51 protein-coding genes, 1 tRNA gene, 4 pseudogenes and 2 riboswitches (1 of these 58 cut by a window edge) are annotated in these 56,885 nt (G+C 65.1%); of the genes and pseudogenes, 21 read left to right on the top strand and 35 right to left on the bottom strand.

Going from position 1 to position 56,885, the window contains the following annotated elements:
* From M8J71_RS00415 to M8J71_RS00395, 5 genes are all read right to left on the bottom strand, one after another.
* On the bottom strand, positions 1–348 hold the start of the coding sequence (locus M8J71_RS00415) for a CoA-acylating methylmalonate-semialdehyde dehydrogenase (RefSeq protein WP_256246046.1). 1,182 nt of this gene lie to the left of the window's left edge; only the first 348 of its 1,530 coding nucleotides appear in the window; the start codon lies at positions 346–348; its stop codon lies off the left edge, out of view.
* 31 nt (positions 349–379) lie between these two features.
* Complete coding sequence (iolD, locus tag M8J71_RS00410; RefSeq protein ID WP_374114792.1) at positions 380–2,341, bottom strand: 3D-(3,5/4)-trihydroxycyclohexane-1,2-dione acylhydrolase (decyclizing); 1,962 nt, start codon at positions 2,339–2,341, stop codon at positions 380–382.
* Between the two features lie 33 nt (positions 2,342–2,374).
* Positions 2,375–3,277, bottom strand: a complete 903-nt coding sequence (locus M8J71_RS00405) for a Cgl0159 family (beta/alpha)8-fold protein (protein ID WP_441338910.1) — start codon at positions 3,275–3,277, stop codon at positions 2,375–2,377.
* 59 nt (positions 3,278–3,336) lie between these two features.
* Complete coding sequence (gene iolC / locus M8J71_RS00400) at positions 3,337–4,347, bottom strand: 5-dehydro-2-deoxygluconokinase (RefSeq protein ID WP_256246044.1); 1,011 nt, start codon at positions 4,345–4,347, stop codon at positions 3,337–3,339.
* 186 nt (positions 4,348–4,533) lie between these two features.
* Positions 4,534–4,938, bottom strand: a complete 405-nt coding sequence (locus tag M8J71_RS00395; protein ID WP_256246043.1) for a tautomerase family protein — start codon at positions 4,936–4,938, stop codon at positions 4,534–4,536.
* Positions 4,939–5,088: 150 nt separating this feature from the next.
* Here M8J71_RS00395 and M8J71_RS00390 point away from each other — a divergent pair, with 150 nt between their 5' ends.
* Positions 5,089–5,448, top strand: coding sequence for an ArsR/SmtB family transcription factor (locus M8J71_RS00390; protein ID WP_256246042.1), 360 nt, complete (start codon positions 5,089–5,091; stop codon positions 5,446–5,448).
* A complete protein-coding gene (locus M8J71_RS00385; RefSeq protein ID WP_256246041.1) occupies positions 5,445–5,927 on the top strand; it encodes an SRPBCC family protein in 483 nt (160 codons plus the stop codon). Before M8J71_RS00390 ends, M8J71_RS00385 begins: the two co-directional genes overlap by 4 nt.
* Positions 5,928–6,092: 165 nt before the next feature.
* Here the strand turns inward: M8J71_RS00385 and sucD are convergent, their stop codons facing one another.
* From sucD to M8J71_RS00360, 5 genes are all read right to left on the bottom strand, one after another.
* Positions 6,093–6,995, bottom strand: a complete 903-nt coding sequence (gene sucD / locus M8J71_RS00380) for a succinate--CoA ligase subunit alpha (protein WP_256246040.1) — start codon at positions 6,993–6,995, stop codon at positions 6,093–6,095.
* 12 nt (positions 6,996–7,007) lie between these two features.
* On the bottom strand, positions 7,008–8,177 hold the full coding sequence (gene sucC / locus M8J71_RS00375) for an ADP-forming succinate--CoA ligase subunit beta (RefSeq protein ID WP_256246039.1): 1,170 nt from the start codon (positions 8,175–8,177) through the stop codon (positions 7,008–7,010).
* A gap of 222 nt (positions 8,178–8,399) precedes the next feature.
* A complete protein-coding gene (locus M8J71_RS00370) occupies positions 8,400–9,107 on the bottom strand; it encodes a hypothetical protein (RefSeq protein WP_256246038.1) in 708 nt (235 codons plus the stop codon).
* Between the two features lie 60 nt (positions 9,108–9,167).
* Positions 9,168–11,720 (bottom strand): DNA helicase PcrA, encoded by a 2,553-nt coding sequence (pcrA, locus tag M8J71_RS00365; protein WP_256246037.1) that lies wholly within the window; start codon positions 11,718–11,720, stop codon positions 9,168–9,170.
* Between the two features lie 77 nt (positions 11,721–11,797).
* Positions 11,798–12,628 carry an inositol monophosphatase family protein gene (locus M8J71_RS00360; RefSeq protein ID WP_256246036.1) on the bottom strand — a complete coding sequence of 277 codons (831 nt, stop codon included), beginning with the start codon at positions 12,626–12,628 and terminating at the stop codon, positions 11,798–11,800.
* Positions 12,629–12,660: 32 nt separating this feature from the next.
* Here M8J71_RS00360 and M8J71_RS00355 point away from each other — a divergent pair, with 32 nt between their 5' ends.
* Entirely contained in the window at positions 12,661–13,293 is a 633-nt protein-coding gene (locus M8J71_RS00355; protein ID WP_256246035.1) for a hypothetical protein, read from the top strand.
* On the opposite strand, the gene M8J71_RS00350 is transcribed toward M8J71_RS00355, so the two are convergent.
* Positions 13,290–14,051 carry a DUF998 domain-containing protein gene (locus M8J71_RS00350; protein WP_256246034.1) on the bottom strand — a complete coding sequence of 254 codons (762 nt, stop codon included), beginning with the start codon at positions 14,049–14,051 and terminating at the stop codon, positions 13,290–13,292. The genes M8J71_RS00355 and M8J71_RS00350 overlap by 4 nt on opposite strands.
* Before the next feature lie 83 nt (positions 14,052–14,134).
* Between M8J71_RS00350 and M8J71_RS00345 the strand changes: the two genes are divergently transcribed.
* The 3 genes from M8J71_RS00345 to M8J71_RS00335 all read left to right on the top strand — a co-directional run bounded on the left by M8J71_RS00345 (position 14,135) and on the right by M8J71_RS00335 (position 15,119).
* A tRNA-Arg gene (locus tag M8J71_RS00345) sits at positions 14,135–14,207 on the top strand.
* 1 nt (position 14,208) lies between these two features.
* Positions 14,209–14,700, top strand: a complete 492-nt coding sequence (locus tag M8J71_RS00340; RefSeq protein ID WP_374114786.1) for a DUF6314 family protein — start codon at positions 14,209–14,211, stop codon at positions 14,698–14,700.
* Complete coding sequence (locus tag M8J71_RS00335; RefSeq protein WP_256246033.1) at positions 14,697–15,119, top strand: NUDIX hydrolase; 423 nt, start codon at positions 14,697–14,699, stop codon at positions 15,117–15,119. The genes M8J71_RS00340 and M8J71_RS00335 overlap by 4 nt, the downstream gene beginning before the upstream one ends.
* Here the strand turns inward: M8J71_RS00335 and M8J71_RS00330 are convergent.
* Complete coding sequence (locus M8J71_RS00330; protein ID WP_256246032.1) at positions 15,116–17,029, bottom strand: ABC transporter ATP-binding protein; 1,914 nt, start codon at positions 17,027–17,029, stop codon at positions 15,116–15,118. The two genes, M8J71_RS00335 and M8J71_RS00330, sit on opposite strands and share 4 nt — an antisense overlap.
* Positions 17,026–18,669, bottom strand: coding sequence for an ABC-F family ATP-binding cassette domain-containing protein (locus tag M8J71_RS00325; protein WP_256246031.1), 1,644 nt, complete (start codon positions 18,667–18,669; stop codon positions 17,026–17,028). Before M8J71_RS00325 ends, M8J71_RS00330 begins: the two co-directional genes overlap by 4 nt.
* Positions 18,670–18,914: 245 nt before the next feature.
* Between M8J71_RS00325 and M8J71_RS00320 the strand changes: the two genes are divergently transcribed.
* Positions 18,915–19,652: a hypothetical protein gene (locus M8J71_RS00320; protein WP_256246030.1), complete on the top strand. Its 738-nt coding sequence runs from the start codon at positions 18,915–18,917 to the stop codon at positions 19,650–19,652.
* Positions 19,649–20,386, top strand: a complete 738-nt coding sequence (locus M8J71_RS00315) for a hypothetical protein (RefSeq protein WP_256246029.1) — start codon at positions 19,649–19,651, stop codon at positions 20,384–20,386. The genes M8J71_RS00320 and M8J71_RS00315 overlap by 4 nt, the downstream gene beginning before the upstream one ends.
* 228 nt (positions 20,387–20,614) lie before the next feature.
* Here M8J71_RS00315 and M8J71_RS00310 read toward each other — a convergent pair whose 3' ends face one another.
* The 5 genes from M8J71_RS00310 to mobA all read right to left on the bottom strand — a co-directional run bounded on the left by M8J71_RS00310 (position 20,615) and on the right by mobA (position 27,106).
* Positions 20,615–23,653: an alpha-mannosidase gene (locus M8J71_RS00310; RefSeq protein ID WP_256246028.1), complete on the bottom strand. Its 3,039-nt coding sequence runs from the start codon at positions 23,651–23,653 to the stop codon at positions 20,615–20,617.
* Positions 23,654–23,804: 151 nt separating this feature from the next.
* On the bottom strand, positions 23,805–24,692 hold the full coding sequence (gene fdhD, locus M8J71_RS00305) for a formate dehydrogenase accessory sulfurtransferase FdhD (RefSeq protein ID WP_256246027.1): 888 nt from the start codon (positions 24,690–24,692) through the stop codon (positions 23,805–23,807).
* An 84-nt stretch (positions 24,693–24,776) separates the two neighbouring features.
* Positions 24,777–26,156: a molybdopterin molybdotransferase MoeA gene (locus M8J71_RS00300; protein WP_256246026.1), complete on the bottom strand. Its 1,380-nt coding sequence runs from the start codon at positions 26,154–26,156 to the stop codon at positions 24,777–24,779.
* The gene (locus tag M8J71_RS00295) at positions 26,153–26,446 is read right to left on the bottom strand and encodes a DUF6457 domain-containing protein (RefSeq protein ID WP_205484411.1); all 294 of its coding nucleotides are present in this window, start codon (positions 26,444–26,446) and stop codon (positions 26,153–26,155) included. The genes M8J71_RS00300 and M8J71_RS00295 overlap by 4 nt, the downstream gene beginning before the upstream one ends.
* A gap of 15 nt (positions 26,447–26,461) precedes the next feature.
* Entirely contained in the window at positions 26,462–27,106 is a 645-nt protein-coding gene (mobA, locus tag M8J71_RS00290; protein WP_256246025.1) for a molybdenum cofactor guanylyltransferase, read from the bottom strand.
* Between the two features lie 85 nt (positions 27,107–27,191).
* Here mobA and M8J71_RS00285 point away from each other — a divergent pair.
* A pseudogene (locus tag M8J71_RS00285) lies at positions 27,192–27,317 on the top strand (IS982 family transposase); the annotation flags it as partial.
* A gap of 157 nt (positions 27,318–27,474) precedes the next feature.
* Here M8J71_RS00285 and M8J71_RS00280 read toward each other — a convergent pair.
* From M8J71_RS00280 to M8J71_RS00260, 5 genes and pseudogenes are all read right to left on the bottom strand, one after another.
* Positions 27,475–27,975, bottom strand: a complete 501-nt coding sequence (locus M8J71_RS00280; protein ID WP_256246024.1) for an HNH endonuclease — start codon at positions 27,973–27,975, stop codon at positions 27,475–27,477.
* Between the two features lie 290 nt (positions 27,976–28,265).
* Positions 28,266–28,779 (bottom strand): annotated as a pseudogene (locus tag M8J71_RS00275) (NlpC/P60 family protein); the annotation flags it as partial.
* 150 nt (positions 28,780–28,929) lie between these two features.
* Positions 28,930–29,613, bottom strand: a complete 684-nt coding sequence (locus tag M8J71_RS00270; protein ID WP_256246023.1) for a C40 family peptidase — start codon at positions 29,611–29,613, stop codon at positions 28,930–28,932.
* A 70-nt stretch (positions 29,614–29,683) separates the two neighbouring features.
* A riboswitch (cyclic di-AMP (ydaO/yuaA leader) is annotated at positions 29,684–29,866 on the bottom strand.
* Positions 29,867–29,994: 128 nt separating this feature from the next.
* A complete protein-coding gene (locus tag M8J71_RS00265) occupies positions 29,995–30,816 on the bottom strand; it encodes a M23 family metallopeptidase (protein WP_256246326.1) in 822 nt (273 codons plus the stop codon).
* Positions 30,817–30,826: 10 nt separating this feature from the next.
* Positions 30,827–31,038, bottom strand: a riboswitch (cyclic di-AMP (ydaO/yuaA leader).
* A 146-nt stretch (positions 31,039–31,184) separates the two neighbouring features.
* The gene (locus M8J71_RS00260; protein ID WP_256246022.1) at positions 31,185–31,880 is read right to left on the bottom strand and encodes a metal-dependent transcriptional regulator; all 696 of its coding nucleotides are present in this window, start codon (positions 31,878–31,880) and stop codon (positions 31,185–31,187) included.
* Between the two features lie 278 nt (positions 31,881–32,158).
* Here M8J71_RS00260 and serC point away from each other — a divergent pair.
* Positions 32,159–33,289 (top strand): annotated as a pseudogene (gene serC / locus M8J71_RS00255) (phosphoserine transaminase).
* Between the two features lie 312 nt (positions 33,290–33,601).
* Here serC and M8J71_RS00250 read toward each other — a convergent pair.
* Positions 33,602–34,240, bottom strand: a pseudogene (locus tag M8J71_RS00250) (DUF3027 domain-containing protein); the annotation flags it as partial.
* A 96-nt stretch (positions 34,241–34,336) separates the two neighbouring features.
* Complete coding sequence (locus M8J71_RS00245; RefSeq protein ID WP_013599963.1) at positions 34,337–34,720, bottom strand: cold-shock protein; 384 nt, start codon at positions 34,718–34,720, stop codon at positions 34,337–34,339.
* A 217-nt stretch (positions 34,721–34,937) separates the two neighbouring features.
* Between M8J71_RS00245 and M8J71_RS00240 the strand changes: the two genes are divergently transcribed.
* The 7 genes from M8J71_RS00240 to M8J71_RS00210 all read left to right on the top strand — a co-directional run bounded on the left by M8J71_RS00240 (position 34,938) and on the right by M8J71_RS00210 (position 42,692).
* Positions 34,938–35,171, top strand: coding sequence for a hypothetical protein (locus M8J71_RS00240; protein WP_163165670.1), 234 nt, complete (start codon positions 34,938–34,940; stop codon positions 35,169–35,171).
* 10 nt (positions 35,172–35,181) lie between these two features.
* Entirely contained in the window at positions 35,182–37,668 is a 2,487-nt protein-coding gene (locus tag M8J71_RS00235) for a helicase-associated domain-containing protein (protein WP_256246021.1), read from the top strand.
* 13 nt (positions 37,669–37,681) lie between these two features.
* Positions 37,682–39,328, top strand: a complete 1,647-nt coding sequence (locus M8J71_RS00230; protein ID WP_256246020.1) for a DNA repair helicase XPB — start codon at positions 37,682–37,684, stop codon at positions 39,326–39,328.
* A gap of 132 nt (positions 39,329–39,460) precedes the next feature.
* Positions 39,461–39,961, top strand: a complete 501-nt coding sequence (locus tag M8J71_RS00225; RefSeq protein ID WP_256246019.1) for a DUF427 domain-containing protein — start codon at positions 39,461–39,463, stop codon at positions 39,959–39,961.
* A 68-nt stretch (positions 39,962–40,029) separates the two neighbouring features.
* The gene (locus tag M8J71_RS00220; protein ID WP_163165678.1) at positions 40,030–40,740 is read left to right on the top strand and encodes a response regulator transcription factor; all 711 of its coding nucleotides are present in this window, start codon (positions 40,030–40,032) and stop codon (positions 40,738–40,740) included.
* A 2-nt stretch (positions 40,741–40,742) separates the two neighbouring features.
* Entirely contained in the window at positions 40,743–42,296 is a 1,554-nt protein-coding gene (locus M8J71_RS00215; protein ID WP_256246018.1) for a sensor histidine kinase, read from the top strand.
* Between the two features lie 108 nt (positions 42,297–42,404).
* On the top strand, positions 42,405–42,692 hold the full coding sequence (locus M8J71_RS00210; RefSeq protein WP_163165680.1) for a WXG100 family type VII secretion target: 288 nt from the start codon (positions 42,405–42,407) through the stop codon (positions 42,690–42,692).
* A 19-nt stretch (positions 42,693–42,711) separates the two neighbouring features.
* Here the strand turns inward: M8J71_RS00210 and M8J71_RS00205 are convergent, their stop codons facing one another.
* A complete protein-coding gene (locus tag M8J71_RS00205; protein WP_256246017.1) occupies positions 42,712–43,830 on the bottom strand; it encodes an RNase H family protein in 1,119 nt (372 codons plus the stop codon).
* 274 nt (positions 43,831–44,104) lie between these two features.
* Here M8J71_RS00205 and M8J71_RS00200 point away from each other — a divergent pair, with 274 nt between their 5' ends.
* Positions 44,105–45,415, top strand: a complete 1,311-nt coding sequence (locus tag M8J71_RS00200; RefSeq protein WP_256246016.1) for an ABC transporter substrate-binding protein — start codon at positions 44,105–44,107, stop codon at positions 45,413–45,415.
* 98 nt (positions 45,416–45,513) lie between these two features.
* Here M8J71_RS00200 and groL read toward each other — a convergent pair whose 3' ends face one another.
* The 5 genes from groL to M8J71_RS00175 all read right to left on the bottom strand — a co-directional run bounded on the left by groL (position 45,514) and on the right by M8J71_RS00175 (position 50,114).
* Positions 45,514–47,142, bottom strand: a complete 1,629-nt coding sequence (gene groL / locus M8J71_RS00195; RefSeq protein WP_163165685.1) for a chaperonin GroEL — start codon at positions 47,140–47,142, stop codon at positions 45,514–45,516.
* 282 nt (positions 47,143–47,424) lie between these two features.
* A complete protein-coding gene (locus tag M8J71_RS00190; protein ID WP_256246324.1) occupies positions 47,425–48,696 on the bottom strand; it encodes an ABC transporter substrate-binding protein in 1,272 nt (423 codons plus the stop codon).
* Positions 48,697–48,701: 5 nt separating this feature from the next.
* The gene (locus M8J71_RS00185) at positions 48,702–48,908 is read right to left on the bottom strand and encodes a cold-shock protein (RefSeq protein ID WP_015936110.1); all 207 of its coding nucleotides are present in this window, start codon (positions 48,906–48,908) and stop codon (positions 48,702–48,704) included.
* 181 nt (positions 48,909–49,089) lie between these two features.
* Entirely contained in the window at positions 49,090–49,734 is a 645-nt protein-coding gene (locus M8J71_RS00180; RefSeq protein ID WP_256246015.1) for a LytR C-terminal domain-containing protein, read from the bottom strand.
* A gap of 50 nt (positions 49,735–49,784) precedes the next feature.
* Positions 49,785–50,114 (bottom strand): DUF3263 domain-containing protein, encoded by a 330-nt coding sequence (locus M8J71_RS00175; protein ID WP_163165689.1) that lies wholly within the window; start codon positions 50,112–50,114, stop codon positions 49,785–49,787.
* A gap of 126 nt (positions 50,115–50,240) precedes the next feature.
* Here M8J71_RS00175 and M8J71_RS00170 point away from each other — a divergent pair, with 126 nt between their 5' ends.
* Positions 50,241–51,011: a uracil-DNA glycosylase gene (locus tag M8J71_RS00170; RefSeq protein ID WP_256246014.1), complete on the top strand. Its 771-nt coding sequence runs from the start codon at positions 50,241–50,243 to the stop codon at positions 51,009–51,011.
* A gap of 14 nt (positions 51,012–51,025) precedes the next feature.
* The gene (locus tag M8J71_RS00165; RefSeq protein ID WP_256246013.1) at positions 51,026–51,865 is read left to right on the top strand and encodes a siderophore-interacting protein; all 840 of its coding nucleotides are present in this window, start codon (positions 51,026–51,028) and stop codon (positions 51,863–51,865) included.
* A gap of 97 nt (positions 51,866–51,962) precedes the next feature.
* Here the strand turns inward: M8J71_RS00165 and M8J71_RS00160 are convergent, their stop codons facing one another.
* The 3 genes from M8J71_RS00160 to M8J71_RS00150 all read right to left on the bottom strand — a co-directional run bounded on the left by M8J71_RS00160 (position 51,963) and on the right by M8J71_RS00150 (position 55,984).
* Positions 51,963–53,450 (bottom strand): threonine/serine ThrE exporter family protein, encoded by a 1,488-nt coding sequence (locus tag M8J71_RS00160; protein ID WP_256246012.1) that lies wholly within the window; start codon positions 53,448–53,450, stop codon positions 51,963–51,965.
* A gap of 37 nt (positions 53,451–53,487) precedes the next feature.
* The gene (locus tag M8J71_RS00155; RefSeq protein ID WP_256246011.1) at positions 53,488–54,804 is read right to left on the bottom strand and encodes a peptidoglycan bridge formation glycyltransferase FemA/FemB family protein; all 1,317 of its coding nucleotides are present in this window, start codon (positions 54,802–54,804) and stop codon (positions 53,488–53,490) included.
* 106 nt (positions 54,805–54,910) lie between these two features.
* A complete protein-coding gene (locus M8J71_RS00150; RefSeq protein WP_256246010.1) occupies positions 54,911–55,984 on the bottom strand; it encodes a lipid II:glycine glycyltransferase FemX in 1,074 nt (357 codons plus the stop codon).
* A gap of 194 nt (positions 55,985–56,178) precedes the next feature.
* Here M8J71_RS00150 and M8J71_RS00145 point away from each other — a divergent pair, with 194 nt between their 5' ends.
* Positions 56,179–56,724, top strand: coding sequence for a TspO/MBR family protein (locus M8J71_RS00145; protein ID WP_256246009.1), 546 nt, complete (start codon positions 56,179–56,181; stop codon positions 56,722–56,724).
* A gap of 32 nt (positions 56,725–56,756) precedes the next feature.
* Here the strand turns inward: M8J71_RS00145 and M8J71_RS00140 are convergent.
* Positions 56,757–56,885 (bottom strand): L-serine ammonia-lyase, iron-sulfur-dependent, subunit alpha (locus tag M8J71_RS00140; protein WP_256246323.1); only part of this gene is annotated, 129 nt, incomplete at its 5' end.

Raw genomic sequence — 56,885 nt, 5'->3', positions numbered from 1 at the left:
GCGGCCGATCTCGCCCTTGGCGTCGGAGAGGACCTTGCCGTGCTCGGCCGTGATCAGGGCGGCGAGCTCGTCCACATGGGCGGCGACGAGTTCGCGGAACTTGAACAGCACCGCGGTGCGCTTGGCCAGGGAAATATCGCCCCAGGTGTCCGCGGCTTTGCGGGCGGCCGCGACGGTGGCGTCCAGGTCGGCGCGGTTGGCCAGGCGCAGCTCCGCGCTGACCTGCCCCGTGGCCGGGTTGTACACGGACGTGGTGCGGTCGCCTTCGCCGGCGGTTTCGGCGCCGTTGATGAAGTGGTTGATGACGGTGGTCTGTGTATCGGTGGTCTGGGTGGTGGTGGCAGTCATGGGGACTCTTCCTTGAGTAAGAGGTGCGGGGTCAGCCGAGCAGTTTGCGCTGGCGGTTCTTGTGGTCGGTGTAGGTCTGGAAGGCTTGCTTCGTGGAGTCCAGTTCGGAAACCTGGGAGACGGGGACGTCCCACCAGGACTCGGAGCTGGGGGCGTCCAGCAGGGGATCGGATTCGACGTGGATCAGGATCGGTCCGCCGCGTTCCGGTGCTGCTTTGGCATCGCGGATGGCCTGTTCGAGCTCGGCGATGACCTTCTCCCCCGGTTCGATCCGGATGACCTTCACGCCCAGTGACTCTGCGTTCAGGGCCAGGTCCACGGGGAGGGTTTCGCCCTCGTCGAAGCTGTGCTGCTCCTCGTTCAGGGCACGGTACTGGGTGCCGAAGCGCTGGGAACCAAGCATCTCGGAAAGTGAACCGATGGAGGCGTAGCCGTGGTTCTGGATCAGGACCACAATCAGCTTGATGCGTTCGGCGACGGCGGTGACCAGTTCGGTGTGCATCATCAGGTAGGAGCCGTCCCCTACCATCACGACGACGTCCCGCACCTCTGCCGTGCCCGTCCCGCCGGTGCCGCCTGCCGCCGTCGTCCTGGCCGCTTCGGCGAGGGCTGCACGCTTGACGCCCAGGCCGCCGGGGATCTCGTAGCCCATGCAGGAGTAGGCGTATTCCACGTGGTAGCCGAACGGGTCGCGGACCCGCCACATCTTGTGCAGGTCACCGGGCAGGGAACCGGCCGCACAGATCACCACATCGCGGGCGTCCATGGCCCGGGAGGTGGCGCCGATGATTTCGTTCTGCGCAGGCAGCGGCGTGTAGCGGGTATCGAAGGCTTCGTCCACGGTGGCGTCCCAGCGCTGCTTCTCGGAAGCAACCTTCTGCTCAAGGTCGGCGCCCACACGGTAACCGCCCAAGGCTGCGTTGAGCTTGACCAGTGCCTTGCGGGCATCGGCCACGATGGGAAGCGTGCTGCCGTGCTTGTACGCGTCGATCGGTGCGACGTTGATGTTGATGAACTTGACGTCCGGGTTCTGGAACGCGGTCCGGGACGCGGTGGTGAAGTCCTCATAACGGGTGCCGATTCCGATGATCAGGTCCGTCTCCGCGGCGATGGCGTTCGCCGCCGTTGTGCCGGTGGAGCCAATGGCGCCGAGGGAGAACTGGTGGTCCCACGGCAGGACCCCCACACCGGCCTGGGTGTTGCCCACCGGAATGCCGGTCAGCTCCACGAACTTCGCAAGTTCCTTGTTTGCGTAGGCGTACAGGACACCGCCGCCGGCAATGATCAGCGGCCGCTTCGCGGCACGGATGGCGTCAGCGGCGCGGCGGATGTCGTCGTCGTCCGCATCGGGGCGGCGGATCCGCCACTCCCGCTCAGCCAGGAACTCCGCCGGCACGTCGAACGCTTCAGCTTGAACGTCCTGCGGCAGGGAAATGGTCACCGCGCCGGTCTCGGCCGGGTCGGTCAGGACGCGCAGGCCGTGGTGGAACGCCGAGAACAGCTGCTCGGGACGGTTCACCCGGTCGAAGAACTTGGACAGCGGCCGGAACGCGTCGTTGACGGTGATGTCGTAGGCGTAGGGCTGCTCCAGCTGCTGCAGCACCGGGTCCGCGGCACGGGTGGCGAACGTGTCGGACGGCAGCAGCAGGACCGGGAGCCGGTTGGTGGTCGCCAATGCGGCACCGGTCAGCAGGTTCGATGAACCCGGGCCAATGGAGGTGCTGACCGCAAAGGTCTGCCGGCGGCGGGTGTGGCGGGCATACCCCACGGCCTGGTGGACCTGCGCCTGTTCGTTCCGGCCCTGGTAGTACGGCATGATGGCCGGGTCCAGCTGCTGGTACTGCTTCAGGGCCTGGCCCACACCGGCCACATTGCCGTGGCCGAAGATGCCGAACGTGCCGGGAATGAGACGCTCACGGTACTCAGTTCCGCCGATGGAATCGACCGTGTACTGCTTCGAAAGGTACTCGACGACGGCCTGCGCCACCGTCATCCTGCGTGTTCCTGTTGTTGTTCCCATGGGAAGCTACTCCGATACTTCTGCGGTGTGGTGAAGGAGCGAGGCTGCTGCCGCGACGGCGCCCGCGACATCCCCGTCAGCCGGGTAGAGCAGGGTGCGGCCCACGGTGAGGCCCTGGACGCCGGGCAGTGCCAGTGCGGCCTGCCAGCTGGCGAACACCTCGTCCTGGGTACCGGCCGGGTCCCCGCCCAAGAGGACGGTGGGCATGGTGGTGGCGGCCATCACCCGTTCCATCCCTGCCACCACGGGCAGCTTCATCCAGGTGTAGGCGCTGGTGGAACCCAGGCCTTCGGCAATCGCGATGGACTTGATCACGGCGTTGGTGGACAGATCGTTGCGGACCCTGCCGTTTTCCCGGACCGACAGGAATGGCTCCACCATGGCGATCAGCTTGCGCTCCGCCAGGGAATCGATGGCCTTGGCAGTGGCCTCCAGGGTCACCACAGTGTCCGGGTCACCGAGGCAAATGCGGGTGAGCATCTTGCCGCCATCAGCGCCCAGTGCTTCCAGCGCCGCAGCGGTGTGGCCGGTAAAGCGGTCATCGAATTCGTTGACCAGCCCCGACAGGCCACCTCGGTTCATGGAGCCGAACACCAGCTTGCCGTCCAGGGCGCCCAGCAGGAGCAGGTCGTCCATGATGTCCGGCGAGGCCAGGACACCGTCCACGGCAGGGTTCGCCAGTGCAATCTGGAGCCGGTCCAGGAGCTGGCGGCGGTCCGCCATGGCCACCGGATCATTTCCGACGGCGAGTGCACCGCGGGCCGGGTGGTCTGCCGCCACGATGAAGTTTTGCTGCCCGGCCTTGACGCCGGGGTGGCGGCGCCGCGATACCGCTGCACGGGCTACAGCTTCCGGGTCTTCGAGCCGGATGCTGCTCAGGTGCTCATACCGGCGGGGATCGTCATCCACCTCGAAGGCGAAGGCGGCGGTTTTGGGGCTGCTCTGGCTGGTGTTGGAAACGTTGATGCTCACAGTGCTGCTCCTTCGGTGGCAAGCTGCGGAGCGATGCCGGGAATGTGGCGGCCGCGTTCAGCGAGCAGCGAGGTGACCTCTTCCGGCGTCGGCATGGCATCGGCGCACGAGAGGCGGGAAGCGACGATGGCGCCGGCGGCGTTGGCGTAGTCCAAAACTTGGGCCAAGGGCCAGCCGGACAGCAGGCCGTGACAGAAGGCGCCCCCAAACGAGTCGCCTGCGCCCAGGCCGTTGAGGGTTTCCACCGGAACCGGGGCGGAGACAACGCGCTCACTACGGGTCTTGGCCATAACGCCTTCGGGGCCAAGTTTGACGACGGCGATCTCAACGCCGGCGGCCAGCAGCCGGTCCGCCTGCTCATCGGGAGTGCCCTCGCCTACGGCTACGGCGCATTCCTTGTCATTGCCGATCGCGACCGTGACGTGCGGCAGGACCTTGGCCACCTCAGCCCGGGCCTCTTCCTCGGAGGCCCAGAACATGGGCCGGTAATCCAGGTCGAGGATGGTGAACTGGCCATCGGCCAAACCGGTCCGCGGGCGTGCCTCGTGAGCCCTGATGTGAGCCTCACGGCTGGGCTCCTGGCACAGGCCGGTTACGGTGGACCAGAAGATCCCCGCGTCGCGTATGGCGTCCAGGTCAAGTTCGTCGGCCTTGATCTGCAGGTCCGGAGCGGTGGGAAAGCGGCCGTAGAAATACAGCGGGAAGTCTTCCGGCGGCTTGATCGCGCAGAACGTGACCGCCGTGGGGTACTCCTTCACAGGGGAAACGAAGGCGTCGTCGACGCCGAACTTGTGCAGTTCCCGGTGCAGGTACCTGCCGAAGGCATCATCGCCGGTACGGGTGATCACGCCTGCCCGGCGGCCGTGCCGGGCAGCGGCTACCGCTACGTTTGAAGGGGAACCCCCGAGGTATTTCCCGAAGGACGTGACGTCCTCCAGGTCCACCCCGATGTCGTTCGGGTAGATATCAACGCTGATGCGCCCGATCGTAAGAAGCTCGTGGGTCACGATAATCGTGGACCTTTCTGGTGTGGAACTCGGGACCTTTGAAGTGCAGGTGCTCCGGGACTGGCAGGCCGTGGTGCAGGCCACAGGCACTACTTTGCCGTAGATTGCATGTCCTGTCAAAGGTTTGTACTGACATACTTACAACGAGTTTAGAGCGCGCTACTTTTTTCCCATGACGGGCAGCGCCTACTTCCGGGGTACAGCCAATTCCCCGGTGACGTACTGGGCCCGGCCGAACCCGAAGGACCAGTCGCCGGCAGTGTTTTCCACGTAGCCGATGAAGACATCCTCGCCGGCAACCCCTACTCCGGACAGCTTCTCTGCCACGGCCGCGAACAGTCGCTGCTTCGCCTTCTGCGTCCGGCCGGCCTGGGTAAAAATCTGGATCATTACCACTCCTCCGGTCCGTTCGAACCCGAGACCGGCGTCCTGGGCGAAGATCTGCCCCTGCGGGTGTTCGGTGAGGATATGGAAGTAGTCCCGCTCGGGGATGCCATATTCGGCAAGGATTGCGTCATGGACGCCCCGGCTAAGCCGCTGCAACTCTTCTGCGCTGCGGCCGTCATTCACATCAATACGTACAAGTGGCACTTTTGCTCCTCTTCCAGAGTTTGTACTGACATACTAACAAAGCTGGGCTTGGCGAAACAAGGGTCGCGGGTCTTGAAGTGGATGGCACACAGGCGTAGTCTTAAACAACCAAAAGGTTGATAAACATTTAGGTTGAATAAGAAGGCCGCGATGGACACCGAGAGCGTAGGGCTGGACTCGGCCTTTATGGCCCTGGCCGACCCCGTGCGGCGGAGCATCATCGCCCGGCTCAGCCGGGGGCCGGCCACCGTAAATGAACTGGCGGAACCATTCGAAATTTCCAAGCAGGCAGTTTCGAAGCACATCCAGGTACTCGAGCAGGCGCAGCTGGTCACCCGCACCCGGGAGGCCCAGCGCAGGCCCGTTCACCTGAACCCCGCACGGCTGGAGGCACTCACCGCCTGGATCGACCAGTACAGGTTGGTCCGCGAGGAGCAGTTCCGCAGTCTCGACGCCGTGCTTCAATCCAGCGCCGGGCATGACGGCGCCAAGGCAAAGGAAAAACAATGACCAACGCACTGAAGCTCTCGGTTCCCGAAGGCCTTCCCTTCATCGACTACGAGCGCGAGTTCGATTTCCCCGTCGCGGACGTCTTCCGGGCCCACAAGGAACCGGACCTGATCGTCCAGTGGCTTGGTCCGCGGGGCTACAAGATGGATATTGACCACTACGATTTCCGGACTGGAGGCAGCTACAGCTACCTGCATACCGGACCGGAGGGTGTCCCCTATGAGTTCAAGGGCATCTTCCACACGGTGCGCGAGAACGAGTTCGCCATCCAGACCTTTGAGTTTGGCGGGTACCCGGATGTGGTCAGCCTGGAATTCATGACGTTTGAGGACCTCGGGAACGGCCGGACGCGGCTGCGGGGCCACTCGGTCTACCCCTCCCAGGAGGCCCGCGACGGGATGGCTCAGTCCGGAATGGAAGGCGGCATGAGTGAAGGCTACGAGCGCCTGGATGAGCTGCTCACCGGCGCCACCGTCTAGGACGCAGGAGTACGACGGCGTTAGGTCACCTCCCGGGGGAAGGTGACCGGACGCCGTCGTACTTTAAACAGCAACGCGGGTTAAACAGCAACGCGGGGTCACTCCGCGCCCATCCACGCGTGTGGAAAGGGCGGGAAGTGACCCCGCGTTGTTCTAACTGAGCTATCAGAGGGCTGCGAAAACCTCGCGCAGCAGCTTGGCGGTTTCGGACGGCGTCTTGCCGACCTTGACGCCTGCAGCCTCAAGGGCTTCCTTCTTGGCCTGGGCGGTTCCGGCAGAGCCGGAGACGATGGCGCCGGCGTGGCCCATGGTCTTGCCTTCGGGAGCCGTGAAGCCGGCGACGTAGCCAACAACCGGCTTGGTGACGTTGGCCTTGATGAAGTCCGCCGCACGCTCTTCGGCGTCGCCGCCGATTTCGCCGATCATCACGATCGCCTTGGTCTCGGGGTCGGCCTCGAACGCGGCCAGGGCGTCGATGTGGGTGGTGCCGATGATCGGGTCACCGCCGATGCCGATGGCGGTGGAGAAGCCGAGGTCGCGCAGTTCGTACATCATCTGGTAGGTCAGGGTTCCGGACTTGGAAACCAGGCCGATGGGGCCCTTGCCCGTGATGTTCGCCGGGGTGATGCCCACCAGGGCTTCGCCCGGGGTGATGATGCCGGGGCAGTTCGGGCCGATGATGCGGGTGACCTGGTTGCCCTCCGCGTCCACCGTGGCCTGGGCGAGGGCCCAGAATTCGGCGGAGTCCTGGACCGGCACGCCTTCGGTGATAACGACGACGAGGCCGATGCCTGCCTCGATGGCTTCTACGACCGCGCTCTTGGTGAATGCCGGCGGGACGAAGACGATGGAGACGTCAGCGCCGGTTTCTGCCATGGCTTCCTTGACGGTGCCGAAGACGGTGATTTCTTTGTCGCCGTGCAGGACCGTGGTGCCGGCCTTGCGGGCGTTCACGCCGCCAACGATGTTGGTGCCGGCCTTCAGCATCAGGGCGGTGTGCTTGGTGCCTTCGCCGCCGGTGATGCCCTGGACGATGACCTTGGAGTTTTTGTTCAGATAGATAGACATGTGGCTGTCCCTTTACTTAGCTGCGTTGGCGAGCTCGGCGGCCTTGTCGGCGCCCTCGTCCATGGTTGCGGCCAGGGTAACCAGCGGGTGGTTCGCCTCGGCCAGGATGCGGCGGCCTTCCTCAACGTTGTTGCCGTCGAGGCGGACTACCAGCGGCTTGTTCGCGTTGTGGCCCAGCTCGGCCAGCGCACCCACGATGCCCTTGGCGACGGCGTCACACGCGGTGATGCCGCCGAAGACGTTCACGAACACGGACTTGACCTGCTCATCGCCCAGGATGACGTCAAGGCCTGCAGCCATGACCTCGGCGGAAGCTCCACCGCCAATGTCCAGGAAGTTGGCGGGCTTGACGTTGCCGTGGTTTTCACCGGCGTAGGCAACAACGTCCAGGGTGGACATGACCAGGCCGGCGCCGTTGCCGATGATGCCCACTTCGCCGTCCAGCTTGACGTAGTTCAGGTCCTGCGCCTTGGCCTTGGCCTCAAGCGGGTCAGCAGCGTCCTTGTCCTCGAGGAGGGCGTGCTTGGCGTGGCGGAATTCGGCGTTTTCGTCGAGGGTGACCTTGCCGTCCAGGGCGACAATCTCGCCGGCGCCGGTCTTGACAAGCGGGTTGACCTCAACAAGGGTGGCGTCTTCCTTCTTGAAGACGTCCCAGAGCTTGAGGATCACAACGGCCACCTTGCCGCGGAGTTCCTCAGCGAAGCCGGCGGCTGCGACGATTTCGTCGGCCTTGGCCTGGTCGATGCCCACTGCGGGGTCGATGGCGATCTTGGCGAGCGCCTCGGGGCGTTCGACGGCGAGCTGTTCGATTTCCATGCCGCCTTCAACCGAGCACATGGCCAGGTAGTTGCGGTTGGCCCGGTCCAGAAGGACGGAGAAGTAGTATTCCTCGGCAATGTCGGCACCCTGGGCGATCATCACCTTGTTGACGGTGTGGCCCTTGATATCCATGCCCAGGATATTGGTGGAGTGCTCAAGTGCCTCGTCCGCGGACTTTGCCACCTTTACGCCGCCGGCCTTGCCGCGGCCGCCAACCTTGACCTGTGCCTTGACGACAGTTACGCCGCCGATCTTATCGGCAGCTGCCTTTGCTTCTTCTGGGGTGTGCGCCACGATGCCGGCAAGCACGGGTACACCGTGCGCCTCGAACATATCGCGCGCCTGGTATTCAAACAGGTCCACGGTTTAGTGTCCTTCTACGTCGAAGTAGTTTCTGTACAGTCGGACACCATCGAAGACGATGACCGGGCTGCGGAATTGCACGCACCGGCGGCCTGTTGGAAACGAGCCACGCGGCGTGATGCTCCACTGGGAACTCTAGTCCTTTGAAGGGACCGGCCCGTCCAAGACTACCGCTTATGTGAGTAACGACACTATTCTATGGAGCGTAGAAAAACCGCGGAATTACGGGGTTTTTGGGGCCTCCGGCGGTGCCGGGGAGGCACTTTCGGCGGACCTGGAAATCAACTCGTAATGCTCCGGTGAAACAAAGAATCCGACGCCGGCGGACACGTTTCCGCATGCCACGCCACCGTTGTAGGCCGAACAGCGAAGTCCGTTCCCTTCGAGGTTCTGCCCCTCCCCCAGCACCTGCAACTGGGCCAGGGGACCGGCCTTGCTGCCGTTGGGGCCATACGTTGCTTCCATCTGTGTGACGCCGGAACGGCATTCTCCGTAGCGTGCGCTGTCCGGGGCCAGTACCGCAACGCCGCCCAAATAACCCAGGTTGGTTCCAGCGCAGTCGTCCTTAACGTCAACCTGTTCCGGCTTGGGGTACCGGGCGAGTTCGCAATGCGCCACCGGCACGGTTGCGAGTTTGTTGTTGGCGGTATCGCTGAAGTTGTTGGGCTCATAAGGGAGGTTGACGTGCTCACCACGGGCAGACGTGAGGGAACACGCAACGCTGCGGTCTTCCGTGATGAAGGAGATAGTCCCGTCACCGCTGGAGAATCCTTCGGGGCTCGCCAGCGCCGCCCGTTCCAGCTGTTCCAGCGGCGGCAGCGGCGCAGGCGGGACGTAACCCGGATCTTCGATGGTGATGGTGCAGGCCGTGGCCGCCGCCAGGATCAAGGCGGCGAAGATCCCCAGAACAGTCCGTCGCATGGCCCCCATTATGCTGTATGGCGCCGGTTCACCTGGCGCTGGGGGGCCCTTGCGGTTCCGCTTCCGCACCTAGGCGTCGAGCTTGGTGAGCGGCGCGTACCGCAGCAGCAACCGCTTTTCACCGACGTCGAACTTTACCTTTGCCACGGTTTTGTCCCCCGCTCCCTCGAGCGCCAGGACAGTTCCGTTACCGAAACTCGTGTGATTGACCTTGTCCCCCACGCTGACCGCAACGATCTCCTTCTGCGGCTGCACCCGGTTTCGGGCAATGACGGCCGGGACATCTGCGTTGAAACCGGCCGACGAATCAGCCGCTGCCCCTCGGGCTGTTCCGGCGCCCCAGAAGGATCCGCTGTAGCGGTTCGAACCGATGGATCCGCCACCCCAGCCGCCGGCCTGCCTGCTGGTTCCTTCACGCTTCCATTCCACGAGTTCGGCGGGAATTTCCTCCAGGAATTGGCTGGCGGGGTTGTACTGGCTTTGACCCCACATGCTCCGGACCTCGGAACGCGTGACATAAAGACGTTTGCGGGCCCGGGTAAGGCCCACATAGGCGAGCCGGCGTTCTTCAGCCAGTTCCTTCGGGTCCGTGGCCGAGCGCTGGTGCGGGAACAGTCCGTGCTCCATGCCAGTGAGGAATACCACCGGGAATTCGAGCCCCTTGGCCGTGTGCAGGGTCATCAGCGTGACCACGCCCAGCCGCTTGGCCTCCGCCACGGCGGCAGCAGTGTCCTCGGCGTCTCCACCGGGGGCATCGGGGATCTGATCGGCATCCGCTACCAGTGACACCTGCTCCAGGAAAGCGGCCAGCGACCCTTCCGGGTTCTCCTGCTCGTACTCACGCACCACGGCCACGAGTTCCGCGAGGTTCTCCACCCTGGACTCGTCCTGGGGATCAGTGCTGGCCCGCAGCGCGGCAAGGTAACCGGTCTGCTCCAGGACCGCTTCAAGGGCCGCAGCGGCGCCGGAGCCCGCGGCCACTTCGGCGAGGTCATCCAGCAGCTTCACAAAGCCGAGGACCGCGTTGACGGAACGGGTTGCCATGGCCGGCGCCTGCTCGGCGCGGCGGGCTGCTGCCATAAACGAAATGCGCTCACGCTGGGCGAGGGCGGCGACAGCTCCCTCGGCGCGGTCTCCGATGCCGCGCTTAGGTTCGTTGAGCACCCGGCGGAGGTTGACGTCGTCGTCCGGGTTAACCAGGACGCGAAGGTAGGCGAGGGCATCCTTGATTTCCTTGCGCTCGTAGAAGCGCGTGCCGCCCACCACCTTGTACGGCAGGCCAACCCGGACCAGAACGTCTTCGATGGAGCGCGACTGGGCGTTGGTGCGGTAGAAGATGGCAACATCCCCCGGGCGGAGGTTGTCCTCATCCTGGAGCCGGTCAATCTCCTTGGCGATGAACTGGGCCTCGTCGTGCTCGTTCTCGCCCACGTAACCAATGATTTTGTGGCCATCACCTTCGGCCGTCCACAGCCGCTTCTCGGGGCGGTTGGGGTTTCGCGAAATGACCGAGTTGGCCGCAGTGAGGATGTTCTGGGTGGAACGGTAGTTCTGCTCCAGCTTGATGGTCCGTGCCTCGGGGTAGTCCTTTTCGAACTCCACGATGTTGCGGATATCCGCGCCGCGGAAAGCGTAAATGGACTGGTCCGAATCGCCCACCACGGTGAGCTCCGACGCTCCCGGGCCTTCCCCCACGATTTCCCGGACCAATGCGTACTGGGCGTGGTTGGTGTCCTGGTATTCATCCACCAGGACATGCCGGAACCGGCGGCGGTAGGACTCGGCGAGCGCCGGAAAGGCACGGAACATGTAGACGGTCTCGGCGATGAGGTCGTCGAAGTCCATGGCGTTGGCCTGGCGCAGCCGCTGGGTATAGCCCTTGAAGACCTCGGCTACGGCCTGTTCGAAAGGATCGTTGTAGTTCGCGGCGGAGGAGTACGAATCGGCATCGATCAGTTCATTCTTCAGCGCGGAAATTTTGTGCTGGATGGCTTTGGGCGCAAACTTCTTGGGATCCAGGTCCAGCGCTTTGGAGACCTGCGTGACCAGCCGGAGCGAGTCTGCGGAATCGTAGATGGAGAAGTTGGATTTCAGCCCGACGTTGGCGGCTTCCTGCCGGAGGATCCGGACGCAGGACGAGTGGAACGTGGAGATCCACATGATCTTGGCGCGGCCCCCCACCAGCACTTCAATGCGTTCCCGCATTTCAGCCGCGGCCTTGTTGGTGAAGGTGATGGCGAGGATTTCACCGTGGTGGGCCCGGCCGGTGGCGATCAGGTAGGCGATCCGGTTACTGAGCACCCTGGTTTTGCCAGACCCGGCACCGGCCACGATCAGCAGTGCGGAACCGGCGTGTTTGACCGCCTCCTCCTGCTGCGGATTCAAACCCTCCAGCAGCTGCGCGGCATCTGGGCGGTGGCTGCTGTGGCGGCGCACCTGTCCCTGCGCCCCCTCCTCCTCCCGGCTGCCAGGCAAACCGGGGCCCGGCTGGCTCTCCCAGGGCAGGCCACCGCCGGGACCGGCCGAGGTTACGACACCTTCCGGGCGGGCCTTGGTGCGGGCAGCGGCCGCGGGAGCGGCCTTGAAAGGTCCGTCAGAGTACGGGTCAAACAACATATCCATGGTGCCTACAAGTCTAGGCGGTGGGACCGACACCTCCTTCCAGCGTGTGGATTACGTGTTCAAGCTGGCGCCGGTTTCTAGGCCACCGAGCCGGACTCGAGCGCGGCGCGCAACTGGCGCACCGCCGTCGTGCCGCCTGCCATGAACCATTCCAGGCCGTTCACCCGGACAGTATCCACCGCACCGCCGGCCGCACGGACGATTGCCTTTCCCGGCAGCCAGTCCCACTCCGGGCAGCTGTGCTGGAACCAGCATCCGAGCTGCCCGTCAGCTACCCGGCCGAGGTCGCAGGAGCCCGAACCGAGCATCCGCAAGGCGGCGGCAGAGGTGGCAGCCGCATGCCAGGGCATGGCGCAGAGTGGGTCCATGAGCCAACTGGGGTGGATGTAGGTGGCAGCTCCGAGCTCGGCTACGGCAGTGCCGTTGCGCGCCCCTCTGTCCTCGTGGAACACCGTCAGGGGTTCGCCGTTCAGCGTGGCAGGATGCGTCTTGCCGCCCAGCCAGAGCTTGTCCTCCTCCGGCTGGAAAATGGCACCGAGTACCACGTCCGAGGAATCCTTCAGCGCAATGGCCGAGCACCAGTACGTCGATCCATGCAGGAAGTTGTAGGTGCCGTCCACAGGGTCAATGACCCAAGTGCGTCCGCTGGTCCCCTGTACCGAGGCGCCTTCCTCCCCGAGGATCCCGTCCGCGGGACGGCAGCGCTGCAGCTGTTCCAGCACGTAGGCCTCGGCGGCGTGGTCTGCAGCGGTCACCACATCCGAGATGGACGTCTTCTGCTCCGACTGCAGGCCCGCCATCCGCATGAGCAGCGCCAGCTGCCCGGCTTCGCGGACCAGGGCTGCAGCCAGCTGGTAGTCATCCAAGGAGGGGTCGAGTTCAACAGCACTGTGCCGGCCAATGGTCATGGCTTCAGTTTATGGGGCGGGATAATGGTGGCATGGCCAAAACCCCTGCCCAGCGGATCAAGAAGCACGGCTCCAAGGCGGCTGTACCGCAGCACCACCTCCCGCCCGTGGTCAACCCCACCACCGCGCGCACGCCGGAGAAAGCCGAAAACAACGGCAACCTCATCCTGATCGCCGGCGTGGTAGCCAGCCTGTTCCTGTTCTGGTACCTCCACCTGCTGACGCTGGACCAGCTGCGGCAGCTCTCCGGCGGCCTGGCCATGCCGGATTCGCTGATCGGCGGGTTCGACCCGGCCTACATCAACCAGCTGCAGCCGGCCATGAACGAGGCGGCGCGCGGCCAGCTCAACTACGTCCACAAAACGGCCGGCACGTTGTTCCCGCTGATCTTCGGGTTCACCTGGCTGCTGCTGATAGGAACAAGCGTGGCCAGGAAGGCCCTGCGGTGGGCTTTGTGGGCGCTCCCCCTGCTGTTTGTGGTGGTCCGGCTGTGGGGCAACGCGGCCATCGACGGCATGCTGGCAGCGGGAACGCCGGACGCCGGCCAGGTCGCCCTCGCGTCCGGCCTCACCGTCGCCGGCTGGGTCCTGCTGGTCCTGAGCCTGCTGGCAGGGGCTGCGGCGGTGTTTCTGCGGGCACGGAAGCCCCGAGACCACGAAGCCTAAAGCCGCTGACCAGCCGCTACCCGGACCTGCTTCCGGTGCCGATGCACCCGCTGCGCGATAACCAAACCGGCGGCGGCCATCCCCACGGTAACCGGGTAGCCCATAAGCCGCTCCAGGGTGCCCGGTTCCGGCACCTGCATGCCGGTCAGCCCGCCGGTTACCAGGGCCGCAGCGGACACGGTGCCGCAGGCCAGGATGAACCAGGCCAGCGCTGTCTTCCGCAGCCAGAGGAACCCCAGGACCAACAGGGCGACCGCCCCGGCAATGAAATACATGACTGCGCCGGCAAAGTGCCAGCCGGAGCCAACATCCTCCGGCACCAGCCCCACAATCACCGTTCCGGCTCCCGCCGTTCCTGTCAGCACCCGGACGGCCACGGCGGCCAGCCATGGTGTCCGGCGGCCCGGCCGGACCCGGGCGCCGGCGAGGGCAGCCACGCGCAGCAGCCCCGAGCTCAGGAGCAGCGCCCCCAGCAGCATCCCCAGCCCCTGGACCACGAACGATGCATTCATCAGCCAGTTCAGCGGGGAACATACCTCCCGGCCGTCAAAAACGCCGCAGTTGATGGCCCCGAGGTCGCTGATATAACCGGTGCGCAGGTCGTAGGGTCGGGGACCGGCCCAGGCACCAATCACCGCCGCCTCCGCCGCGAAATACTGCAGCACGCTGAGCACGGACCAGGCACCGATGTACTGGCGGGTGGAAGTGGTGTCCGGGATGAACGCCACGGATTGGGCGGTGGACGGCGCTGAACTCATGCTTTGAGCGTAGTACGGCTCCGCACCTTGTATGCTTGTATCCGTGTCCGGCCGGACCGGCCTTGCCGATCCATCGGATGCCCGCCCTCGTAGCTCAGTGGATAGAGCACGGCTCTCCTAAAGCCGGTGTCGTTGGTTCGATTCCAATCGAGGGCACTTGAACTTTCCTCCTGCGGAGTTCGCCCTCCGCTCCTACCTGCTCGGCCGAACGGCCAATGGGCACGCCGGACAGTGGCACGCCGGACAGTGGACGGTCCAGCGGGACCTGCTGGACCGCACGAATGGCACCCGCGGAACCTTTTCCGGCGTCGTCCATTTTGTTCCCATGGACGACGGCGGCTTGGCCCTCCGGGAGGAAGGCACCATGCGCTGGCCCACCTTCACCGGGCCCGCCTCCCGTGAATACCTGTTGAAGGCCACCGACCAGCCCGACGCCATGGACGTATTCTTTCCGGACGGACGCCCTTTCCACACCATGAGCTTCACGCCGGAGGCCAACCTGGACCAGCACTGGTGCGCTCCCGACACGTACCGCGTGACGTACTCCTACGAGGGCGCCCACAGCTTCAGCTACAGCTGGGACGTGCAGGGGCCGCAGAAGGACCTCCTGCTGAGCTCGCACCTGGTCCGGCAGGAGCAGGACACATGAAAAACCGCATCGTGGTGTCCGCCGTCTGCGTCTTCGACAACGCCGGCCGGCTCCTGACCGTGCGGAAGCGCGGCACCTCCATGTTTATGCACCCCGGCGGCAAGCCCGAAGCCGGGGAAACGGCCGTGCAGGCCGCAGCGCGGGAACTGTCCGAAGAGGTGGGCATTGTCCTTGATCCAGCCGACCTGCAGCTGATGGGCGTCTGGATTGCGGACGCCGCCAACGAGGCCGCCACGGACATCGAAGCCACCGTGTTCCTGGCGCCGGGCACGTGGGAGGCCCACCCATCCGCCGAGATAGCGGAGATCCGCTGGCTGGAACCCGGCGGCGACCTGCCGCAGGACCTGGCCCCGCTGCTGACGGAGCACATCCTGCCGGAACTCGCCGCCAGGGCTCGAACCGTGTGGACGGAAGGCTAGAACTCGGGAACTGCTTCCTGGGCCACTGCCGTGGCTTCGGCGAACTGCGTCCGGTACAGCTCGGCGTAGCGGCCCTCAGCGGCCAGGAGTTCGGTGTGGGTGCCCCGCTCCACAATCCGGCCGTCCTCCACCACCAGGATCGTGTCAGCGGCACGGACAGTGGACAGCCGGTGGGCAATCACGACGGCGGTGCGCCCTTCGAGTGCGGCGCCCAAGGCAGCCTGTACGGCGGCCTCGTTGGTGGAGTCCAGCGCGGCCGTCGCCTCATCGAGGATGACCACGCGGGGCTGGGCGACGAGCAGCCGGGCGATGGTGAGCCGTTGCCGTTCGCCACCGGAGAGCCGGTAGCCGCGTTCACCCACCACCGTGTCCAGTCCATCCGGCAGGGAACGGATCATGGCTTCAAGCCGCGCCTGCCGGACAGCCTCCCACATGTCCGCTTCCGTGGCCTCTGGCTTTGCGAGCCTGAGGTTGGAGGCGATGGTTTCGTGGAAGAGGTGGCCGTCCTGCGTCACCATGCCCAGGGTGTCCCGCAGCGAGTCAAAGGTGGCGTCGCGCAGGTCCAGCCCGGATCCGCCAGTGGTTCCACCCAGGCGCACGGCGCCGGAATCCACGTCGTAGAGCCGGGCCAACAGCTGGGCGATCGTCGATTTTCCTGCACCGGAGGATCCCACCAGTGCCACCGTCTGGCCCGGTTCCACGCGGAAGCTGATGCCGTGCAGCACTTCCTCCCCGCCGCGGGTGTCCAGCGTGGACACCTCCTCCAGGGAGGCCAGTGAAACTTTGTCAGCGGAGGGGTAGGCGAAGCGGACGTCGTCGAACTCCACCGAGACCGGCCCGGACGGAACAGCTACAGCGTCAGGTTTTTCCTGGATAAGGGGTTTGAGGTCCAGGATTTCGAAGACCCGCTCGAAGCTCACCAGGGCGCTCATGATCTCCACCCGGGCATTGGACAAGGCTGTCAGCGGGGCATACAGCCGGGTGAGAAGCAGGGCCAGCACCACAACGTCGCCTGCCGCCAGCTGTCCGGTAATGGCGAACCAGCCGCCCAGCCCGTATACCAGGGCGAGGGCGAGGGCGGAGACCAGCGTCAGGGCTGTCACGAAGGTGAACTGCAGCATGGCGGTCCGGACGCCGATGTCGCGCACGCGGCCGGCGCGGACGGCGAACTCGCGGGATTCCTCGTCCGGGCGGCCGAAGAGCTTGACCAGGGTGGCGCCGGGGGCGGAGAAGCGCTCCGTCATCTGGGTGCCCATGGCGGCGTTGTGCTCTGCCGCCTCTCGGCGCAGGTCCGCGAGTTTGGAGCCCATCCGCCGCGCGGGGATGAGGAAAACCGGCAGCAGGAGCATTGCCAGGAGTGTCACCTGCCAGGACGTGCCGAGCATAACGATGAGCGTGAGGACCAGTGCCACCACGTTGCTGACCACGCCGGAGAGGGTGCCGGCGAACGCGGACTGGGCGCCGATGACATCGTTGTTCAAGCGGCTGACCAGGGCTCCGGTGCGGGTGCGGGTGAAGAACGCGATGGGCATCTTCTGCACGTGGTCGAAGACCCGCGTGCGCAGATCCACGATTACGCCCTCACCGATGGTGGAGGAGAGCCAGCGGCTCACCAGGCCAAGGCCTGCTTCGGCTACAGCCACGACGGCGATGAGTGCGGCAAGGCGGACCACCTCCTCCGCGGCGGCCTTGGCCACGATCGCGTCCACCACCTGCCCTGCGAGGACGGGGGTAGCTACAGCGAGGACTGCCATCACAATGGACAACGCCACAAAGGCAAGCAGTTTGCCACGGTGCGGCCGGGCAAATCCGAGGACACGCTTCAGGGTTGCCTTCGAGAACGGCTTGGAACCGCTCTTGGCCCGGGTGATCTTGTACAGGGAGTTCCAGGCCACCCCTTCCATGCTCATTGCTGCTGCTCCTTTACCAATCCGTTCCCAACATGCCAACGTACATCCAGCCGCACGTTCTCCAGCAGCCTCCGGTCGTGCGTCACCAGCAGGAGGGCGCCGTCGTAGCTTTCCAGCGCCTCCTCGAGCTGTTCTATGGCCGGAAGGTCAAGGTGGTTTGTCGGCTCATCCAGGACAAGCAGGTTCACGCCGCGAGCCTGCAGCAGTGCCAGGGCAGCCCTGGTCCGTTCGCCCGGCGACAGCGAATCGACCGTACGGGCAGTGTGGTCCGCCTTGAGGCCGAACTTGGCGAGCAGGGTCCGGACGTCTGCCGGGTTCAGGTCCACCAGGACGGCCTCGACGGCGTCGGCCAGGGCAAGATGGCCTGCAAGCAGCCCGCGGGCCTGGTCGATCTCGCCGACAGCCACCGAAGCGCCCATGGCAGCGCTGCCGGACTCCGGTGCGAGGTCGCCCAAAAGAAGGCGCAGCAGGGTGGACTTGCCTGCGCCGTTGGGACCCGTAATGCCGATCCGCTCCCCCGCATTGAGCTGGAGGTTGACCGGGCCGAGGGTGAAGTTGCCCTGCCGGACCACAGCGTCGCGGAGGGTGGCCACCACGGCGCTTGAACGCGGTGCCTTGCCGATGGAGAACTGGAGCTGCCATTCCTTCCGGGGCTCGTCCACCACGTCCAGCCGGGCGATTCGGGATTCCATCTGCCGCACCTTCTGGGCCTGCTTCTCGGAGGACTCGGAGCTGGCGGCGCGGCGGATCTTGTCGTTGTCCGGGTTCTTCTTCATGGCGTTCCGGACGCCCTGCGAGCTCCATTCCCGCTGCGTCCTTGCCCGTGACACCAGGTCCGCCTTGGTGGCGGCGAACTCCTCATACTTCTCGCGTGCGTGGCGCCGCGCCACTGCACGTTCTTCGAGGAAGGCGTCATAGCCGCCGTCGTAAACGGCGACGGAGTTCTGCGCCAGGTCCAGTTCCACCACCGTGGTGACGCAGCGCGCCAGGAACTCCCTGTCGTGGCTCACCAGGACAACGCCGCCTCGCAGCCCGCGGACAAAGTCCTCGAGCTTCTCGAGTCCGGCAAGGTCAAGATCGTTGGTGGGCTCATCCAGCAGGACGACGTCGAACCGGCTGAGCAGCAGGGCTGCAAGCGCCACTCGCGCTGCCTGGCCGCCGGACAAACCTGTCATCTCGGCGTCAGCCCCGGTCTCCAGGCCCAGATCGGCCAGTACGGCGGGGATGCGGTCGTCAAGGACCGCAGCACCGGAAGCCATCCAGCGGTCGAAAGCCCGCGCGTAGGCGTCATCGGCACCCGGCGCGCCGGAGCCAAGCGCCTCTGCTGTGGCTTCCATCTCCGTCGTGGCCTCGGCGCAGCCGGTCCTGCGGGCGATGTACGCGGCAACAGATTCACCGGGGATCCGCTCGTGCTCCTGGGGAAGCCACCCCACGAAGGCGTCGGCCGGAGCAAGGCTGACATTGCCGTCCTGCGGCTGGTCGAGGCCTGCGAGGAGGCGGAGCAGGGTGGATTTGCCGGCACCGTTGGCACCCACCACACCTACAACGTCGCCGGGGGCAACGGTGAGGGAAAGTTGGGAAAAGAGCAGCCGGTGGTCGTGGCCGCCGGAAACATCCTTTGCCACAAGGGTCGCAGTCATGGTGTCCATCCTTTCACCGGAGCGCAGCAGTTCTGGCGCTTCCCGGCCCGCAAAGCCTCGCGCATTCCGGCAGGAGGACGGCGCCCGGAGCCCGGACATAAAAGAACCCGCTGGTCCGGACTTGGGGGGTGTACGGACCAACGGGCTCGACCATCAAGCATAGTCGAAACATGCAGGCGGGTAAAATCGGCGTCGATGTCGTCAGGCTAAAATCGACAAACCACCCGTTCTCCAGAGAGCCCCCTATGACCCTCCCCGCCAAGGCGTTCCAGCGCTGGCTGCAAGGCATTGCGCCGGACGCCAGCACGGCAGACGTCTGCAGGATTTCCGGGATCAAGCGGACCACCCTGGCCCAGCAGCTGGTCCGTGGAAAAGTCTCGGTAAGCACAGTGGTCAGCATCAGCCGCGCCTACAACATCAACCCGGTGGCGGCTTTGGCTGACTTCGAGCCCTACCGGGAACTGGCCGGTCCCCAGCAGCCACCTACGCGCGGCGAGTTGGTAAGCCAGATCTCTACTGCCGACCTCCTGCGCGCCATGCTGGTGCGTCCGGGGATGGACCCGGCCGGGCCACCGGGCGGTGAACCGCCCGCGCTGTCGCCGGCGCCGCACGCCACTTCCGTCAGGAACTGGGTTGATGCCATTGACGACGGCGAGCTGCGGCACCGTGTTTCCGCCGCCACCGGCATCGCGCCGCAGAACTATTCCGCGCAGTTGTCCGCCAACCGGCTGTCGGCCGGGCTGGCGCTTGCCACGGCTGTCGCAGCAGGTGTTGGACTAACAGATGGCCTGGTGGCCACGGGCCTGGTTACGGAGGAAGAGGCAGGGTGGCTTCCGGGTGCACGGCAGGCAGCACTGGACAGCCTGTCCGACGGCGACCTCGCGGTCCTGGCCGGCGACAGGCTGCAGGCACTGGGCAAGGTGCTGCGGCGCCAGGAGCAGGACCAAGCGCAGACGGAAAAGATTTGGGAGAACCTGGGATGATCGAAACCCTTCAGTGGTCAACGCTGGCCATCTGTGGCCTGATTGCCGCAGCCCGGGTGCCCAGCGCCCTCCGGGGAGAGAACAGGTCGCTTTTTTACATCTTCGCCCTGATGACCGCGGCCATCCTTCTGAGTATCGAGGCTCCCTACGTCGCCGTTGACACGGCTTTGGGAGGCGTCAACCTCGCCAATCTGCTGTTGCGCTTCATCATTTTCGGGGCCATATATTTTGTTGGCATCCGGGTCACCCGCGGGTTCGGAGCCGACCATGCTTACCGTCTCATCACCGGAAAAGCTGGTATGGCCGTTCTGCTGGCAGTTTCCCTGGTAATGACGCTGCTCTTCTTCCTGATGGACACTGCCGGCTCGTCTGCGGGGTTGTGGGCAACCTCAGGCAAAAGCGAGCGCAACTTCATCCTGGTGGAGTACTACGGAGCGGCCGGCCGCGCCTATCCCTCGTATGTCTCCCTGGTGCTGCTTCCAGCGATGGTGCGCGCAGCGCAGAGCAGGCTGCCGGTTCTGGTGCGGCTCGCCGCCGGGCTTTTGGCAATAGGCGGAGTGGCAATTGCCGTGACCCTGCTATTCCCTGTAGTGCCGCCAGAGTGGGTCGCTTTGGAGTTCATCGTCAATTACACCGCGGTACTCTGTTTCGTCCTCGGCCTTGCCCTCATTTGGGTCGCCAGGGTTAGAAGCAACAAGAGCTACAAGCCGAAAAGGACATCTACCGAAACGTAACCTTTTGGGCTTTCACAAATTCATTAGAGTGTGAAACAATCATGAATGTGTGAAGGTGGGAGCCTAGGGCGTTTACGAACGGGGATACTTTCTTGAACGATGAGGCTCCCGGGGGCCTTTGCATGCTTTGGGGGGATGAGTGGTGGCGGCCGTTGGGGACCGCCCCCACTCAGCCATTTAAGGGCCCTTTCTGCTCTTTTCCGGGAAACACGAGGCCAAGCCGGGATGCTAGGCGCGAGTGCGCACAAACCGCAGCGTGACCAACTGGAACGGCCGCAGGAGCAGCTCCGTTCCCTCGGGACCTGCTTCGACGCCGGACGCCTGCACGGGGCGCTCCAGCAAGTCGACGGTTTCGACCTGCTGGACCGGGAAGTTTGCTGCGAGCCGTCCCGCCGAGCGTTGCCCCAACGACTCGTACAACCGGACAACCACATCCCCGGAGCCGTCCTCCGCCAGCTTTACCGCCTCGATGACCAGGGCAGGGTTTGACACGGAAAACAGCGGCTCCACCGGCGCGGCGCCAGTGACGAGCCGAGGTGCGAGGTTCGTCCGGTAGCCTTCCTGGACAGCATCGGCAATGTCGGCGCCGGGCCTGATAGTGACTGTCAGCTCGTGGTGTCCGCGGTCTGCGTCCGGATCCGGGAACTTCGGGGCGCGCAAAAGTGACATACGCACGGTGGTGGTGGTGCCGCCGTCGGCCTCCCTGATGCTCCTGGTGACGTCATGACCATAAGTGGACGAGTTGGAAACTGCGACGCCGTAGCCCGGCTCGGCCACGTGGATCCAGCGGTGCGCGCAGATTTCGAACTTGGCCGCTTCCCAGGACGTGTTGATGTGGGTGGGGCGGAAGACGTGCCCGAACTGCGTCTCCGCCGCCGACCGGTCCGCCCGTACGTCCAGGGCGAAGCCAAGCTTCAACAGCTTTTCCCGCTCCTGCCAGTCCACTGAGGTGGTGATGGAAAGCGAGGGGCTTCCGGCGGCCAAGCTGATGCGCTGGGTAATGGCAGAGGATCCGGCCATCCGCTCCACCACAACAACAGCTTCATCGCCGTGCTCCGCGAGGCGCACCGACTCCGCGCAGGTCAACGGTGTGACGTTGCGGCGGTAGAACTCGTCAATGTCCCAGGCGTCCCACTCGTTGGGGGTGTCACGGTGCAGTTCCAGCAGGTTGCCGCGCTCCCCCGGGGCAATCGCCTCACGGCCGCTCGCGTAGTCCCGAAGCGAGGTGAGCAAACCGTCCGCGTCCAGGACTGCCCGGATGATGCCGTTGTCCAAAACGAAGCCGGCGTCCCGTGCTGCGGCGCGGGCCGGTAGCGGTGACCCCACCGGCTCGCCTGCTGCCAGTGCCGGCACACCGTCGCGGGCATGCGGCGCTGCGTTCAACAGGAACTGCCGCTCCCCGTTGCCCAGCACTGCCCTGGCTGCCTGGGCGATCAAAGCTTCGAGGGCGGATTCGATGGCCCGGTAATTGCGTTCGGCGTCCTGGTGGACCCAGGCGATGGAACTGCCGGGAAGGATGTCATGGAACTGATGCAGCAGCACCAGCCGCCACAGCCTCTTGAGCTCGGCAGCGGGATAGGTAAACGTGCCTTCTGTCCGGACTGCGGCCGTGGTGCACCACAGTTCTGCTTCGCGCAGCAGGTGTTCACTGCGCCGGTTGCCCTTCTTGGTCCTGGCCTGGCTGGTGTAGGTGCCGCGGTGCAGTTCGAGATACATTTCGCCCACCCACACGGGCAGCGAGGAATATTCGTCTTCAGCCTGCCGGAAGAAGCTCTCCGCGGATCCGATCCGTACCTTCGGCGAGCCTTCGAGATCCGCTGTCCTGGCAGCCGCAGCCAGCATTTCCCGGGTGGGCCCGCCGCCGCCATCGCCGTAGCCGAAAGGCACCAGCGATACCGAGCCGCGGCCATGGTCACGGTAGTTCCGCTCGGCGTGGGCCAGTTCGCGTCCGCTGAGCTGCGAATTGTAGGTGTCCACCGGCGGGAAGTGGGTGAAAAGCCTGGTGCCGTCGATTCCCTCCCAGTTGAAGGTGTGGTGCGGCATCCTGTTGGTCTGGTTCCAGGAGATCTTTTGGGTGAGGAACCACCGGCTGCCGGCGGACTTGACGATTTGTGGCAGGGCCGCCGAGTATCCGAAGGAGTCCGGCAGCCAGGCTTCCCGGCAGTCGACGCCGAATTCGGCCAGGAAGAAGCTCTTCCCCTCCACGAACTGCCGTGCCATGGCCTCGCCGCCGGGCATGTTGGTGTCCGATTCCACCCACATGCCGCCAACCGGCACGAATTGCCCTGCAAGCACCTTTTCCCGTATCCGGCCAAAAAGTTCAGGGTAGAACTCCTTGATCCAAGCGAACTGCTGGGCAGATGAGCAGGAGAAAACGAAATCGGGGTGTTCATCCATCAGGGCAACTACGTTGGAGAACGTCCTGGCGCATTTGCGGATGGTCTCGCGGACGGGCCAAAGCCACGCGGAGTCGATGTGGGCATGCCCGGTGGCAACGAGCTGGTGGGCGGAAGCATAGGCCGGCCTGGCCAGCACTTCGGCGAGCGCTTCGCGTCCGGCTGCGGCGGTCCCGGCAACATCGTCGGGGTCCATCACATCCATCATGCGCTCAAGTGCCCGGAGGATCTCGTGCCGCCGCGGCAGCTCCCAGGGAAGTACGGCCATCAGCCCGGACAGGGTCCAGATGTCCTGCTGGAGTTCCCAAACGGTCTGGTTCAACTCCGCGATGGAGATGGTTCCCAGCCTGTACTGCGGTGCTGTTCCGGCCGTTGACTTGTCCCCATAGGGCGTGGCCGCGAAAGTCCAGCCTTGGGCGACATCGGGGTTGGCGGCCGCCTCCACATAGAAGTCCACCGCCATGCCCCCTCCCAGGAGCTTCAGCGGGATGTACTGGTTCCGGGGTGATACGGCCTTGATGATGGTGCCGTCGGCGCGCCAGGCGATTCCCTCGCATTGGAAGCCGGGCACTTCGATGGTGAAGCCGAGGTCAACCACCACTTCGATAGTGGTGTCCGGCCCCGTGCCCCAGAACTCGGGGACTTCGCCCTGGAGGCGGAGCCACTTGGCACCCCAGGGCTTTCCCCAGGGAGCACCGTGTTCCTGCGGCTGGAACTTTTGCCGCATGGCCTCGAGGGCCGGCACCGGTTCGTCCGGCACATCCCAACTGCTCAGCGTCAGGGGAAGGCTCCGGCTGTATACGGCGGGATTGATGCGTTCGCGGACGAACCTTTCGAGGCGGACTTCCGTAATCCGGCGGTCGTCATGCAATGTTGGCCCTCTTCAGCGCTGGAAACGTGGACCATGGTGTCCATTCGGTGGATAAAACTACCCGCTGGTAGCTTACTCGCCAATCGCGGCGGATGATATCCCTGGAAAAGCGGTTTCCGGAAAAAGTGGGGCCTGCGGTGAAATCCGGTGGTCAGCTCCGCGCGCCGGCGGGAGCCTGGGCGACGGGCCGGACAATACGGTGGTCCCCCGCGTAGATGTTGAGGCTTGTTCCCCGGCTGAACCCGGCAAGGGTCAAGCCGCTGGCATCTGCCAGTTCAACAGCGAGGCTGGAGGGAGCGCTGACGGCAGCCAGCACGGGAATTCCCGCCAGGGCCGCTTTCTGTACAAGCTCGAAGGAGGCCCGCCCCGATACCTGGAGGACGGTGCCGCGCAGCGGGAGCAGCCCTTCACGCAAGGCCCAGCCCACAACCTTGTCCACGGCGTTGTGGCGCCCTACGTCCTCGCGGAGGCACAAAAGCTCCGCGCCGCCGTCGTCCTGGATCCTGAACAGCCCGGCAGCGTGCACTCCGCCCGTATCCTCGAAAAGGCGCTGGGACTTCCGCAGCAGGCCCGGCAGGGACGCGAGGAGCTCCGCGTCGATGCTCAGCGGATCCGCGGCGGGACTGTAGTGCGAGGACTTCTGGACGGACTCCACCGAATCGGTCCCGCAAATGCCGCAGGAGCTCGATGTATAGATGTGGCGGCCAATGGACGGAACTGTGACGTCGGGCCGCAACTGGACCTCAACCACATTGAACGTCTGGACGCCGTTTTCATCCTCGCCGGCGCAGAAACGCAGTGACACGAGCTGCTCCGAGGTCCAAATGATGCCCTCCGACACCAGGAACCCGGCCACCAGGTCAAAGTCGTCCCCTGGCGTCCGCATGGTGACAGAGAAGGAGAGCTGGCCCAACCGGATCTCCAGCGGCTCCTCCACAGCGAGGACATCTTCACGGTGCCTTACCGGGAACTCCAGGGCCTTCGGAGAACCGTCAAGCACATACTTGTGCACCTTGCGGCGCTGGGTCACGCGGCCCATAGCCACCCCTGCCTTTTCATAGGTCCATCATGACAACTGCCGGACCCGGATACCAGCAGAGTACGGTCTGGCCACGGAGCGTAGTCAGCCAAGAAGCGCGCTCCAGTCCACCGGGCCGCTGGACGCCGCTTTGCCGGCCGTCCTGCCTGGCCGCGCCGTGTTCCTCGGCTTGGCTTTGCCGGCAGTCTCCGGAACCGCTGGGATGGGTGGTCCCCAGGGCAGCGCAAACGCCGGCACCGGCTCGCCGAACTGGACCCCGTGCGGCGGCACCACCATCACGCCGGCGGCCGACGCCAACCCGCGCATCATGCCCGGGCCGGTGTGCTGCGCCGGAGATGCCATGCCATAGAGGAGCCGGAACGGCATCAGCCGGGTGCGCCCCGGATCGGGTTCGATGGCGCTTCCGCAGGGCACCTCGTGGATTTCGGGCAGCCTGCCGTGACCGAGCGCGGCGAGCAACGGCGCCCCCACGGTGCACAGCGCCATCATTGCGGCGAGGGGATTCCCTGGGAGGCCGAGTACAAAGCGGCCGTCCGGCAGTTCCGCCAGGACAGCGGGGTGGCCTGGCCGCATCGCGATCCCGTCGATGACGAGCCGCCCGCCCAGTTCCGCCACCGCCTGACGCAGGTGGTCCGTGCCTGAGCGGCCTGTCCCGCCAGTGGTGATAACGACGTCGGCCGGCAGGTCCGGAGCGTCCGGCGCCTCCGGCACCACGTCTTCCAGGGCTGCGAGCCACTCGCCATAGGAGTCCCCGATCCGCTGCTGTCCCCCCGCTATTCCTCCCAGCATGCCCACCACGGCCGGTAATTGTGGACCGAACGTATCCCGCACCTGGCCGGGATCTGGAACACCCTGGCCTATCACCTCGCCCCCGGTCAGCAGGAGCCGGACCAGGGGTTTTCCCTGGACCTGCAATTCGTCGTAGCCGGCGAGGGCTGCCACTGCGAGATGGGCAGGGTTGAGTTCCGCTCCTGCCTTGACCAGGATGTCCCCGGCAAGCGCTTCCTCGCCGGCTTTCCGGATATGCTGGCCGTTCCGTGGCTCGCCAGGCCTTGCGCTTCCTCCGGTCATCAAGACAGGCAAGCCGTCATCGTCCTTGCCAAGCAGCGCGCTCTCACTGCGCAGCACCGCTTTAGCGCCGGGAGGAATGAGCCCGCCGGTGACGATCGGACTTGCCTGATGCGGGGCCAGCCGCGTGCCTGGTTCCGCCAGGATCCACGGCCCGGTCCCGTTGACCGCCCAGCCGTCCATGGCCGAGGACGCGTAGTGGGGCATATCCTGCAACGCCACAATGTCCTGGTCCAACGTGCGGCCGAGGGCCAGGTTCAGGGGAACCGGCCCGGCAGGGATCGGCGTGGCTGCATCAAAAGCTGCCTGCCGGGCTTCATCCCAGGTATGGTCCAGGTGCTCCGGCGCCTCCGGCAGGTCGGTTGAACTCCGTTCTTCCCCGGGTTCCTCAGTCATTCGCCGGGAGTCCCGGCGGCTTCAGCATCGTAGTCCGCAGCCAGGGAACGTGCCACATCCAAAGCCCCTTCCATCGACGCGGCATCTGTGCTGCGTCCGGACGCTGAGGCTAAACCGGCGGCGTAGCCGGCGATAAAGGTGGTGAGTGGCGCCGCGGGCCGCACAACCGAGTGGGCGGCTACACCCGCGAGGGCGAGGATGGCGTTGACGTCCACCTGGACGTCCTCAAGCTCATACGCCTGGAGCAGGGACCTGCACCATTCCTCCAGCGTTTCATCCTGGCTTTTCACGAACTGCCTCCCAATTCAACTGCTGCCACGCCGGTCCTGGCCCTCGTCCCGGCTTCCGGCCTCAACTCCAAGTGCGGCGGCATCATCCCAGGTATCCACATCGGCTGTGGAACCGGCCGGGACGGTAACAAGCTGCACGTCAAGACTAGCAAGGAGCGCCCGCATGGAGCCGTTGTCGAGGGCACCCCGCGAGGCAAGTTCCCGGGCGGCGCATTTTAACCCGGCTGTGCGGTAAAACCCGGCGAGATGCTGGGCCCTGCCGTCTTCGGCGCACGCGATGATTGCATCGGCCCTCGGATTGCCTGCCAGTTCTGCCGTTAGTGCCTCCACCGCAGCCGCAACCCTCGGCATGTCGCACGCCAGTACCAACGTGTAGGTCTCTTCGCTTCCGGCCTGGGCCAGTGCCTCCAGACCGGCAGCCACCGCGGCGGCGGGTCCTGCAAACACCGGCTGCTCCCGGCAGGAGAGCACCCCCGCGGGGAGCGCGCCGAGGTCCGGACCAACCACTACTGTGCGGTTCGCCCCTGACGCGGCAGCCAGCGACCGTTGCAGGAGGGTGTCGCCCTGAAAGACCAGCCCTTGTTTGGGTACGCCGCCCAGCCTGGATGACCGGCCGCCTGCCAGGATCAGGGCGTTGAAGTCCAACCGGTCTTGTTCCACTCCCCCAGCCTAGATGAGTAAGTCCTATTGCCGTGGCGGGGCGCGGGAGCTTTTAAAGTAGGGCGGAGAGTGTTAAGCCGGGGTTGTGAACTCGCAACTAAACACTCTCCTGACCACACTTTACGTCTATTTGGATGACCACGTGCTGCCGGACCTGGGTGTGTCCAGGGCTGGCCGGCCGGGCCGGAAACCGGTGTTGAGCGACGCTGAACCGGCGTCCACCGCGGCAGACACCTCCATGATCTGCCCAAAACCTCATCCTCGGCCAGAGCCCGGGGCGAGGCAACCGCATACTTTCTCCCACCACGGCGCGTCAGCGACGCTGGACCGCTAGTCCCGGGACGGCGGGGGCAACTCCATCCGCTGGATCAGGCAGCGCGCTCGGGCAGCAGGAACGGATCCCACGCGGGCGTTGGCTTCTCGAGTTCCTTGATCTGCCATATGGTGCCGTGCGGCGGCTCAGGGACAAACCGCAGCTTCCAGCCCATTTCGGCCGGGGTGTGGTCGCCTTTGAGGTTGTTGCACCTCAGGCAGGCAGCCACCAGGTTTTCCCAGGAGTCCGCACCCCCGCGTGACTTTGGGTGAACATGATCGATGGTGTGCGCAGCTTTTCCGCAATAGGCACACTTGTGCCCGTCACGTCGAAGCACCCCCCGCCGGCTGACAGCAGTGGACTGGTTATATCTGGGGCGGATGTAGCGGTTCAGGAGGATCACGGACGGGCGGCCCAGGATCTCCTGGGGGCCCACTACGGGATCGTCCCCTTCGGCCACAACGCTCGCCTTGCCCGTGAGCACAAGCACCAGCGCCCGGCGGAAAGTAATAACCGCCAGCGGTTCATATCCAGCATTCAGAACGAGAGTGCGCATGCACGTACCTCTTCACGGCCGCACCCGTCAGGGGCACGAGGGCCGGCTGCCCTCGGCATGTCCGGGCTATGGATCGACACCACAAGAGTAAACAAAGAAGTGCATTATCAGCTAATTGCTGGAGCACGCCGTGCCGTGTCCGGCCGGAACTCGTGAACTCCCGCAGCTCGCCCGGGTAGCTGCCCGCAGCTGGCCAGGAGTTAAAGCATGCCGGTTTTAACTGACAAGACCCCGCCGGAAGGGCAGGGGTCCTGTTCAGGGATCAGACGCGCATCCGAGGCCGGAGAGCATTAGCTAACGCGGATGAACACCGGGCCGGAGCCAACGCTGGCGCTGAAGACAACGGTTTGGTTCCCGTTGTAGCCGCCGTGCACCGCCTGGCCGTTACCGGCGTAGACAGCCACGTGGGCCATGCCGGCGCCGCCATCGGCGTAGTAAATCAGGTCGCCCGGCTAGGCTTCAGCAGCACTCACGGTGCGGCCCAAGGAAAGGTAGCCTGCGGGCCAGTCGTGGAAGTTGATGCCCACGGCAGCCAGGGAGTTGGTCACCAGCATGGTGCAGTCCTGCATAACACCAAGCTGGGCGTAGGCTGCGGACAGAATGGCTGCACCCTTTCCACTTGCCGAGGCAGGAGCGGCGGGGGCTGCTGCCAGCCGGAGCCGTAGCGGTCACCTTCGCAACAGCGGCGGTCCTTGCGGCCGGAGCAGGGGCCGGAGCGGCTTCCTGGACCTCCACCTCGGGCTCCGGAGCTTCCACAACGGCAGCCGGCGTGGCGGTTACAGCAGGCTTCTCGAAGGAGATGGCACCTTCAAAGCCGCATGTGGGCAGCCAAAGGTGTTTGGACGCGCCGGCATCTTGGGGGTGCGCCGGCACGCCCCGAACGGGGATGTGTGCTGATTTAGCGAAGAGCGTGTTTGGGCAAAGAAAAAGCCCTTGGACCGTGGGGTCGAAGAACTAGTTCACAGTGAAGAAGGCTGAGGAGCCGGTAGCAGCTACCGAGTGCAGCAGCGTTCCCTGGGAGGGGTTCAGGGCACTGATCATCATGCCGTTGCCGACGTAGATACCGACGTGCGCTCCGCCGTTCTGCATGACCAGGTCACCCGGCTGCGGCGTGGAGGTGGGCTTCATTGCAGTCCACGCGTTGACGCGGGGGATGCTGATGCCGGCCTGGGCGTAGACCCACTGGGTGAAGCCTGAGCAGTCCCAGCCGTTGGGGGTGGTGCCGCCCCAAACGTACGGACGGCCGATGCCTGTGTAGGCGAGGCCCGCAATTCCGGAAGTGGACGCCGAGGCAACTGTCTCCACGGCCTTGTCCGCAACGGAGCCGGCCGACGCGGCGGAAGCAGTGGTCACACCCTGTTCGTCGTCGGAGTCCGTGGACTGCGCAACTACCCGCTCAACAACGGGTGCCGGGGTGGTCTTGACCAGGGGACGTTCGAAGGAGACAGTAGCCGTGGGCGCCGCGGTGACAGCGAGGGCGCTTTGTGCCGATCCGGTTTCCGTGGAAGCGGAGACACCAGCCGTGGTGTCCGCTGCATTGGCCGGCAGGCCCATGGTCAGGATGAGGCCCGAGGCGGCTGCGATGACTGCAGCCTGGCGACCTACTGTCCCGGCATTGGCACTAACAGCCTTGGACATGGAGTCCAGGGGGTTGGTACGAACCGGTTGCGCACGGTGGCGCGCAGAATTATGGCGTGAAGACACGAAGGTAGCCTCTCCCAATGCCTACGAGGTGAGCTGTCGGATTCGGATGGGAGTCACCCGGCCGCGCGGCTTCCTGAAAAGCTTTTGCGACTTAACCCCAAGGCCTTCAAAAAAGCGAAGACCAAAATTGGTTCCCCCGCCCCTGCCAGACGATGAAATGCGAACGGACCTTGAGCGGTGGCAGAGTTAGGCAATCCGCACAAGAGCGTCAACTTCGGAAAAGTTGACGCGAGTTAGACGGTACAGCAGTTCTGTGTGAATGTCACATTCAGGTCACGGCAGGTCAAGACTATTCGATAGCTCACCGTCACTTGACTAAAGCCAGCCGGTTGGGTCAACAACTTCGCCGTTGACCTGGACCTCAAAGTGGAGGTGGCAGCCGGTGGAGGCTCCTGTGGTCCCGCTGAGGGCCACAACGTCCCCGCGGGACACTGTCTGCCCCTCCTTCACGCTGAAGGACGACAGGTGGTTGTAGGTGGTTTCCAGGCCGTTGCCGTGATCCACCACGACGCGGTTGCCGCCACCATACTGGTGCCACCCAGCGAAAGTGACGGTTCCGGTGGCCGCGGCCAGAACGGAAGTGCCGCACTGGGCCACATAGTCCTGTCCGCGGTGGAAGTCACCGGATCCTCCGGTGATCGGGCTGACCCGGTAGCCGAACGGTGAAGCAGTACTCAAAGCGGCGAGCGGCGCACCAAGACTTCCGGCGGAAGCGGCGCGGGTGATGGCGCCGGCGGACTGGGCACTGAGCAGCTGTTTCAGCTTGCCGTCCGGGTCCGCCTGGGTAACCACAGCAGAGCGGCTGAAGTCAATCTGGGCGCCCGCTTCCGCCGAAACCTGCGGCTGGGGCGCAACAGCGGACGCGGCGACAGGAGTGGATCCGGATGCGTCCGTGGCCATTACTGGACTGGTGGCCGGCACGGTCACGGTGAGCACCAGTCCGGTGGCGGCCAGGGCGATACCGGCCTTTTGGCCGATGCCGCTGGCAGCCGCGAACTCAGTGATTTGGCGGAAGGGACCCCGACGGCGGCGCGCATCACGGTGCGGATCGCGGGGGCGTTCCGAGGTGATGACTTCGACAACGCGCGGTGTCGAAGCAGGGACCGCCGCGCGGCGGCGTCCCCTGGAATTCTGCATGGTCAAGAAGGGTTCCTCTCTGGAAAGCCTGCGAAGTTAGCTGTCGGATTCGGGTCAGAGAGTTCAAAGACCCGGTCCGCCGTAAGCAAGCTTCGGCACAGAGATATCCCCGGAGGAATCCTTCACTGGAAGAGGCTTGCTGCTGACGGACTTCACCCCAAGGCAGACCCCCGCTGCCGCTTGTGGTTCCCCCGCCTCTGCCAGTTACGACTCGTGCTCCTGATCCGCTGGCAGAGCTCGGCTCCAGATCAGGTAACGCTTTAATATCAACGCTTGGTTCAACTATAGATGCTTAAGCCCGAAAGTAACAATTCCGTTATCTTTGCGTAACGCACTTCACGCGGGGTATGGCGCCGGCTCTTTGCTCTCTAGCGGATCGCCACGAACACGTGCGCGGCAACCTCCGGGGGCAGCTCCAGCGCACCCTCGATTCCCGGAACCCGGACCGAGATGTAGTCGCCCACCCGCTCCAGCGACACAGCCGCACCCGGCCGGATGCCGCCTTCATCAAGCTGGGAGAGCAGTTCAGGCTCTACCTGGATGGGCTCGGCGAGCCGGCTGATGGTCACCACCGAGGCAGGACCGTACGACTTCATCGCCTCCAAAAGGCTAATGGCGCCGTCCGCAAAACCCATTGACGGCACGCCGCCCAGGGCAGCAAGACCCGGGATCGGATTCCCGTACGGGGACTCGGTGGGATGGTTCAGCAGTTCATAGATGCGCCGTTCCACCCGCTCGCTCATAACGTGCTCCCAGCGGCAGGCTTCGTCGTGGACATAGGCCCAGTCCAAACCGATCACATCGGCGAGAAGACGTTCAGCCAGGCGGTGCTTGCGCATTACTTCGGTGGCACGCTTCCGGCCCGTCTCGGTCAGCTCAAGGTGGCGGTCGCCGGAGACAACCACCAGGCCGTCCCGCTCCATGCGCCCGATGGTTTGGGAGACGGTAGGCCCGGAGTGGCGCAGCCGCTCGGCGATCCGGGCGCGGAGGGCAATGATGTTCTCTTCCTCGAGCTCCAGAATGGTCCGAAGGTACATCTCCGTAGTATCGATCAGATCCGTCATCCAGCTCAGCTCCTCGAGCACAGTACCTAGCGTTGTCCCAACGTATCGCCTTCACTGCGACGTAGTCCGTGGAAAAGCTTAGCCTATTTTGACTTTGTCCGAATAGTTCACCGGGACGCGGGCGGGGCGTCTCATTGGCTGGACTATGACGGTTCCGGTTCCCGCCCATAGTGCGGTTCAGGCAGAATAAGGGAGGCCCTGGTTGCAGCCGTCACCGGTTGCCGGCCACCAACACCCGTCCGGACCAAAGCCATGTCCAGCCCGAAATTGGAGCACCCGTGAGCGAAACCAGCATCACTATTCCCGCCGACCTCCTGCCCAAGGACGGACGGTTCGGCGCCGGGCCTTCCAAGGTCAGGCAGGAGCAGATTGATGCGCTGTCCGCCGCCTCGAAGAACATCCTTGGCACCTCCCACCGCCAGGCACCGGTGAAGAACCTGGTTGGCTCCGTCCGCGAGGGTCTCAGCCAGTGCTGCTAAGGCCCTGAGGGCTACGAAGTGGTCCTGGGCGTTGGCGGCTCCACGGCTTTCTGGGATGTGGCAAGCTTCGGCCTGGTTGAAAACAAGGCCCAGCACCTATCCTTCGGCGAGTTCGGCTCCAAATTTGCCGCAGCCACCAACAAGGCGCCCTTCCTGGACTCCTCGTCCATCATCAAGTCCGAGCCGGGCACACGCCCTTCAGCCAAGGCCGAAGCAGGGGTGGACGTCTACGCGTGGCCGCAAAACGAGACCAGCACGGGTGTTTCTGCCCCGGTCAAGCGTGTTGCCGGAGCAGACGAAGGGGCCCTGGTCCTGGTGGACGCCACCTCTGCCGCGGGCGGGCTGGACGTGGACGTAGCGGAAAGTGACGTTTACTACTTTGCGCCGCAGAAGAACTTTGCGTCCGACGGCGGCCTCTGGCTCGGACTGTTCTCCCCCGCCGCACTGGAACGTGCAGGGCGGATCAAGGCGGGCGGCCGCTGGATACCGGATTTCCTGGACCTGCAGACGGCCATCGACAACTCGCGCCTGAACCAGACCTACAACACTCCCTCACTGTCCACGCTGGTAACGCTGGATGCCCAGGTGCAGTGGCTGAACTCCAATGGGGGCCTGGACTTCGCTTCTTCGCGCACGGCAGACTCCGCCGGCCGCATTTACAGCTGGGCAGAGGCCTCGGAGTTCGCAACTCCCTTCGTGGTGAACCCGGAGGAGCGCTCAAACGTTATTGCAACCATCGACTTCGATGAGTCCGTGGATGCCGCGGTGGTCGCCAAAGTCCTGCGCGCCAACGGGATCGTGGATACCGAGCCGTACCGCAAGCTCGGCCGCAACCAGCTGCGCATTGCCACGTTCGTGGCCATCGAGCCGGCAGATGTTTCCGCCCTGCTGGCCAGCATCGATTACGTGGTGGGCGAACTGCGCAAGTGACCGGAACTGCGCAGGCCATCCGGCTGACATAACGCTCCAGCCTTAACGTACGACGGCGCCGCCCGGGTTCTGCCCGGTCGGCGCCGTTTGCGCGTCTTAGCTCAGTTTCCGTGCCTGGGCGCGGTATTCCGGGCCTTAGTCCGTCCCGGCGTCGTGGTCTGAGGGTTCTTCCGGCACGTGCCCGGCTTCATCAAGCAGGGCTTGGTCATCCCGGGAGACGACGTCCAGGGCTAGAGCGTCCAGGGCTTCAGGGTGCAGGGCCCCAGCATCCCCGTCGGCAGGCCGGGCGGTGGCGGACTGGGCGGTGGCGGGCTGAGCGGTGGCGGGCTCAGTGGTAGCGGGCTCGATGGCGACAGTTTCCGGTGCCTCGGCCTCGTCCGCGCGTACACCGGCCTGCTGTGCACCGGCATCGGGCGTGCCGGCTTCCGGCGCGTGCGCCGGGTCTTCGCCGGGCTCCGATTCCTGTTCCTGCTCATCCTCAGGCCGTACCCGTTCCGCCCACGGAACCCATTCAGGTGCCAGGATGGACTCCTCGGATGGCAAAAGGCCGAGCTCGTTGACGGTGACCACCTTGGACCGCGAATTCCGGGTCAGCACGGCGAACCATTGCCACCCGGCGTAGCCGGGCAGCCTGCATTCAAAGAGGTGGGTTACCAGGCGGTCGCCTTCGCTCTTGGCTGCCAGGTGCTGCCCAACGTCCGATGCCGCGGTAATGCCCTCAATGGCGGTCCGTGCCGTGTCCACGGCAGCAGCAAGGAAAGCGTCCGGCTTGCCGGTCCGCCACACGGGCACACCGGCGCGGCGCTTGGCTGCTTTTGCCGCCCCAGGCGCCTGGCCGGCAGGCACAGGGCCGGCAGGCACAGGGCCGGCAGTGGCCGCGGTACCACCGGCAGCCCCGCCGGCTGCGGCACCCGCCTCCGGCTGCGCCGTCTCCAACGGCACCGGGTCCATCGATTCGTCCGGTGACTCCAGACCCTCCTCCAAGGGCATTGGCTCCGGATCGAGTGACTCCACGTCCTGCTGATCAGCTTCCCGGTTCATCAGGGCCTAAACGTCCAGCTCGTCGGCAACCTTACGCAGGGCGGCGGCGATGGCCTTGCCCTTATTGCCTTCCGGGTACTTGCCTTTGGAAAGGGTTCCGGACAGGTTGTCCAAAACAGTCACCAGGTCCTGGACCAGCGGCGCAAGGTCCTTCGCACTGGGCCGTTTGGCCTTGGCGATGGACGGCGTCTTGTCCAGCACGCGCAGGCCCAGGGCCTGGGCACCCTTGCGGCCGTCAGCCACACCAAACTCGACGCGGGTGCCGGCCTTCAGCTCGGTTACGCCCTCAGGCAGCGACGATTTGGGCAGGAAGACTTCCTGGCCATCTTCGCCCGCGAGGAATCCGAAGCCTTTTTCCTTGTCATACCACTTGACCTTGCCGGTAGGCACGTAATCAACCTTCTTCGTTCTGCGTCTTGAGACACGGCCAGCCGTCACCGCATCCACATTGTTGTGCGGGTCCAGGGTATGACGGCTAAAGACCGTGTTGGTCTGTATCCCTCAAGGTTATCCTGCCCGGTGCCGTAATCCTGCTTTCGATGCCTCTCCCCAACTCCACCCTGCACTCATTCCGGGACTGTCAGACCGGGCTGTTAGCGTTACGTCCATGACACCCTCGCGTTACCGGCGTCCCCTGACGATCTTCGCCGCAGTTATTGCCGTGCTTTCGCTGGTGGCGGTGGCTGCCGTGATGGCATTCGCCTTCGCCGGTTCAGTTGCTCCTGCCTGGGTCACCTACACCGCCCTGTACGGCCTGCCGCTGGCGTTCCTCCTGATGCTGTTCCTTGTTCTGGACAGTGTGGCCGGGCGCCGCCGGGCAGGAAAACCGGGCGGGCGGTAACGTTGGACTGATGTCCCTTATTCGCGCGCTCAGCAAGGACCTGGAGGCCCGCAGCGACGACTCGTTGCGGGCGCTGTTCGACGCGCGGCCGGACCTTATCTCACCCGCCGTACCTGACTTCGCCGCCCTCGCGGCCCGGGCCAGCGGGCGCGTGAGCGTCCAGCGCGCCCTGGAGCGCCTCAACCGGCCACAGATGCAGGTCCTGGAAACCCTCCACCTGTGCACCAACACGGATACCGAGCACAGCGCCTCCGCCGCAGGGTTGCGCAAACTCATTTCGGGTTCCACGGTTGCCGCCGTGGAACGTATCCTGGTGTCCCTGCAGGAACTCGCGCTGGTACACCGCGCCGAACCCCCGCACGGAACGCCCGCCATCGGCAACAGGCAGCGCTTCTACCTTCCCGTTGGCAGCCTCAAGGACGTGGTGGGAATCTATCCCGCAGGGCTGGGCCGCAGCTATACGGAGCTGGTGCGCCTCCAGCCGGCGTTCGCGCAGCGGGCGGTCCAGCTCGTTTCCGAACTTCACCGCAGCGGCGCAGCCATCCACGGAGCCACAACGCCCATGGAGGCGGCGCTGGCCCTGCAGCACTGGACGTCCTCCCCGGATGCCCTGCAGGATCTTTTGGCCACGGCTCCGGAACGGACGGCGGCCCTGCTCGCCCGGTTCAGGAACTGGGCCATGGGGGCCGTTCCCCAGGCGCAACGAAAGGCGTCCATCACCACCGAGGGATCCGACGTCGGGCCCATCGATTGGCTCCTGGCACGGGGCCTGCTGGTGCCGCTGGACGCCGCCCATGTGGAGCTGCCCCACAGCGTAGGGCTCTCGCTGCGGGGCGGCGCCGTCATCGACGACTTCAGGCTGTCACCGCCGGTGCCGGAACTCGGCCGGACCAGTGCCGCGTTGCGGCGCAATGCTGCCCTGGGCGCCATAAGCGAGACGCTCCGGCTGGTGGGTGAAGTACTACATGCTGTGCGCGAACAGCCCCTGGCCACACTACGCAGCGGCGGCGTGGGTGTCCGCGAGATGAGACGGCTGGCCGAGATGCTCCGGATCGACCAGCCCCGGGCCGGGCTGCTCCTGGAGCTCTGCGGGCTTGCAGGGCTGATCCGCCTGGATGTCGACTCATCATCCTGGGTCCAGCCGCCGGACCTGGAGTGGCTTATCCTGCCCAGGCAGGAACAGTGGCTGTGGCTCGTCAACGCCTGGCTGGCCAGCGAGCGCGTACCGTCCATGGTGGGGCAGCCGATCAACGGAACCCCCGGAGCGGCAGCGCACCGGGCTGCTTCCGGGAGCACCATCATCGCGTTGTCAGCCGAAGCGCAACGGCCCGACGCCCCCGTGGTACGCAAACGGATCCTGGAGATCCTGAACGAACTCACCCGTGAAGCAGCAGCCCCTGACGGAACTGCGCCGGTCCTGGACGCGCCAGCGGTACTCCAGCGTGCAGAATGGGCCCAGCCACGGATGGCCCGGCGGTTCAGCTCCCTGATCCGCGGAGTTCTGGCCGAAGCCGAAATACTCGGACTGCTGGGCTCAGGGGCCTTGAGTCAACTGGGAAGCGCCGTCGCGGACGACGATCCCGAGGCCGCCCTCTCCATCCTGGGCGAGCACCTGCCCGCAGAATTGAACCACGTGCTGCTCCAGGCGGACCTCACCGCCGTTGCCCCCGGCTACCTCGCCCCGGCGCTGACCGAGAAACTGCTGCTGATGGCCGATGCCGAAGGCCAGGGGCCGGCTACCATCTACCGTTTCTCGCCCGACTCTATCCGGCGTGCACTGGATGCCGGCCACGACGCCTCCACCGTGCTGGAGTTCCTGAGGGAACACTCGGCCACTGCTGTACCCCAGCCGCTGCAGTACCTCGTGGAGGATACGGCTGCCCGGCATGGCCGGCTGCGGGTGGGTGCAGCGGCCAGTTTCGTCCAGAGCGAGGATGAGGCTGCCCTGCTGGAGCTGTTGGCCGGGCCTAAGACGGAGGGGCTGGGGCTGGTACGGATTGCGCCCACGGTGCTTATCTCTTCCGCGCCGCCGCGGGAAACAGCGCAGGTTCTCCGGAGCCTGGGCCTGTCCCCGTCCTTTGACGATTCGGAGCCGCCGGTGCTCCGGCTCCGGCGCGTCCCGGCACCCCACGCCCCGTCCCGCCCCATCTACACTGCGCCGCGGACAGCTCCGCCGGCGGAGGAAGTGCAAGCACAACTGGATGTGCTGCGCCACCGTCCTGCCGCCGTCGGGACTCATCACGGCGCGGACCCAGACCACACCGGTGAGGCAGCCACGCAGCTTGGCCTGGAGGCGCTGCAGCGGGCCATCCGGCTCAAGCAGCGCATCAGCATGAACGTAGTGGACGGCCTGGGGAATGCCAACCTGGAAGTTGTTGTTCCCCTGTCAGTAAGCGGCGGAAGGGTGCGGGTCTTCGACCCCGCGAAGGACACCGAACGGGTGCTGTCCATCCATCGCATCATTGACATTGAGGCAGCAGAGGAACTGCGCCAGTGAAGGACTCCCCCGCGTGAACCACGGCCCCTTGATAGTCCAGAGCGATAAGACCATCCTGCTCGAGGTTGATCATGAGCTCGCCACCGAAGCCCGCCATGCCATCGCACCGTTCGCAGAGCTGGAACGCGCCCCTGAGCACGTACACAGTTACAGGCTGACTCCCCTGGGCTTGTGGAATGCCCGTGCAGCAGGCCTGGACGCCGAGAAGGTCCTCGACACCCTCCTGAAGTATTCCCGGTTCCCCGTGCCGCATTCGCTGCTGATCGACGTCGAGGAAACCATGTCCAGGTACGGCCGGCTGCGTCTGGAAAAGGACCCGCAGCACGGGCTGGTCATGAGGACTGACGATTACCCGGTCCTCGAGGAAGTAATTCGGTCCAAAAAGATCCAGCCGCTGCTGGGACCGCGCATCGACGGCGAAACCGTGGTGGTGCACGCCTCGCAGCGTGGACAGCTTAAGCAGCTCCTGCTCAAGATTGGGTGGCCGGCAGAGGACCTGGCCGGCTACGTGGACGGCACCCCGCACCTGATCGCGCTGAATGAGGACGGCTGGAAACTGCGGCCGTACCAGCAGATGGCCAGTGACAACTTCTGGGCAGGAGGGAGCGGGGTTGTGGTGCTGCCCTGCGGGGCGGGCAAAACCCTGGTGGGAGCCGCAGCCATGGCCACCGGTTCCACCACCACGCTGATCCTGGTGACCAACACGGTGGCTGCCCGGCAATGGAAGGACGAGTTGCTCAAGCGCACGTCCCTCACCGAGGACGAGATTGGCGAGTACTCGGGGGCTGTCAAGGAAGTACGGCCGGTGACCATCGCCACCTACCAGGTCCTCACCACCAAGCGCGGCGGCCTCTATCCGCACCTTGAACTGGTGGATGGGCATGACTGGGGCCTGATCATCTACGACGAAGTCCATCTGCTGCCTGCGCCGATCTTCCGGATGACCGCGGACCTGCAGGCCAGGCGCCGCCTCGGCCTGACAGCAACCCTGGTGCGGGAGGACGGCCGCGAGGGCGAGGTATTCAGCCTGATTGGACCCAAGCGCTACGACGCGCCATGGAAGGACATCGAGTCCCAGGGCTACATTGCCCCGGCCGACTGCGTGGAGGTCCGGGTGGACCTGCCGCGGGACGAGCGGGTTGCCTACGCGATGGCGGACGACGCGGACAAGTACCGGCTCTGTGCAACCTCCGAGTCCAAAACGCAGGTGGTGGAACAGCTCGTGGCCCGGCACCACGGGGAGCAACTGCTGGTTATCGGCCAGTACATCGACCAGCTGGACGACCTCGGCGAGCGCCTCGGGGCGCCGGTCATCAAGGGCGACACGTCCGTGAAGGTACGCCAAAGGCTTTTTGATGCCTTCCGTGCCGGCGAGATCCAGACGCTCGTGGTTTCGAAGGTTGCCAACTTTTCCATCGACCTTCCCGAGGCCTCGGTGGCGATCCAGGTTTCCGGTTCCTTCGGTTCACGGCAGGAAGAAGCACAACGTCTCGGCAGGCTGCTGCGGCCCAAGAAGGACGGCCGGGCGGCGCGGTTCTACTCGCTCGTTGCCCGGGACACCCTGGACCAGGACTTCGCCGCCAAGCGCCAGCGGTTCCTTGCCGAGCAGGGTTACGCCTACCGCATCATTGACGCCAAGGACGTGGAAACGGCCGAATAGCCGGGCCTCCGGCAGCGACGGCCCCTTACAAAGGGAACCGGGCGCCCGTGCATCTGTTTTTGGGGCGCCAGTCCAGTGGGAACCGGGCGCCCGTCGAGTGCGAACCGTACGGGCGAGGCGCACACTGGAGGCATGCGTCCCGAGAGAAGGCCCGCCATTCCCCTGCCAGGCCAGGAGTTAGTGTGGGACTATCCCCGGCCCCCGCGCGTAGAGCCGAGCCAGGAACGAATCCGGATCTTCCTGGGCGGCGAACTCATCCTGGAAACCACAGATTCGCTCCGCGTTCTGGAGACGAGCCACCCTCCCGCCTACTACCTGCTCCGGTCAGACTTCCACTCGGATGCCCTGGAACCTGCATCGGGAAGCAGCTTCTGTGAGTTCAAGGGCTCGGCGCGGTACCTGAATGTCCGCGGCGGCGGGAAGCTCGCGGACGGGGCAGCGTGGTTCTACCCGGAACCCGTTGCCGCCTACGCTGCACTGTTGGACCGCGTTGCGGTCTATCCCGGCAGGATGGACTACTGCGAGGTAGACGGTGAGCGTGTGCTCCCCCAGGCCGGCGGCTACTACGGTGGCTGGGTCACCAGGCGGATAGTCGGCCCCTTCAAGGGTGAACCCGGAACACAGGGGTGGTGAAACACCGGCGCACCCTGCTCACAACAACCATCCAGACAACTCCCAGATTCCCGGCGCATGATGGAAGCATGAACAAGAACGGCCCTGAGGCAAAGCTCCTGGTAGTGGATGACGAACCCAACATCCGGGAGTTGCTCTCGACGTCCCTGCGGTTCGCCGGGTTCGACGTCGTCTCCGCAGCAAACGGACGCGACGCCCTGGCCGCTGCCGACCTGCACGCACCGGACCTTGCCGTCCTGGACGTTATGCTCCCGGATATGGACGGGTTCACCGTCACCCGCCGCCTGAGGGCTTCAGGGAAGCACTTCCCCGTTCTGTTCCTGACAGCAAAGGACGATACAGAGGACAAGGTCACAGGCCTCACGGTCGGCGGGGACGACTACGTGACCAAGCCATTCAGCCTCGATGAAGTAGTTGCCCGGATCCGCGCCGTCCTGCGCCGAACGCAGCCCCTGCTCGACGACGACGCCGTGATCCGCGTTGATGACCTGGAGCTCGACGACGACGCCCACGAAGTGCGGCGCGGTGGCACCGTCATCGAACTGTCCCCCACGGAGTTCAAGCTGCTCCGCTACCTCATGCTCAACCCCAACCGGGTGCTGTCCAAGTCACAGATCCTGGACCATGTGTGGGAGTACAACTTCAACGGTGATGCCTCCATCGTGGAGTCTTACATCTCCTACCTGCGCCGGAAAGTGGACATTGACCCTGCAGCTCCTGCCCTGATCCAGACCAAGCGGGGCGTGGGGTACGTGCTCCGGACGGCCGAAAAGCGCTGACCTTGCTGCAGCGGTGGAAGTCGTCCTCACTCCGGACGCAACTGGTGGCCATGATCATGGCGCTGCTCATTGTTGCCCTGACAGCCACCGGCGCAGGCACGCTTGCCTTGCTCCGCAGCTACCTTCAGGCCCAGGTGGACGACAAGCTGTACGCAGCGGTGGACCTCGCGAAGGAGCAGCAGTCGTTTACGCCGCTGCAGGCACGCAACCCCATGGTCCCCACCGACTATTCGCTGATTCTCTTTGTTCCGGGACAAAAGCCGTATCCGTTCGGCGGCGACCCTGACAACGGCGGCCCGGACATCCCTTCCATCACTGTAGAGCAGGCCCGGGACCGCGGCGCGGTTCCCTACCAGGTCCGCGGTGATGACGGCCAGAATTGGCGAGTAGTAGCGGTCCCTGTGCAGACGGAGGAATCCGAAGCAGTGGTGGTCATCGGGCTGCCGCTCCAAAGTGTGGATGATGTGCTGAAGCATGCCAGCCTGGTGGTTACCGGAGTGGGCCTGCTGACGCTCCTGGTGGCGTCCATGATTGCAAGCTGGACTGTCTCGCGCTCCTTCCGGCCGCTGGCACGGGTGGAAAAGACGGCCGCCGCCATTGCTGCCGGCGACCTTTCCCGCCGCGTGGACGTGGAAAACCCCAGTACGGAGCTGGGTCGGCTCAGCAGCTCCCTGAATGCCATGCTCGCCCACATCGAAACCGCCTTTTCCGCACGCACGGCGTCTGAGGCGAGGATGCGCCGGTTCGCAGCCGATGCATCCCATGAACTGAGGACCCCGCTGGTGACCATCCGCGGTTTCTCCGAGCTGTACCGGCACGGCGCCCTGGCCACGGACGAGGACGTGGCCACTGCCATGGGCAGGATCGAGAGCGAAGCCAAGCGCATGGGCTCCATGGTGGAAGACCTGCTGCTGCTGGCCCGCCTGGATGAGCAACGGCCGTTGCAGCAAAAGCCCGTGGACCTCCAGCTGATCGCCCACGACGCGGTGGTGGACACCCAGGCCAGTGCCCGCTCACGGGTGATCTCACTCACCGGGCTCGACGGCGGCCCGGCAGCCCCCGCGCCCGTGCTGGGCGACGAAGCCAAACTTCGCCAGGTGGTGGGCAACCTCGTGGGCAATGCCCTGCGCTATACGCCCGAGGACAGCCCCATCGAGCTGGCTGTAGGCGTCCGCGCTTCAGAGAGTGGGCAGCTGAGGTCAGTCATCGAAGTCCGCGACCACGGGCCCGGGATCTCGGAGGAGGACGCTACCAAGGTTTTCGAACGCTTCTACCGGGCAGATACCTCACGTACAAGGGAGACGGGGGGCAGCGGGCTGGGGCTGGCCATCGTCGCCGCGATCGTGGGCTCCCACGGCGGGTCGGTCCGGGTGGAAGATACCGACGGCGGGGGCGCAACTTTGGTGGTCACCCTCCCGCACCGCGATGACGCACCGGAGAAGGAAGCAGCGGACGCCGAGGAAACAGCGGACGGCGAGGAAGCAGAAAGCCTGGGCTCGTTTCCCAGGCGCGCCGGCAGCGCCCGGGGCAGCGACGGCAGGGTTATCCACATATAGGTTCCCGGTGATGGCAGCGGCCCCTCCGCTTTTCCTAGGCTCAAGGCAGTAGCCCGGACAGCCCGGGTGCGGGAGCAGAAGCTGCCCGTTCCAGCGAAAGGCCCTGCCATGAGCATCATTTCAGTCGACACCGAACTCCTCCAGCTCAAGTCCGCCAACGTCCAGGCAACCGTGGACCGGATCAGCGCCGATGTCCAGGCCATGAAGCGCGGGCTTGACGAGCTTCAGGGCTCTTGGCGGGGCTCCGCTGCCACCAACTTCCAGGCACTCATCACGGAGTGGACCATTACCCAAGGAAGGGTGGAGGCGTCTCTGGCCTCAATCAACATGGCCCTCGCTTCGGCTGCGGCCACGTATGCGCAGGCGGAGCAGGGAAACACGCAAAGGTTCAGCTGATCTTGCCCTGTTCGCAGTCCTAGGCTTCCGGGGTGCCTTGATGGAACCGCAACCGCCAGCGGCCGCCATCCAGCACCCACAGTGAGCTCCTGAGCGTCGTGCCGGAGCGTGCGTAGCTCCGGTACGTCAGCAGGACAGCGCCGGTGCCAATGCGGTCCGCGCCGAGGATCTCGATGTCGGTCCGCTCGCCCGGGTCTTCTTCGAGTGCCATCATCATGGCGTCCCGCGTCCAGACCCTGCCCGAGCTGCCGATTTCCAGGAAGTCCGGGTGCAGCAGGACAGCTGTCCTGCCGATGTCGCCGCGCACCAGGGGGCCGAGCAGTTCACGCTCCAGCTCTTCCACAAGCGCTTCTGGCGGAGCTGTTTCCGCTTGGCCGGCTCCCGCCAGGTCAAAAGCGCCGCCCAGCTGGGTAAAGTCCAACTGGGTGAAGTCCAACTGGGTGGCTTCCCCTGCGGCCGGCGGCTCCGGGGCGGGTTCCTTCCGGGTGGTGTCTTTCCGGGCTACTTTTCGCTGCGTCGCCTCCGGTTGGGTGGTCTCCGGTTGGGTCGCCTCCGGTTGGGTGAGGTCCTGCTGGCTGAAGAGGTCAGCTTCGCCGGAGGCGGCTTGCGGGCGTTCACCAACGGCAGGGGCTCTGCCGGCTCCCGGCGTAACGGAAGCGGGTGCATGGTGGGCGCCGGGAAACCCTGGTCCCGATCTGGCCGCCACCCCCTGCTGATAGGCAGTCGCAGCGGCCCGCGCCCGCTCATCGGCGGCTTCGTTCAGGTCATGCCCGGCGTGCCCCTTGACCCATTCAAACCTGTACTTCCGTCCCGCGAGCTCCCGGTCCAACTCTTTCAGCAGATCGACGTTCAGCACCGGTTTGCCGTCCGCCTTCCGCCAGCCTTTGCGCTTCCACCCCGGCATCCACTTGGTGATCGAGTTGATGACGTACTGGCTGTCGCAGAGAATGTGCAGGTCCTCGTGGCGGAGGTGCGCCGTGGCCCGCAGCAAATCCAGGACAGCCATCAGCTCGCCCTGGTTGTTGGTGCCGTGCGGCCAGCCGCCGGCCCGCCAGCAGTCGTCATTCACGTACCAGGCCCAACCGGCCGGGCCGGGGTTTCCCAAAGCCGAACCGTCGGCCGCTGCAGTAATTGTCACCGGTCCATCCTGCCAGAAGTCGGTGACAATGCGGTGATGCCGGTTCAGAGCGACCCCCGGAGGGCAGCAGCGTCATCCCAGTTGCCGCCGCACCAAAAGGCCTTTAAGGGCGCAGGAGGAAAGCGTTTGCCCCAACCTCTTGACGCAGGAGTCAAAGCACCGGCACAATCGGATGTCATACGAGAAAACGCTTTCTCATCTCGCTCCCGCCGCCGTCCGCGCGTGACGAGAAGACCTTGGGAAGCGCGTTCATCAGAACAAGGAAGGCACATCAATGACGATTCCAACCGTTAGCCGGAGGAAATTCCAGCTAGGCGCGGCAGCTTTGGCACTCTCCCTCCTCGCAACCGGCTGTGGTGCGTCCACCAGCCCCAGCAGCAACGAGGAAGTGACCCTGAGATTTGCCTGGTGGGGCAACGAGTACCTCAATGCGCAAACCGAAAAGGTCATCGACGCTTTCGAAGCAGAGCACCCGAACATTAAAATCGAGTCTGAACCCGGCGAGTGGGCCAGCTACTGGGACAAGCTGGCCACCAAAACGGCCGCCAACGATGCCCCTGATGTCATCCAGATGGACCAGAAATACATTGCCGAGTACGGCGGCCGCGGAGCCCTGCTGGACCTGTCCAAGCAAGAGGGAATCGATACCTCCAAGCTGGACAAGGAAGCTCTGGCCTCGGGCCAGTACGAGGACGCCCAGTATGGGCTGAGCACGGGCCAGAACGCCTATGTCATTATGGCCAATACCAAGGTCTTCGAAGCCGCCAACGTGCCCCTGCCGGATGATACCAAGTGGACCTGGGACGAATTCATCGAGACCGCGTCCAAGATCAGCGCCGCAGGAGACGGCAAGAACTACGGCGCGGCCTACGGCAGCAATGAGGCGGACCTGATCATCTGGCTGCGCCAGCATGGGGAGAACCTTTATTCCGAGGACGGCAAGCTGGACTTCGACACCAAAACGGCCGCCTCCTTCTGGGAGCGCCTGAAGGAACAGCGCGATTCCAAGGCGAGCCCGCCGGCGACAGTCGCCACGGAGGACTCCGGTGCCGGCCTGGAGGAAAGTCTCTTCGGCACCAACAGGGTGGGCATGGCGTGGTGGTGGACAAACCAGCTCGGCTCCCTCGAAGCCACCACCGGCAGCAGCATCAAGATGCTCCGGGCGCCCAGCAAGGACGGCTCCGCTGCAGCCAACGGCATGTACTACAAGCCCACCATGTTCTGGTCCGCTTCTTCGCGGTCCAAGCACCCTGAAGCCGCGGCCACCTTCATCAACTACCTGGCCAACAGCCCGGATGCCGGAGCCATCCTGATGACCGACCGTGGCGTGCCCACCAACACGGAAATCGTCGAGGGCATTACGCCCTCCCTGAAGCCTGCCGACACCACAGTGGTGGGCTTCCTGAAGGACATCGCCCCCGACATGAAGGAAGCGCCGCCCGTTCCCCCGGTAGGCGCCGGCAGCGTGCAGAACGTGATCAAGCGGTACACCGACGAGGTCCTCTACGACCGCCTCACGCCGCAGGCGGCTGCCGAAGCATTCAAGAAGGAAGTTGAAGGAATGCTGGCCGGCGCCCGGAAGTAGTACTGTCCGGCAGGAACCCCGGCACACGCAGAAGCGGCCCCCTCAAACGAGGGGGCCGCTTTTGCGTGTGTACGTGCGGGACAGGCCCGGCGGGAAGGCTAGAAGCCGCCCATGCCGCCCATGTCGTCGCCGCCGCCAACCGGAGCAGCATTCTTCTCCGGCTTGTCGGCCACAACTGCCTCGGTGGTGAGGAACAGGCCGGCAATGGAAGCCGCGTTCTGCAGGGCAGAGCGGGTTACCTTGACGGGGTCGTTCACACCGGCGGCCAGCAGGTCGACGTATTCGCCGGTTGCAGCGTTCAGGCCGTGGCCGGCGGGCAGGCCGCGGACCTTGTCCACCACAACGCCCGGCTCCAGGCCGGCGTTGAAGGCGATCTGCTTCAGCGGTGCATCGATGGCAACGCGGACGATGTTCGCACCGGTTGCTTCGTCGCCGGACAGCTGCAGGTTGGCGAATGCCTTGGCACCGGCCTGGATCAGGGCCACGCCGCCACCGGCAACGATGCCTTCCTCAACAGCAGCCTTTGCGTTGCGCACTGCGTCTTCGATGCGGTGCTTGCGCTCCTTGAGTTCAACCTCGGTTGCGGCACCGGCCTTGATGACTGCCACGCCGCCGGCCAGCTTGGCCAGGCGCTCCTGCAGCTTCTCGCGGTCGTAGTCCGAATCGGAGTTCTCGATCTCGGCGCGGATCTGGGATACGCGGCCGGCGATCTGGTCGGCGTCGCCTGCACCCTCGACGATGGTGGTTTCGTCCTTGGTGACAACAACCTTGCGTGCCTTGCCCAGGAGTTCCAGGCCGGCGTTCTCCAGCTTGAGGCCAACTTCCTCGGCGATGACCTGGCCACCGGTAAGGACGGCGATGTCGGCAAGCTGCGCCTTGCGGCGGTCACCGAAGCCCGGAGCCTTGACGGCGACGGACTTGAAGGTGCCGCGGATCTTGTTGACGATGAGGGTGGCAAGTGCCTCGCCCTCGATGTCCTCGGCGATGATCAGCAGCGGCTTGTTGGACTGCATGACCTTTTCGAGGACAGCAACCAGTTCCTTGACGTTGGAGATCTTGGAGTTGACGATCAGGATGTACGGATCCTCGAGGACCGTTTCCTGGCGCTCCGTGTCGGTGACGAAGTAGGCGGAGATGTAGCCCTTGTCGAAGCGCATGCCTTCGGTGAGCTCAAGCTCCAGGCCGAAGGTGTTGGACTCCTCGACCGTGATGACGCCTTCCTTGCCCACCTTGTCCAGGGCTTCGGCAATCAGGGCGCCGATTTCCTCGTCGCCGGCGGAGATGGACGCCGTAGCGGCGATCTCTTCCTTGGTTTCGATTTCCTTGGCGGAGTTCAGCAGTTCGGCCGTGACGGCCTCAACTGCCTTCTCGATGCCGCGCTTGAGGGACAGCGGGTCGGCGCCGGCCGCAACGTTGCGCAGGCCTTCCTTCACCAGTGCCTGTGCCAGCACGGTAGCCGTGGTGGTGCCGTCGCCAGCGACGTCGTCCGTCTTCTTGGCAACTTCCTTGACCAGCTCTGCGCCGATCTTCTCGTAGGGATCGTCCAGCTCGATCTCCTTGGCGATGGAAACACCATCGTTGGTGATCGTGGGGGCGCCCCACTTCTTCTCGAGGACGACGTTGCGTCCACGCGGGCCGAGGGTGACCTTAACGGCGTCGGCGAGGATGTTCAGGCCCCGCTCAAGGCCGCGGCGTGCCTCTTCATCAAATGCAATGATCTTGGCCATAACGGCAATAGTCCTTTCGGGACAGTCGTTAAGAATGAACCTTCGCTGCAGTGCCCGCGACGGACGATCCTTCGCCGTTGGCCTCTGTATGCCTCCGGGTGCGGATCTCACTCCAGTTAGGTGTTTCTTCGCTCCTCGACCGGTGCCGCGCGCCGCAGGCCGGAACCAGCATTGCTTTAGCAGTCGGTACGTCAGAGTGCTAACTCAATAATTAGCACTCCCCACGTGAGAGTGCAAGCGAAAGGGACGGAAAACAGTACCTCCCGGCAGCGGCGGCGGGGTTCAGTTCGAAGCCCGCCCCGCCGTCTCGCGGCCGCTCGTGACGGGGTTGTTGTCGGCCCCGTAGGTGAAGACGGTGAACGTGGCTGCCGTAACGTCCCCGTTGGCGTCGAACGCAACCGGCCCGGACTCGCCGTCGTAATTGGCATCCGGCCCGGACTTCAACCGTGCCAGGCAATCCTTGTAGGACTGGCACGCCTCGGCGGCAGCACCGCCCGCTGATCCTTCAGCCATTCCTCCCGAAACAGCAATCAGGTTGGCGGCAATAGACCGGCCGGCGTCGTCCTGCGCCCTCGCAGCAGCCAAGGCAGCAACGGTGACTGCGTCATAGGCTTCGGCGGCGAAGGACACGTCCTTCAGGGCCGGGTCCACCGTCAGCAGCCTTGCCTGGAAGTCGGCATCAGGAAGCTGTCCGGGTACCACTGCCCGGGCGCCCTCCAAGTAGCCGGCTGCCACCCCTGACCCGTAACGGCCGAAGGCACCGTCACTGAGGATGAGCAGCTTCCCGTCAACACGTGAATTTGCCAGTTCTGCCAGCGCGCCCTGCGCCCCATCACGGGCGATGACAATGACGGCGCCCGGGCCGGCGTTGCCGGCAGCATTGGCCGCGCTGCGGGCATCGCCCGGCGTGAAGGCGGCAGTTGCCAGCACGTCCACGCCAGCCTGCTCGGCAGAAGCGGCGACGGCGTCGGAAAGGTCCTTGCCGTAGGAGCCCTCCTGGTACATCACCGCAACTGAGGTGGCGCCGGCGTCCTTGGCCATCTTCACCAGTACCGGGCCCTGTGCGACATCGGCCGATGCGGTCCGAAAATAGTAGCCGCCGCTACTGATATCGCTCAGCCCGGCGGCCGTGTTGGCGGGTGAGATAAGCGGAGTCCGGGCGCGGGAGAGGACATCGATGGCCGCTGCGGCCTGGCTCGAATCGGTGGGGCCGATAACGACGTCCGCTTTTGCGGCAACCAGCGCCTGGGCCTGTAATGCCGCATCCTGCCCTGTGTCGGTGGGCAGGAGCTCCACCGGCCTGCCTTTGTGTCCGCCAGCGGCATTGATCTCCTGCACGGCGAGCTTGGCGGCGGCCAGTTGCGGGGCGTTGAGGAAGCCGTTTTGGCCGGTGTTGTCCAGGATCAGGCCTACGCGCAGGGTACCGTCGCCGGAAGCCTCTGCGGCTTCCACCCGCGCATTACCGGTGACGCCGGAACAGGCGGTCAGTACCAGGGTTGAGCAGGCGGCCGCCGTGACGAGCGTCCGGCGGAGGATTCCGGGACGGCGGATCAAATCGTTCACTCGGCGGGCCGGACGCTTTCCGCCTGGGGGCCCTTCTCGCCTTCGCCAACTTCGAGCTCCACGCGCTGGCCCTCGTCGAGGGCCCGGTAACCTTCACCCTGGATGGCGGACCAATGGACAAAGATGTCATCGCCCGAGCCGTCGACGGTGATGAAGCCGTAGCCCTTTTCGGCGTTGAACCACTTGACGGTTCCCAGTGCCATGCTGACCACTCTTTCCGTTGTTTCCGGACGCCCCCGCCGCTGTGTGCCGGCCGGCATGAACGGACCCTGAAAACTCACTCTAGTCAATTCAGTGCTGGTGGCGCCGGGATGGCTTTGGCCGGTCCTCAATAGTTATTGAGGCGTAACCGCTGCAGTTGGACAGCGCTTAGCTGGGCACCGCTTACCGGTAGCCGGGCCCCAGGACCACAACGAGCGGTACCTGGAAATCCGCGCTGTTGACGACGGTGGGAATACCCAGAAGCGCCGCAAGGGCCTGTGCGCCGGGCAACTGGTCTGCCCCCTGGTAGAAGATAACGGAGGCCTGCTGCGGGGGACCTGCCCAGTTACCCACCTGTCCCAGCGTCCAGCCGTCCGCCTGGACAGTCCCGCCCACCCGGCTCGCCAACCCTGCCGTCCCGGCGGCGTTGTAAATGGCGACGCTTTGCGTCTTGTCCATGAACACCGGAGCAGGGTCTGAAGCGCTTGGTTCCGGTTCGGCTTCTTCGCTGGTTTCGGGCTCACCGGATGCAGAGGGCGATGCCTCTGCAGAGGGTTCCGGAGAAACGTCCGGAGTGGCGGAAGGTGTGGAGCCGGTGCCGGCCAGAGGGGATGCCTCCTGGCTCGAAGCGGCCTGGCTGCCCGGCGCGCTGAAGCCGAGCTTGGGAAGGATCAGGAAGGACACCAGTCCAATGGCCAGTGCGGCCATGCCCACCGCAAGAATGGGCCAAAGCCGTACCCGTGACGGGGCGGAAGCCGTGCGGTGGACACCTTGTCGCGACGCGGCCTCAGGGACCTTGTCGAATTCATCGCGGGCGTATTTGGTCATGATGGAACGACATCCTTGTTGATTGCTGCTGAAGGCTCAGCTTGAGCGTCTTACGCGTCGGACCCCAGGCGCCGTGCGGTACGTGCACGGTGACGCGACGTACGTAGTCTACGCAACCGCTTGACCAGCATGGGGTCGTGGGCCAGCGCATCCTCGGTATCGATCAGTGCGTTGAGCAGCTGGTAGTAGTGGGTTGCGGAGAGGTCGAAAAGCTCCCGGATGGCCTGTTCCTTGGCACCGGCGTACTTCCACCACTGCCGCTCCAGAGCAAGCATCTGCTGGTCCCGCTCACTGAGCGGCGACTCCCTGAGTTTGAAGTCGGCCAGGAGGGACGGCCGGGGTTCCTGCTCCGGCAGGTGCTCCCGGGCTGGTTCCGCCACGGCGTACTCCTTAGCTGGTTACGAAAAATGTCTGACCCCCATGCTACGGACGAATAACAGCATTGTCATTTGGCGCTGCGAAGGGCGCGCCTGCGCCCGGAGAGGCTGCCCTGCAAGAATGGGACCGTGTTTGAATCAGATGCCTTGTTCGAACTCGAGCGGGAGCCGGCTCGGGGAGCCGGTTTCGGCGAGTTGGCGCAGCTCCCGTTGGACCAGCTTATGGCTCCCGACTGGGCCGCTGCCCTGGCGGGCGTCGAAAACGATCTTCGGAAGGTGCTCACCTTCCTCGCCGACGAGGTGGCAGCCGGGCACCAGGTGCTGCCGGCGCCGTCGAACGTCCTGCGGGCCTTCCGGCAGCCCCTCGCCCAAGTGAAGGTCCTGATCGTAGGCCAGGACCCCTACCCGACGCCGGGGCACGCGGTGGGATTGTCCTTTTCCGTGGATCCGCGCACCCGGCCCATCCCCCGGAGCCTGGCGAACATCTACCGGGAACTGGAGTCTGATCTCGGGTTGCCCGCCAGGGTCCATGGCGACCTTTCCGCCTGGGCTGACCAGGGCGTGCTGCTCCTGAACCGCGTGATGACGGTGCGGGCGGGCTCCGCAGGCTCGCACCGCGGCAGGGGCTGGGAGAAGATCACGACGGCGGCGGTCTCGGCGGTCGCCCAACGCCGGGACCGGAGCGGGTCCCGGATGCCGCTGGTTGCCGTGCTGTGGGGAAAGGACGCCGAAAGCGTCCGCCCACTCCTGGACGGGGCTCCTGCCGTGGCCAGCGCCCACCCGAGCCCGCTGTCCGCATCCCGCGGCTTTTTTGGGTCCCGGCCCTTCAGCCGGGTCAACGAACTGCTGATTGCGCAGGGTGCCCTGGGCGTAACCTGGGAGCTCCCCGCAGCACCCTAGCTTAGGCTTGCCTTATGAGCACCCTTCCCGCCGCTACCAGCGCCACCAAGAAAAGCCGTCCGCAGATCAACCTTTCCGTGCTGCGCAGGGAAGAGCTTTCCCCGCACATGGTTCGAATTGTGGCCGGCGGGGACGGCTTCGCGGACTTCGCGAACAACGGTTACGTCGACCGCTACGTCAAGATCGTCTTCCCCCAGCCCGGCGTGGAGTATCCCTTCCCCCTGGACCTGTGGAGCATCCGGGAGACCATGCCCCGGGAACAGTGGCCCTTCACCCGGACCTACACCCTTCGCTGGGTGGACACTGCGGCCCGCGAACTCGCCATCGATTTTGTGGTCCACGGTGACGAAGGCCTGGCGGGCCCCTGGGCTGCGAAGGCCCAGCCCGGCGACGTGCTCACCTTTACCGGCCCCGGAGGCGCCTACAACCCGGCACCGGACGCGGACTGGTACCTCTATGCCGGCGACGAGGCTGCGCTGCCTGCGATTGCGGCATGCCTGGAGTCCCTGCCGCCGGAAGCGGAAGGGTTGGCCTTTGTGGAGGTGGATTCCGACGCCGAGATCCAGTCCATCGCGGCCCCCGCCGGAGTGAAAATCCACTGGCTCACCCGCAATGGTGTCCCGGCCGGCGAGAGCGAGCTCCTGGTGCAGGCCGTCGCACAGGCCGAATGGCCCGCGGGCCGGGTGGATGTTTTCGCCCACGGCGAGCGGGGCTACATGAAGGCCCTGCGCGGAGTCTTTTTCGACCAGCGGGGCCTGGAACGCAGCCAGGTCTCCCTCTCGGGTTACTGGGCCAAGGGCCGCGTGGAGGATGTGTTCCAGGCCGAGAAAAAGCTGCCGGTGGGACAGATCTAGCCAGGACACATCCGGGCAGGGCAGACCCGGCCCGGGACAGGTCCAGCCAGGGCAGACCTGGCCGGGCGCTGGTCCACCCCAGCGCTTCATGCCGGTGTCAGCGGCGGCGGGCGCGCCGCCGCTCATTGCTCGCCAGGCTGCGGGTCAGCGGCCTGGCAAGCGTGTCACCGAGGACGATTCCGCCCGCTGTACCCAGCACGATGGCACCGGCGTTGAGCATCCCGCCGGCGCCGAGCAGGATCTCGGCCTCTTCGATGGTGAGCACGTACATCGACCGGAAGATGGTCAGGCCGGGCAGCAGGATCAAGGCCGCGGGCACGGCAACCACCAGTTGCGGCGCGCCCATGCGAAGGGCCACCACACGCCCCAGCAGCCCGATGACCACGGCGGCTAAGGCGGGTGAAAACCGGTCGCCCACGCCGAGCTGGCCGGCCGCGAGCAGGACGAGGAAGCCTGCCACTCCCACAGCCGCTGTGGGCAGCAGTAGCTGCCAGCTGGTCTGTTCGGTGATGCCAATCGCCATCACGGCCACCGCCACAAAGATCACGAGGACCCACAGGTCGTAGGCCGGCGGGAAGGTTTCGGTGACGTCGATGCGCTGCATACCGGTCAGCTCACCCACGACGAAGGCGACGGCGATACCGGCAACGATGGCGCCGAAGGTCAGCAGCGTGGACAGGAACCGTCCTGCTGCCGTCACGGGAAAGCCGTTAATGGCGTCCTGCACCGACGAGACGAGGCGTCCTGTCGGCAGGAGCAGCAGGATGCCGCCCACCACCACAATGGCCGGGGACGTTGTCAGCCCGAACTGCCAAAGCACCAATGCCAGCTGTGTCACCACGAAGGAGCAACTGGCGGTGATGAAGAAGTCCGGGACGCGCCAGCGCCCCAGCTGGCGAGCCAGCAGGCTAATGCCGATGTTGGCCACGAAGGCGATGGCGGAGGACACCGGTCCGCCGCCCAGGACTCCCACAAAGACGGCCGCGAACGTACCGAAGGCCACGGTGACCATCCAGCGCGGAAAGGGCTTGGGGCTGGTGATGGCCTCATCCAGCCGGCGGATCGCCTCGTCCCGGCCCACTCCCCCGGCCACAATGTCCGTCACCAGCTGGTGGACTTTTGCCAGGCCGGCGTAGTTGTTGGTCCAGGAACGCACCACCCGCAGCAGCGAAATGGGTGTCTGGTCCTTGGGCGCGTAGTTGATGCCGACGGACTGGTTGGTGATGTCCACTTCGATGTTCTTCAGGCCCAGCGCCGCGGTGACGGCTATGATGCTCGTTTCCACCTCAAGCGCACCGGCTCCGTACCGGAACATGGTTTCGGCCAGGTGCAGGGCGAAGTCGAGGGTCTTGCGGGCAGAGGTGTCAACACCGCCCACCTGGATCATGGGGTTTGCGTAGGGACTCCCCGTCAACCGGTCCACAATGCTCATCGGCGCGGTGGGCGGGTTTTCACCCTGGACCAGGCGCCGCAGCATTCTTTTGGCTGCGGCGTTCTGCCGGACCTGGGCCGGGGTCAGCGGCTCTGTTTTGGGCAGGCCGTCCGGGTGCGGCCGGCGCCCGGGACGTTCGGGCCGGTCAGTCATGGTTACCTCCTCCCGGTGCGGTGCTGTGGTTGGTATTTCAGGCGGAACGTTTCAGGGGCAGCTTGCCGAGCAGGGTGCGGGCAGCGGCGGCCGCCGCGCGGGCCAGCCTGTTGGCGTGGAAGACGGCGGGACGGACCGGCATCACGAAGTCACCCACCAGCTGGACCACCTCTCCCCCGAAGCCCTTTTTAAACGCATACCCGCCGTGGCCTTCCTCGTCCTGGCCGGAGATGCCGAACGTTCCGTAGAAGTTGTACCGCGGGTACCCCTTCTCCAGTGCATGGAGCATCATGCCCCAGTACAGGGACGTGGCGCCGTTGAAGTAGATGTAGTCCTGAACGGTTCCGCCGATGACGCAGACCACCTCGTCCCCGTAGCAGACAAAGTGGATCGCGGCCACGGTGGCCACTCCCACCGCGTCGGGGAACCGCTCAATGTCCTTCAGGCTCCGTTCATAGCTGTCCACGAGGTCCTGGACCACCTTGAGCCGGTTCGCCTTTTTCTTGCTCCCGGTCTCTTCCACCTCGCGGCGCAACTCCGCGGCCGTCGCGGATTCCGCCTCCAGCCGCTCGGTGATGGATTTCCGGTAGGCCGGGATATCGATCTTGGCCATCATGAGCTTGGTGAACTCTGCCGAGGTGGTCCGGAGCAGGTGCTCATAGTAGGCACGTTCGCGGTAGACGAAGCCCTTTTCGTCCCCGGCCTTGCTCAGGGCACCGTAGAAATCGTCAAGGGTTTCCAGCGTGGCCTGTTCCAGGAAGACGCCGTTTTTCTCGGCTTTGCGGATGGCCTTTCGGGTCCGGTAGCTGGTGCCCATGATGAGCTCTTCGGCGTCGCTCACGCCGGCAAGGCTCTTGATGAACATCCAGTTCACGTTGATGAAGTTCATGTCCAGTCCCTGGTGCTGGAATCCCAGCCCCGAAAGCCGGGCCACCAGCTCCCGGTTGTCCTCAACTTCGGGGTGTTCGGCGCCGTCGGCATCGCGGGCGATGTACTTGAGGTTGGGCGAAATTCTCAGCTCGGCGGCTTTGCGTTCCGCGGCGCGCTGGCGGAGGAGTCCGACGACGGCCCGCACCAGGTCAGCGTCCGTGTAGTCCATCAGGGGCCCCTTGGCGCATTCACACACGGTGTAGCCCAGCCGGGTGGTGGTGTAGTTCAGTTTCCCCGCCGCCACGAGTTCGCCGTTGCGGCGCACGCCGAATAGCTCCACCTGCTGTCCGCGCGCGCGCTGGAACGCCGCGAAGTCAACGGACTGGAGAAAGCTGTTTTGCGGGTGCTTCAGGGCATAGGCCTCGAAGTCCGCGTCGCTGAGAAGGCTAAATTCAAGATCGGTGCCGGTGGTGACTGGATTCAAGGGATTTCCTCATTCGCTGTTGCGCGTCCTGGCAGTGGCAGGACGCAGGGCAATGACGGGCAGGGGGCCGGCCGGCCGGTGCAGCGGCTGGTCCGGGCGTTACAGGTCAGTAGAACTGCTGGCCGGTCCGGACGGTTTCGATCCGGCGGAAGACCCTTTCGGCGCCTTTGACCCACAAACGGTGCTTGAGGGGAGCCAGGACGTAGTCGTGGCACCCTACGAAATCGGTGACGGTTTTGGTGAAGCTGGTCTTGAACATGCCCATGCCGTACAGGTTGTGGGTTTTGTCCTTGATCCGGGCGGAGGGCGGCGTGCCGCAGAAGTCGTACTCGGTGCACCCCAGTTCCTGCATGCGCCGGATGGCTGCCCACTGGACCAGGTGTGAGTCACCGTACTGTTTGCGGTTCTGGGTGGAACCGCCGTCCTTGTAGGTGGCCTTGGCCCCGTAGTTGATCACGAAGGCGCCCACGCTGGGTTTTCCGTCCTCATAGACGAAGAAGAAATTGCCTTGGCCGCGGTTGCAGAACTCGTCCCAGAACGCGGCGTAGTACTCATAGCTGCGCAGGGGCATGGAACCCTTGGCGCTGACGGTGTCCGCCATCAGGTCATAGAGTGCCCGGTAGGTTTCCGGGCCGTGTTCCTTCCGGAGCACTTCGCAGCCTTCCCGCTCTGCGCGGCGGATGGCATTGCGTGCGCGGGAGGAGATGGCCTTGAAGACCGCTTCCTCCGGGCCGGAGATGTCCAACAGGGCGGTGGAGTCGTTGGACTGGATATTGGGGGCCTTGACCAAACCGGCTGCCGCCAGGTGCGCCTGGGCATCAGCCGAGTCCACGATGTCCGGTTCGATCTTGATGGTGAAAACGTGGAGCTTCCTGGCGCGGGCGAAGTCCGCGCAGGCTTGCAGGGCAGGCTTCAGGTCTTCGGCATCGGCGAGGTCAGGGCCCTTGATGAGGTACCAGAGCCGGCCCAGCACCGGGAACTTCTTTTCAAGTACCAGGTTGTAGCTGGCGGTGCCGGAGCTTTCCAAGACCAGGAACCGGACCTTCCAGCCAGTGCCGTTCTTTACCGACGCGTATGCCGCAGACTGCAGCATGTTGCCGCCGTTCGGGTTGGCCGTGACGTGCTTGTCCCAGTTTTCAATTTCCTCGGCTGTGGCAAAACGTGCGGTGAATTCTCGCAAGGGGGCCGTGTCCAATCAGGGGTTGTGCGCGGTTCTGTACTCGTGGCTGCGTGCGGACATGCAGCCTCAAGTCTAAAGCCTGGAGGGGCGGGGGCTTTCCAGCGCGGCGGGCCGAAGCCATGCTGCCGACCCTGCCGGAGATGTCAAAGCCCCGCTGCCTTGACTCGGGAAAGCGCTCTGGCAAGGGTTGAAGCATGCAGCCGTATCCCGGACCGTTGAGGCACCAGCAGGATCAAAGTGTTGAGCGGCCGGGGCTTGGCACGCAGGTCGTGGCCTTGGCTGTGTTCCTTGCCGCGTCTTTCCTCGTCGCCGGGCTGGGTGCCCTGGCCACCGCGGGCAACGTGGACGGGTGGTACACCACGGCGGACAAGGCCCCCTGGTCGCCGCCCAACATCGTTTTCGGGCCGGTCTGGACCATCCTGTACACGGCAATGGCGGTTGCGGCCTGGCTGGTGTGGCGGAAGCAGGCACCAGGTACCAGGCGCACCATGACTGCGTATGCAATCCAGCTGGCCCTGAACCTGGCCTGGACCCCTGTATTTTTCGGTCTATATCCAACCATCGGCACGGCTGCCCTGTGGTTGGCGCTGGTGATCATCCTCGCCCTCATCGCCGCCGTCTCGGTGACAGTTTTGTACTTTGGCCCCATCAGCCGGGCCGCCGGGCTGCTCCTGCTGCCGTACATCACCTGGCTGGTGTTCGCAGCCACGCTGAACTTGTGGGCTGCCATCTATAACTGACGGCGGGCGTCACGCCGGCGTGGCAGCCATCGTCAGCATTCGACGACGTTGACGGCGAGGCCGCCCATGGCCGTTTCCTTGTATTTGGAGCTCATGTCCTTGCCGGTCTCGCGCATGGTCACGATGACCTCGTCGAGGGAGACCCGGTGCGAGCCGTCGCC

Source organism: Pseudarthrobacter sp. R1 (assembly GCF_024494415.1).
GTDB lineage: Bacteria > Actinomycetota > Actinomycetes > Actinomycetales > Micrococcaceae > Arthrobacter.
This window is presented reverse-complemented; position numbering and strand designations above follow the sequence as displayed.

Bases quoted from the DNA above. Each gene is read 5' to 3' on its own strand.
- M8J71_RS00270 (WP_256246023.1), bottom strand. From the start codon at position 29,613: ATGTCCAAGGCTGTTAGTGCCAATGCCGGGACAGTAGGTCGCCAGGCT.
- M8J71_RS00350 (WP_256246034.1), bottom strand. From the start codon at position 14,051: ATGAGTTCAGCGCCGTCCACCGCCCAATCCGTGGCGTTCATCCCGGAC.
- M8J71_RS00160 (WP_256246012.1), bottom strand. From the start codon at position 53,450: ATGACTGACCGGCCCGAACGTCCCGGGCGCCGGCCGCACCCGGACGGC.
- M8J71_RS00240 (WP_163165670.1), top strand. From the start codon at position 34,938: ATGACACCCTCGCGTTACCGGCGTCCCCTGACGATCTTCGCCGCAGTT.
- M8J71_RS00335 (WP_256246033.1), top strand. From the start codon at position 14,697: ATGAAAAACCGCATCGTGGTGTCCGCCGTCTGCGTCTTCGACAACGCC.
- fdhD (WP_256246027.1), bottom strand. From the start codon at position 24,692: ATGGGCCGCGTGACCCAGCGCCGCAAGGTGCACAAGTATGTGCTTGAC.
- M8J71_RS00330 (WP_256246032.1), bottom strand. From the start codon at position 17,029: ATGAGCATGGAAGGGGTGGCCTGGAACTCCCTGTACAAGATCACCCGG.
- M8J71_RS00180 (WP_256246015.1), bottom strand. From the start codon at position 49,734: ATGACCAAATACGCCCGCGATGAATTCGACAAGGTCCCTGAGGCCGCG.
- M8J71_RS00145 (WP_256246009.1), top strand. From the start codon at position 56,179: ATGCAGCCGTATCCCGGACCGTTGAGGCACCAGCAGGATCAAAGTGTT.
- M8J71_RS00210 (WP_163165680.1), top strand. From the start codon at position 42,405: ATGAGCATCATTTCAGTCGACACCGAACTCCTCCAGCTCAAGTCCGCC.
- M8J71_RS00185 (WP_015936110.1), bottom strand. From the start codon at position 48,908: ATGGCACTGGGAACCGTCAAGTGGTTCAACGCCGAAAAGGGCTACGGC.
- M8J71_RS00260 (WP_256246022.1), bottom strand. From the start codon at position 31,880: ATGACGGATCTGATCGATACTACGGAGATGTACCTTCGGACCATTCTG.
- M8J71_RS00225 (WP_256246019.1), top strand. From the start codon at position 39,461: ATGCGTCCCGAGAGAAGGCCCGCCATTCCCCTGCCAGGCCAGGAGTTA.
- M8J71_RS00300 (WP_256246026.1), bottom strand. From the start codon at position 26,156: ATGACTGAGGAACCCGGGGAAGAACGGAGTTCAACCGACCTGCCGGAG.
- sucD (WP_256246040.1), bottom strand. From the start codon at position 6,995: ATGTCTATCTATCTGAACAAAAACTCCAAGGTCATCGTCCAGGGCATC.
- groL (WP_163165685.1), bottom strand. From the start codon at position 47,142: ATGGCCAAGATCATTGCATTTGATGAAGAGGCACGCCGCGGCCTTGAG.
- iolD (WP_374114792.1), bottom strand. From the start codon at position 2,341: ATGACGGTGGCGCAGGCCGTCGTCGAGTACCTTTCGAAGCAGTACACG.
- M8J71_RS00265 (WP_256246326.1), bottom strand. From the start codon at position 30,816: ATGCAGAATTCCAGGGGACGCCGCCGCGCGGCGGTCCCTGCTTCGACA.
- M8J71_RS00235 (WP_256246021.1), top strand. From the start codon at position 35,182: ATGTCCCTTATTCGCGCGCTCAGCAAGGACCTGGAGGCCCGCAGCGAC.
- M8J71_RS00385 (WP_256246041.1), top strand. From the start codon at position 5,445: ATGACCAACGCACTGAAGCTCTCGGTTCCCGAAGGCCTTCCCTTCATC.
- M8J71_RS00355 (WP_256246035.1), top strand. From the start codon at position 12,661: ATGGCCAAAACCCCTGCCCAGCGGATCAAGAAGCACGGCTCCAAGGCG.
- M8J71_RS00325 (WP_256246031.1), bottom strand. From the start codon at position 18,669: ATGACTGCGACCCTTGTGGCAAAGGATGTTTCCGGCGGCCACGACCAC.
- M8J71_RS00220 (WP_163165678.1), top strand. From the start codon at position 40,030: ATGAACAAGAACGGCCCTGAGGCAAAGCTCCTGGTAGTGGATGACGAA.
- M8J71_RS00165 (WP_256246013.1), top strand. From the start codon at position 51,026: ATGAGCACCCTTCCCGCCGCTACCAGCGCCACCAAGAAAAGCCGTCCG.
- M8J71_RS00320 (WP_256246030.1), top strand. From the start codon at position 18,915: ATGACCCTCCCCGCCAAGGCGTTCCAGCGCTGGCTGCAAGGCATTGCG.
- M8J71_RS00370 (WP_256246038.1), bottom strand. From the start codon at position 9,107: ATGGGGGCCATGCGACGGACTGTTCTGGGGATCTTCGCCGCCTTGATC.
- M8J71_RS00200 (WP_256246016.1), top strand. From the start codon at position 44,105: ATGACGATTCCAACCGTTAGCCGGAGGAAATTCCAGCTAGGCGCGGCA.
- pcrA (WP_256246037.1), bottom strand. From the start codon at position 11,720: ATGGATATGTTGTTTGACCCGTACTCTGACGGACCTTTCAAGGCCGCT.
- M8J71_RS00280 (WP_256246024.1), bottom strand. From the start codon at position 27,975: ATGCGCACTCTCGTTCTGAATGCTGGATATGAACCGCTGGCGGTTATT.
- M8J71_RS00390 (WP_256246042.1), top strand. From the start codon at position 5,089: ATGGACACCGAGAGCGTAGGGCTGGACTCGGCCTTTATGGCCCTGGCC.
- M8J71_RS00315 (WP_256246029.1), top strand. From the start codon at position 19,649: ATGATCGAAACCCTTCAGTGGTCAACGCTGGCCATCTGTGGCCTGATT.
- M8J71_RS00360 (WP_256246036.1), bottom strand. From the start codon at position 12,628: ATGACCATTGGCCGGCACAGTGCTGTTGAACTCGACCCCTCCTTGGAT.